Source organism: Streptomyces sp. CWNU-52B (assembly GCF_047444975.1).
Lineage (GTDB): Bacteria > Actinomycetota > Actinomycetes > Streptomycetales > Streptomycetaceae > Streptomyces.
The window spans coordinates 57,672-113,822 of record NZ_JBLFJV010000002.1 but is presented as its reverse complement, the minus strand read 5'-3'; the positions used below and the strand labels follow the sequence as shown (position 1 = coordinate 113,822).

53 protein-coding genes and 1 pseudogene (2 of these 54 running past the window's edge) are annotated in these 56,151 nt (G+C 71.9%); 31 read left to right on the top strand and 23 right to left on the bottom strand.

From position 1 onward, the window contains the following. The 7 genes from ACLVWQ_RS01745 to ACLVWQ_RS01715 all read right to left on the bottom strand — a co-directional run. Positions 1–39, bottom strand: the 5' portion of a protein-coding gene (locus tag ACLVWQ_RS01745) for an aminopeptidase P family protein (RefSeq protein WP_414106271.1). The gene continues 1,086 nt to the left of window position 1, outside the view; only the first 39 of its 1,125 coding nucleotides appear in the window; its start codon is at positions 37–39; its stop codon lies off the left edge, out of view. Between the two features lie 161 nt (positions 40–200). Further along, positions 201–833 (bottom strand): LysE family translocator, encoded by a 633-nt coding sequence (locus tag ACLVWQ_RS01740; RefSeq protein ID WP_414106270.1) that lies wholly within the window; start codon positions 831–833, stop codon positions 201–203. 129 nt (positions 834–962) lie between these two features. Further along, positions 963–3,152 carry a germacradienol/geosmin synthase Cyc2 gene (gene cyc2, locus ACLVWQ_RS01735; protein ID WP_414106269.1) on the bottom strand — a complete coding sequence of 730 codons (2,190 nt, stop codon included), beginning with the start codon at positions 3,150–3,152 and terminating at the stop codon, positions 963–965. Positions 3,153–3,389: 237 nt separating this feature from the next. After that, positions 3,390–4,136 carry an ABC transporter ATP-binding protein gene (locus ACLVWQ_RS01730; RefSeq protein ID WP_414106268.1) on the bottom strand — a complete coding sequence of 249 codons (747 nt, stop codon included), beginning with the start codon at positions 4,134–4,136 and terminating at the stop codon, positions 3,390–3,392. Between the two features lie 44 nt (positions 4,137–4,180). Continuing rightward, on the bottom strand, positions 4,181–4,972 hold the full coding sequence (locus ACLVWQ_RS01725; RefSeq protein WP_414106267.1) for an ABC transporter permease: 792 nt from the start codon (positions 4,970–4,972) through the stop codon (positions 4,181–4,183). Between the two features lie 91 nt (positions 4,973–5,063). Beyond that, the gene (locus tag ACLVWQ_RS01720; protein ID WP_414106266.1) at positions 5,064–5,840 is read right to left on the bottom strand and encodes an ABC transporter permease; all 777 of its coding nucleotides are present in this window, start codon (positions 5,838–5,840) and stop codon (positions 5,064–5,066) included. A gap of 79 nt (positions 5,841–5,919) precedes the next feature. Continuing rightward, positions 5,920–6,966, bottom strand: a complete 1,047-nt coding sequence (locus tag ACLVWQ_RS01715; RefSeq protein WP_414106265.1) for an ABC transporter substrate-binding protein — start codon at positions 6,964–6,966, stop codon at positions 5,920–5,922. Between the two features lie 157 nt (positions 6,967–7,123). Here ACLVWQ_RS01715 and ACLVWQ_RS01710 point away from each other — a divergent pair, with 157 nt between their 5' ends. Next, a complete protein-coding gene (locus ACLVWQ_RS01710; RefSeq protein WP_414106412.1) occupies positions 7,124–7,669 on the top strand; it encodes a hypothetical protein in 546 nt (181 codons plus the stop codon). 32 nt (positions 7,670–7,701) lie between these two features. Then, a complete protein-coding gene (locus ACLVWQ_RS01705) occupies positions 7,702–9,186 on the top strand; it encodes a hypothetical protein (protein ID WP_414106264.1) in 1,485 nt (494 codons plus the stop codon). Positions 9,187–9,245: 59 nt separating this feature from the next. On the opposite strand, the gene ACLVWQ_RS01700 is transcribed toward ACLVWQ_RS01705, so the two are convergent. From ACLVWQ_RS01700 to ACLVWQ_RS01685, 4 genes are all read right to left on the bottom strand, one after another. Next, a complete protein-coding gene (locus tag ACLVWQ_RS01700; protein ID WP_414106263.1) occupies positions 9,246–9,923 on the bottom strand; it encodes an AIM24 family protein in 678 nt (225 codons plus the stop codon). 284 nt (positions 9,924–10,207) lie between these two features. After that, a complete protein-coding gene (locus ACLVWQ_RS01695; protein WP_414106262.1) occupies positions 10,208–11,998 on the bottom strand; it encodes an ABC transporter ATP-binding protein in 1,791 nt (596 codons plus the stop codon). 202 nt (positions 11,999–12,200) lie between these two features. Continuing rightward, on the bottom strand, positions 12,201–12,641 hold the full coding sequence (locus ACLVWQ_RS01690; RefSeq protein WP_414106261.1) for a hypothetical protein: 441 nt from the start codon (positions 12,639–12,641) through the stop codon (positions 12,201–12,203). Between the two features lie 19 nt (positions 12,642–12,660). Beyond that, on the bottom strand, positions 12,661–13,248 hold the full coding sequence (locus ACLVWQ_RS01685; protein ID WP_414106260.1) for an ATP-binding protein: 588 nt from the start codon (positions 13,246–13,248) through the stop codon (positions 12,661–12,663). 310 nt (positions 13,249–13,558) lie between these two features. Here ACLVWQ_RS01685 and ACLVWQ_RS01680 point away from each other — a divergent pair, with 310 nt between their 5' ends. The 3 genes from ACLVWQ_RS01680 to ACLVWQ_RS01670 all read left to right on the top strand — a co-directional run bounded on the left by ACLVWQ_RS01680 (position 13,559) and on the right by ACLVWQ_RS01670 (position 15,590). Further along, on the top strand, positions 13,559–14,434 hold the full coding sequence (locus ACLVWQ_RS01680; protein ID WP_414106259.1) for a helix-turn-helix domain-containing protein: 876 nt from the start codon (positions 13,559–13,561) through the stop codon (positions 14,432–14,434). A 25-nt stretch (positions 14,435–14,459) separates the two neighbouring features. After that, a complete protein-coding gene (locus ACLVWQ_RS01675) occupies positions 14,460–14,672 on the top strand; it encodes a DUF397 domain-containing protein (protein WP_414106411.1) in 213 nt (70 codons plus the stop codon). A gap of 102 nt (positions 14,673–14,774) precedes the next feature. Next, entirely contained in the window at positions 14,775–15,590 is an 816-nt protein-coding gene (locus ACLVWQ_RS01670) for an SAM-dependent methyltransferase (protein ID WP_414106258.1), read from the top strand. 36 nt (positions 15,591–15,626) lie between these two features. Here ACLVWQ_RS01670 and ACLVWQ_RS01665 read toward each other — a convergent pair whose 3' ends face one another. Both ACLVWQ_RS01665 and ACLVWQ_RS01660 read right to left on the bottom strand, forming a co-directional pair. Next, complete coding sequence (locus ACLVWQ_RS01665) at positions 15,627–17,135, bottom strand: M81 family metallopeptidase (RefSeq protein WP_414106257.1); 1,509 nt, start codon at positions 17,133–17,135, stop codon at positions 15,627–15,629. A gap of 31 nt (positions 17,136–17,166) precedes the next feature. Next, complete coding sequence (locus ACLVWQ_RS01660) at positions 17,167–18,369, bottom strand: ROK family protein (RefSeq protein WP_414106256.1); 1,203 nt, start codon at positions 18,367–18,369, stop codon at positions 17,167–17,169. Between the two features lie 227 nt (positions 18,370–18,596). On the opposite strand from ACLVWQ_RS01660, the gene ACLVWQ_RS01655 reads away from it, so the two are divergent. The 11 genes from ACLVWQ_RS01655 (at position 18,597) to ACLVWQ_RS01605 (ending at position 32,005) form a co-directional block, all read left to right on the top strand. Continuing rightward, entirely contained in the window at positions 18,597–20,390 is a 1,794-nt protein-coding gene (locus tag ACLVWQ_RS01655; RefSeq protein ID WP_414106255.1) for a peptide ABC transporter substrate-binding protein, read from the top strand. A gap of 20 nt (positions 20,391–20,410) precedes the next feature. Then, positions 20,411–21,370 carry an ABC transporter permease gene (locus tag ACLVWQ_RS01650; protein WP_414106254.1) on the top strand — a complete coding sequence of 320 codons (960 nt, stop codon included), beginning with the start codon at positions 20,411–20,413 and terminating at the stop codon, positions 21,368–21,370. After that, on the top strand, positions 21,367–22,251 hold the full coding sequence (locus ACLVWQ_RS01645) for an ABC transporter permease (RefSeq protein ID WP_414106253.1): 885 nt from the start codon (positions 21,367–21,369) through the stop codon (positions 22,249–22,251). Before ACLVWQ_RS01650 ends, ACLVWQ_RS01645 begins: the two co-directional genes overlap by 4 nt. Positions 22,252–22,253: 2 nt before the next feature. Then, positions 22,254–24,230: a dipeptide ABC transporter ATP-binding protein gene (locus ACLVWQ_RS01640; protein WP_414106410.1), complete on the top strand. Its 1,977-nt coding sequence runs from the start codon at positions 22,254–22,256 to the stop codon at positions 24,228–24,230. Next, positions 24,227–25,228, top strand: a complete 1,002-nt coding sequence (locus ACLVWQ_RS01635; RefSeq protein ID WP_414106252.1) for an ROK family protein — start codon at positions 24,227–24,229, stop codon at positions 25,226–25,228. Before ACLVWQ_RS01640 ends, ACLVWQ_RS01635 begins: the two co-directional genes overlap by 4 nt. Before the next feature lie 203 nt (positions 25,229–25,431). Further along, positions 25,432–26,445: a substrate-binding domain-containing protein gene (locus tag ACLVWQ_RS01630; RefSeq protein WP_414106251.1), complete on the top strand. Its 1,014-nt coding sequence runs from the start codon at positions 25,432–25,434 to the stop codon at positions 26,443–26,445. Between the two features lie 277 nt (positions 26,446–26,722). Then, positions 26,723–29,242: a nitrate- and nitrite sensing domain-containing protein gene (locus tag ACLVWQ_RS01625; protein WP_414106250.1), complete on the top strand. Its 2,520-nt coding sequence runs from the start codon at positions 26,723–26,725 to the stop codon at positions 29,240–29,242. 11 nt (positions 29,243–29,253) lie between these two features. After that, positions 29,254–29,679 carry a roadblock/LC7 domain-containing protein gene (locus tag ACLVWQ_RS01620; protein WP_414106249.1) on the top strand — a complete coding sequence of 142 codons (426 nt, stop codon included), beginning with the start codon at positions 29,254–29,256 and terminating at the stop codon, positions 29,677–29,679. Position 29,680: 1 nt separating this feature from the next. Beyond that, complete coding sequence (locus tag ACLVWQ_RS01615; protein ID WP_414106248.1) at positions 29,681–30,037, top strand: DUF742 domain-containing protein; 357 nt, start codon at positions 29,681–29,683, stop codon at positions 30,035–30,037. Beyond that, positions 30,024–30,638 (top strand): GTP-binding protein, encoded by a 615-nt coding sequence (locus tag ACLVWQ_RS01610; protein WP_414106247.1) that lies wholly within the window; start codon positions 30,024–30,026, stop codon positions 30,636–30,638. Before ACLVWQ_RS01615 ends, ACLVWQ_RS01610 begins: the two co-directional genes overlap by 14 nt. 302 nt (positions 30,639–30,940) lie before the next feature. Then, positions 30,941–32,005, top strand: coding sequence for a lysylphosphatidylglycerol synthase transmembrane domain-containing protein (locus ACLVWQ_RS01605; protein WP_414106246.1), 1,065 nt, complete (start codon positions 30,941–30,943; stop codon positions 32,003–32,005). A 17-nt stretch (positions 32,006–32,022) separates the two neighbouring features. Here ACLVWQ_RS01605 and ACLVWQ_RS01600 read toward each other — a convergent pair whose 3' ends face one another. The 3 genes from ACLVWQ_RS01600 to ACLVWQ_RS01590 form a co-directional block, all read right to left on the bottom strand. Further along, positions 32,023–32,508: an RpiB/LacA/LacB family sugar-phosphate isomerase gene (locus tag ACLVWQ_RS01600; protein ID WP_414106245.1), complete on the bottom strand. Its 486-nt coding sequence runs from the start codon at positions 32,506–32,508 to the stop codon at positions 32,023–32,025. Between the two features lie 36 nt (positions 32,509–32,544). After that, positions 32,545–33,396 (bottom strand): LysR family transcriptional regulator, encoded by an 852-nt coding sequence (locus tag ACLVWQ_RS01595; RefSeq protein ID WP_414106409.1) that lies wholly within the window; start codon positions 33,394–33,396, stop codon positions 32,545–32,547. A 66-nt stretch (positions 33,397–33,462) separates the two neighbouring features. Next, positions 33,463–34,404: an RNA polymerase sigma factor SigF gene (locus ACLVWQ_RS01590; RefSeq protein ID WP_414106408.1), complete on the bottom strand. Its 942-nt coding sequence runs from the start codon at positions 34,402–34,404 to the stop codon at positions 33,463–33,465. Positions 34,405–34,533: 129 nt separating this feature from the next. On the opposite strand from ACLVWQ_RS01590, the pseudogene ACLVWQ_RS01585 reads away from it, so the two are divergent. After that, a pseudogene (locus tag ACLVWQ_RS01585) lies at positions 34,534–34,644 on the top strand (oxidoreductase); the annotation flags it as partial. 68 nt (positions 34,645–34,712) lie between these two features. Here the strand turns inward: ACLVWQ_RS01585 and msrB are convergent. From msrB to ACLVWQ_RS01565, 4 genes are all read right to left on the bottom strand, one after another. Then, complete coding sequence (gene msrB, locus ACLVWQ_RS01580) at positions 34,713–35,120, bottom strand: peptide-methionine (R)-S-oxide reductase MsrB (protein ID WP_414106244.1); 408 nt, start codon at positions 35,118–35,120, stop codon at positions 34,713–34,715. Positions 35,121–35,164: 44 nt separating this feature from the next. Further along, positions 35,165–36,553 (bottom strand): UDP-N-acetylmuramate--L-alanine ligase, encoded by a 1,389-nt coding sequence (murC, locus tag ACLVWQ_RS01575; RefSeq protein WP_414106243.1) that lies wholly within the window; start codon positions 36,551–36,553, stop codon positions 35,165–35,167. A 461-nt stretch (positions 36,554–37,014) separates the two neighbouring features. Then, positions 37,015–37,488: an indole-3-glycerol phosphate synthase gene (locus tag ACLVWQ_RS01570; RefSeq protein WP_414106242.1), complete on the bottom strand. Its 474-nt coding sequence runs from the start codon at positions 37,486–37,488 to the stop codon at positions 37,015–37,017. Positions 37,489–37,632: 144 nt separating this feature from the next. After that, entirely contained in the window at positions 37,633–38,493 is an 861-nt protein-coding gene (locus tag ACLVWQ_RS01565) for a pyrimidine reductase family protein (protein ID WP_414106241.1), read from the bottom strand. Between the two features lie 37 nt (positions 38,494–38,530). Between ACLVWQ_RS01565 and zapE the strand changes: the two genes are divergently transcribed. The 6 genes from zapE (at position 38,531) to ACLVWQ_RS01535 (ending at position 45,063) form a co-directional block, all read left to right on the top strand. After that, entirely contained in the window at positions 38,531–39,631 is a 1,101-nt protein-coding gene (gene zapE, locus ACLVWQ_RS01560; protein WP_414106240.1) for a cell division protein ZapE, read from the top strand. Between the two features lie 241 nt (positions 39,632–39,872). Next, complete coding sequence (locus ACLVWQ_RS01555; RefSeq protein ID WP_414106239.1) at positions 39,873–40,247, top strand: hypothetical protein; 375 nt, start codon at positions 39,873–39,875, stop codon at positions 40,245–40,247. A gap of 153 nt (positions 40,248–40,400) precedes the next feature. Continuing rightward, complete coding sequence (locus ACLVWQ_RS01550; RefSeq protein WP_414106238.1) at positions 40,401–41,018, top strand: carbonic anhydrase; 618 nt, start codon at positions 40,401–40,403, stop codon at positions 41,016–41,018. Positions 41,019–41,026: 8 nt separating this feature from the next. Continuing rightward, positions 41,027–42,499, top strand: coding sequence for a SulP family inorganic anion transporter (locus ACLVWQ_RS01545; protein WP_414106237.1), 1,473 nt, complete (start codon positions 41,027–41,029; stop codon positions 42,497–42,499). A gap of 174 nt (positions 42,500–42,673) precedes the next feature. Beyond that, on the top strand, positions 42,674–44,035 hold the full coding sequence (locus ACLVWQ_RS01540; protein ID WP_414106236.1) for a PhoX family protein: 1,362 nt from the start codon (positions 42,674–42,676) through the stop codon (positions 44,033–44,035). A 128-nt stretch (positions 44,036–44,163) separates the two neighbouring features. Continuing rightward, the gene (locus ACLVWQ_RS01535) at positions 44,164–45,063 is read left to right on the top strand and encodes a PPK2 family polyphosphate kinase (RefSeq protein ID WP_414106235.1); all 900 of its coding nucleotides are present in this window, start codon (positions 44,164–44,166) and stop codon (positions 45,061–45,063) included. 24 nt (positions 45,064–45,087) lie between these two features. Here the strand turns inward: ACLVWQ_RS01535 and ACLVWQ_RS01530 are convergent, their stop codons facing one another. Further along, positions 45,088–45,591: a hypothetical protein gene (locus ACLVWQ_RS01530; RefSeq protein WP_414106234.1), complete on the bottom strand. Its 504-nt coding sequence runs from the start codon at positions 45,589–45,591 to the stop codon at positions 45,088–45,090. 74 nt (positions 45,592–45,665) lie between these two features. Here ACLVWQ_RS01530 and ACLVWQ_RS01525 point away from each other — a divergent pair, with 74 nt between their 5' ends. The 8 genes from ACLVWQ_RS01525 (at position 45,666) to ACLVWQ_RS01490 (ending at position 54,519) form a co-directional block, all read left to right on the top strand. After that, positions 45,666–46,490 carry a polysaccharide deacetylase family protein gene (locus tag ACLVWQ_RS01525; RefSeq protein WP_414106233.1) on the top strand — a complete coding sequence of 275 codons (825 nt, stop codon included), beginning with the start codon at positions 45,666–45,668 and terminating at the stop codon, positions 46,488–46,490. Positions 46,491–46,609: 119 nt separating this feature from the next. Next, positions 46,610–47,470, top strand: a complete 861-nt coding sequence (locus ACLVWQ_RS01520) for an aldo/keto reductase (RefSeq protein WP_414106232.1) — start codon at positions 46,610–46,612, stop codon at positions 47,468–47,470. 94 nt (positions 47,471–47,564) lie between these two features. After that, positions 47,565–48,320, top strand: coding sequence for an aminoacyl-tRNA hydrolase (locus ACLVWQ_RS01515; RefSeq protein WP_414106230.1), 756 nt, complete (start codon positions 47,565–47,567; stop codon positions 48,318–48,320). A 93-nt stretch (positions 48,321–48,413) separates the two neighbouring features. After that, on the top strand, positions 48,414–49,205 hold the full coding sequence (locus ACLVWQ_RS01510) for a DUF4142 domain-containing protein (RefSeq protein ID WP_414106229.1): 792 nt from the start codon (positions 48,414–48,416) through the stop codon (positions 49,203–49,205). A gap of 191 nt (positions 49,206–49,396) precedes the next feature. After that, positions 49,397–50,770 (top strand): DUF692 domain-containing protein, encoded by a 1,374-nt coding sequence (locus tag ACLVWQ_RS01505; protein WP_414106228.1) that lies wholly within the window; start codon positions 49,397–49,399, stop codon positions 50,768–50,770. A gap of 376 nt (positions 50,771–51,146) precedes the next feature. Continuing rightward, a complete protein-coding gene (locus ACLVWQ_RS01500; protein WP_414106227.1) occupies positions 51,147–51,917 on the top strand; it encodes a DUF4142 domain-containing protein in 771 nt (256 codons plus the stop codon). Between the two features lie 109 nt (positions 51,918–52,026). Next, the gene (locus ACLVWQ_RS01495) at positions 52,027–52,800 is read left to right on the top strand and encodes a TIGR04222 domain-containing membrane protein (RefSeq protein WP_414106226.1); all 774 of its coding nucleotides are present in this window, start codon (positions 52,027–52,029) and stop codon (positions 52,798–52,800) included. Between the two features lie 132 nt (positions 52,801–52,932). Continuing rightward, on the top strand, positions 52,933–54,519 hold the full coding sequence (locus ACLVWQ_RS01490) for an alpha/beta hydrolase (RefSeq protein ID WP_414106225.1): 1,587 nt from the start codon (positions 52,933–52,935) through the stop codon (positions 54,517–54,519). A 74-nt stretch (positions 54,520–54,593) separates the two neighbouring features. On the opposite strand, the gene hemQ is transcribed toward ACLVWQ_RS01490, so the two are convergent. Then, positions 54,594–55,325 carry a hydrogen peroxide-dependent heme synthase gene (gene hemQ, locus ACLVWQ_RS01485; RefSeq protein ID WP_414106224.1) on the bottom strand — a complete coding sequence of 244 codons (732 nt, stop codon included), beginning with the start codon at positions 55,323–55,325 and terminating at the stop codon, positions 54,594–54,596. Between the two features lie 4 nt (positions 55,326–55,329). After that, positions 55,330–56,151: the 3' portion of a protoporphyrinogen oxidase gene (gene hemG, locus ACLVWQ_RS01480; protein ID WP_414106223.1), read on the bottom strand. The gene runs 735 nt beyond the window's last position; 822 of the gene's 1,557 nt are visible here — the last part of the coding sequence; the start codon falls outside the window, past its right edge — the gene reads right to left on this strand; the stop codon is at positions 55,330–55,332.

Here is a 56,151-nt window from a genome sequence, read left to right as displayed (position 1 = left end):
GTAGTCGGCGGCGGTGAAGGGCTCGGGCGTACCGGTCATCCGGTCCTCCGTGGGGCAGAAGGGGCTACGGGCAGCATCCTGCCCGGACAGTGGGGGTGGCGCGAGCCGGTCGACGCCACTTTCGCCGGGCGTCGGCTCGCTGTCTTCTCTTCCGGGCTCGCTCTTCCGGGCTTCTGTTCCTTCGGGGTTCCGCGGCGGCATCAGCTCTCCAGGGCCAGCCGGGCGCCGAGGAGCAGCAGCACTCCTCCGGAGACCTGCTCCAGCCTGCGCCGTACACCGGCCCGGGACAGCACGGTCCTCATGCGTCCCACGCACCACACGTACACGCCGTAGTAGCCGACCTCGTAGACCGCCCAGAGCGCGGCGAGCCCCAGCATGGCGGGCAGGTGCGGGGCGCCCTGGGGCACGAACTGCGGGAGGAAGGACATCGCGAAAATGGCCGCCTTGGGGTTGGCCAGGTTGATCAGCAGTCCGCCCCGGTAGGAGGCCCAGCCGCTCTTCCCGCTCTTCCCGCCCTCCCCGGTCATGCCGTCGTCCGCGCCGTCCGTGGGGCGGCGGGCCCGCCACAGGGTCTGCACGCCGAAGACGACGAGCACGACGGCGCCGACGACGCGCATCACGTCGTACGCCACTTCGGAGGCGGTGAGCAGCGCGGTCAGGCCGAACGCGGCGACGGCGCCCCACAGGAAGACCCCGGTCTCGTTGCCCAGCACCGTCAGGAAGCCGGAACGTCTGCTGTGCAGCGACTGTCTGATGATCAGCACGGTGCTCGGGCCAGGCGAGGCCGCTATCAGGGTGCAGGCGCCGAGGAAGGCGAGGAGAAGGCTCAGCATGGGCCCATCGTGGTCCCGCGCGAAGGGCACGGCAACGCATTTCCGTCCACGGGACGCCACCCCGTACGAGGCCCGCGGCGCGGCCGGCCTCGAACGGGTGACGGCAGGTGTCTCTCCCCCGGCCCGGGGTCAGTGGGCCATGGTCGAGGGCGTCCGCCAGACGGAGCCGAACGGCAGTTCCGGGAGCTGTCCCGGTACGAAGCCGTGGGCGCGGCGGGCCAGGTCGGCGGCTCCGTAACGACGGCAGTCGTAGTGCCACTTCAGGATGCCGGCCATCCAGTTCTGCAGCTCCACCACATAGCCCTCCATGATCGCGCGGGCCTCGTCGGAGAGGTCGAAGTCCTCGTACAGGACGGGGAACTCATGGGCGGCGACGTGCTGGAACTGCTGCATGCGCTGGGTCATGAGGTCGTGGACGACCCCGAGGGCCCGGGGGTAGTCGCAGCCGAAGAAGTTCTGCACGACGAGGATGGCGTTGTGCACCTCTCCCTCGTACTCGATCTCCTTCTGGTACGAGAAGACGTCGTTGATGAGCATCCCGTAGTCGATCGCCGCGTTCTCCAGTGACCGGACGGGGCCGCTGCGGTAGACCTCCGGTGGCACCTGCGGGCCGTGGCCCAGGCGGCACAGGCTCATGGTGAGGTCGGAGCCGAAGGTGGCGCGGCGCATCTCCAGGTAGTCGACGGGGTCGGGGATGCGGTTCTGCAGCTGGTTGGACAGCTCCCAGACCCAGCTCTCCGTCATGACCTCCACCGAGGCCCGCATGGTGCGGCGCGCGTCCGGCGTCATGGTGGCCGTGGTGCGCCGCCACAGATCGGCGAGACCGCGCTCCATCGCGTTGGCCGGGGGCGGGATCTCCTCGCCGTCGACGGGCATGCAGGCGGACAGCCGCGCGGTGCACAGCTTCGCGGCCACCAGGTCCCTGCGGTGCCCGAAGACCATCGGGTAGTAGTCGTCGCCGTACGTCCCCCAGGCGAGCCAGTGCGCGCTGAGGTCCAGCGCCTCCGGGGTGCCGTCCGGGTCCAGGCCGGCCGAGCACAGCGGCAGGTCGTAGGCGTCGAGCTTGTCCTCGTCCCAGACGCCCTCCTGGAGGATGCCCATGCGGTGCGCCCACGGGGTGATGCGCCGCCGGGCCCCGTCCAGGCCGGTGTTGAGGCGGACCTGGAACGGCATGTAGAAGTCGGGCAGCAGGGACGGGCCCACCTTCTGGTACGGCACATGCGTGTAGGCGCGCAGCCGCTCGGCGCCGGCCGAGGCGAGCAGCGCCCCGATGTCGGCGGCGGAGGTGCCTGGCCCGGTGAGCACGCCGGCCGACGGGGAGGTCTCCAGCGCCCCCTCGTTCATGTACCGGCTGGACCGCAGGTGCCACTCGTGGCCGCCCGACTGCCAGTCCTGGAGTCCCCGGGTGTACTGGGCGACGGCCCGGACCTCGGCCGGGTCGAGGCCCTTCTCCAGGGCCAGCGCGGGCACTTCGGTGAGCGCCGTGTGCTCGAACTGGTGCAGCCGTGAGGTGAGGATGTCGTTCACCGCTTCGGCGGCCTGCTGGGTCGTGCAGTCGAAGAACGTCTCCAGGACGAGCACCCCGTTGCTCAGCTCGCCCTCCTCCTCGACCTCCCGCTGGTACGAGAAGAGGTCGTTGCGCAGGTGGACCCCGTCGGAGAAGGTCTCCATCAGCACGCGCAACGGCCGGGAGCGGGCCACCTGCTGGGGGACCTCCGCGGTCGCGTACTCCACGAGCCCGGCCGACCAGGGGGCGCCGCCCACCTTGCGGCGCATCTCGATGTACTCGACGGGGTTGGCGACCCGTCCTTCGTTGATGTTGGACAGCTCCCACATCGACTCGTTGAGCAGATGCTCGGTCGACTCGGCGAACCGCCTGCGCCATCCCATGGACATCGAGGGGACCGTCCGCGCCCACAGGTCGGCGAGTCCGGCCTCGACGGGGTTCTGCGGCTCTGGCACGGGGGTCGTCAGGTCGAGCGGCATGAAGAGCGGGAGGCGGTCCAGGTAGGCCTTGCCGCCGGAGCGGTCCTGGCTGCGTTTGAAGGTCTCCAGGAAGTGGTCGTCGAAGAAGAAGACCCACACGTACCAGTCGGTGATGAGGGAGAGGGCGGGGCCGTCGCACTCGGGGTGCGTGTACGCGCACAGCAGCCCGTAGTCGTGTGCGTCGAGGTCGGCCTGCTCCCAGACACCGGAGCCTTCCAGCATGCCCATTCCGCGCGCCCACTCGGACGTGTGGGCGCGGGCCTCGTCGAGATGGGGGTTCAGCCGCGCGGGGTACGGCATGTAGAAATGAGGGAGTTCGAACGGCTGCGTCATGGCCCGGCCCTACCCGGGGGTGTGTACGGGCATCCGTGTGGGCCGCGATGATCGCACCATCGCGTGAACGGCGACGTAACACGCCTCGCACGGGGAAATGATGTGCTTCGCCCCCGCCGCCCCTTCCCGTTCCCGACCAGTCTCAGGGGCTCCGCCCCCGAACCCCCGTGCGCAGTTCCCCGCGCCCCTGGGCATACCTGCCTCAGGGGCGCGGGGAACGGGGCGGAAAACCTCGGCTCAGCCGCGGACCGCGCGGCCCACCTCCGCCCGCAGCGCGACGAACTCCGGCAACCCCCGCGTGGCGATCTGATCGCGCTCGCCGGGCAGCGTGACCGGCAGGTCGAGGACCACCCGCGAACCGGGCCCGCCCGAAAGCACCACCACCCGGTCCCCCACGTACACACTCTCGTCGATGTCGTGCGTGACGAACACGATCGTCGTCCCCTCGCTCCGATGCACCTCCAGCAGGAGGTCCTCCAGGTCCTCCCTGGTCTGCGCGTCCAGGGAGCCGAAGGGCTCGTCCATCAGCAGCAGGGACGGCCGGCACACCAGCGCGCGGGCGATGGCGACCCGTTGCTGCATCCCGCCGGAGAGCTGCCAGGGGTGCCGGCGTCCGACGCCGGGAAGGCCCACCCGCTCCAGCATCCGTTCGGCCGCGGCCCGTCGCTCCGCCCGCCCGAGCCCCCGCCGCCGCAGGGGGACCGCGACGTTCTCGCGGACCGAGAGCCATGGGAAGAGGGAGCGTCCGTAGTCCTGGAAGACGACGGCCAGCCGGTCCGGCACGCCGGTGACGGGCGTCCCGTCGACGGAGACGGTGCCCTCCCGCACCGGCAGCAGCCCCGCCACCGTCCGCAGCAGCGTCGACTTGCCGCACCCGGACGGGCCGACGACACACAGGAGTTGCCCGTCGGGGACGGTGAGCGTGATGTCGTGCAGGACGGAGTGGTCGCCGTACCGCTGACCGAGCGAGTCGAGGCGCAGCATCCGGGCCGCTCACCCGCGCCGCTCGTCGGGGTCCGTCTGCGGCCTCATGCCTGCCTCCCTCTGCCCAGCAGTCGCTTCTCGACCGCCAACAGGCCCGTGTTGAGTACGTATCCGAGTGCGCCGAGCAGCACCAGCGCGGCCCACACGGTGAGCAGGTCCGAGCGCGACTGGGCGTCGGTGAGTGTGAAGCCGATGCCGTTGGCCGTGCCGGGCAGCAGTTCCGAGAAGACCATGAGGATGAGGCAGAGCGAAAGACTCAGCCGCAGGCCCGCGAAGATGCGCGGCAGGGCCGAGGGCAGGAAGAGGAGCCACAGGCGTTCGACCGCGGTCAGGCGCAGCACCGCGGCCACGTCGAGGCGGAGCGGGTCGGTGTTGCGGACGCCGTCCGCCGTGTTGATGAGCACCGGCCACACGGCGCTGACGACGATCGAGGTGAGCTGCATCGGGGTGCCGAAGTCGAGGACCACCACGAAGACCGGGACCAGGGCGGGGGGTGGGACGGCGCGGGCGAACTGCAGGACCGGGTTGCACAGGGCGTGGGCGCGGCGGGAGCGGCCCAGCGCCGTGCCGAGGGCGATGCCGGCGGCCCCGGCGAGGGCGAAGCCGGTGGTCATACGGGCGAGGCTGGGCAGGATGTTCTCGGTCGCGGCGGAGGTGAGGAAGACGTGGCGGGGCGGGCCGGAGAACCAGAGGTCGTGGGTGCGGCGGGCGATGTCCGAGGGTGGCCGGAAATAGACGCTGCCGCGGGTGCGGGTGGCCAGTTGCCACGCGGCGACGGCCACGGCGAGCACGCCCCACCGCAACAGGGCGCCGCGCGCCGCCTCACCCCGCTTCATGCGCGTTCCTTCCGGGGGCGGCGCCCCTTCAAGGGGCGCGGGGAACTGCGCAACGGGGGTCCGGGGGCGGAGCCCCCGAGGGCGATAGGCCTCACCACTCCCCCCGGTGCTCCGGCGTCCAGGGGAACAGCCTCCGTTCGCCCCACACCAGCACGGTGTTGATGACCAGCCCCAGGCCCCCGGCCCAGACCACCCCGGCCAGCACGTCCCGCGTGCCGTCCGTCGCCAGTCCCGACTGGGCGATGAAGATGCCGAGCCCCTCCCCGAAGCCCGCCAGGATCTCCGTGGCGACGGCCAGGATGAGGGCGATCGCCGCCGAGATGCGCAGGCCGGCGGCGATGAAGGGCGCGGTGGCGGGGAGTTCGACCCGCAGCAGCACCGACAGCCGGCCGAAGCCGAAGGCCCGCAGGGTGTCCTTGGCCAGCGGGTCGGTCTCCCCCAGGCCGTAGACGGTGTTGAAGAGGATCGGCCAGACGGAGGCGTAGGTGATGAGCGCGACCTTCGTCTCCGTACCGGAACCCAGCAGCAGGGACACCAGCGGGATCAGCGCGACGGACGGCAGGGGGCGCAGGAACTCGACGATCGCGCGCGCCGCCTCACCGACGACGGGCACGCTGCCCAGCAGCAGGCCGAGCGGTACGGCGATCGCGCAGGCGAGGGCGAGTCCGAGGGCCCAGGCCCGCACGGTGGCGCCGACCCCCGTCAGGAAGACCTGGTCACCCGCCAGCTCCACCGCCCGCGCCAGGACGTCGGAGGCGGGCGGCAGATAGCTGCGCCGCACCAGACCCGCCCGGCTGACCGCCTCGCACCCGCCGAAGGCGAGCAGCACTCCGAGCGCTCCGAGCAGCAGTTCCTGTCCGCGCCTCACCCGTTCCGCCTCATGCCTTCCGCTCCGCGGCCGGTGCCGTCCGCCGCTCGACGAGTCGTCCCGTCACGTGCCGGCCCCCCTACTTGACCAGCAACGTTCCCGGGTCGATCTCCTTCTTCAACAGGCCCTGCTCCTTCATGAGTTCGGTGAGGCGGCGCAGTTGGGACACGTCCGAGGTCTGCGGATAGGCCGGCAGCCGGAGCGACTCGGCCTCGTCCGCGGTCACCTTGGTGTACTTGGGCAGTTCCGCGCGTACCGCGTCCTGGTCCTGTGTGGCGATCCGCGCCGCCCCGGCGATCGCCCGCTGGAAGGCCGCCGCGGTCTTGGGGTTCTCGGCGGCGTAGTCGCCGGTCGTGACGTATCCGCTGATCGGTATGGACTCCACCGGGGCGGCGCCGCCGTCGACGAGGACGCGGGCGTCGAGCTGCTTCTGGATGGCGCTGTCGAAGGGCTCGACGGCGTGGACCGCGTCGACCTGCCCCTTCTCCAGGGCGGCCCCCATCTGGGGGAAGGCGATCTGCCGGTACTCGGGGCGGCCCGCGCCCTGTCGGCCGAGGATGGCGTTCAGGGTCAGCGACTGGATGTTGTTGAGGATGTTGACGGCGACCTTCTTGCCCTTGAGGTCGGCGACGCTGCGGATGTCGGAGTCCTTCGCCACGAGTACGTCCATCATGTGCGGCGCGACGCGGGCCCCCTCGGAGAGGATGCGCAGGTCCAGGGTGCCCTTCTCGTGGGCCTGCAGGAAGGTGACGTAGTTCGCGCTCGCGATGACGTCGACCTGCCCCTTCGACAGGGCGGGCAGCGCCTGGATGCTCTGCTGGACGGGCTGGATCCTCACCTCCAGCCCCTCCTTCTTGAACAGCCCGCGGTCCCGCGCGAGGTAGAGGGTCGCGTTGTCCGCCAGGGGCAGCGCGGCCACGGTGACGCTCGACTTCTCCAGCCCCTTGCCGCCCCCGCCCGTACCGCTGCCTGAATCCGCGTCGTCGGAATCACCGCCGCAGGACACGACGGTCAGTACCAGGGCGATCGCGAAGGCGATCAGTTTTCCCGTGCTTCTCGTGCGTCGTGTGTTTCCCGTGCTTCTGGCGTCTCCCGGGCTGCGCGCACGGTCTCGGGGCGTCGGCATGCGCGCATGGTGACCCGCACCTTGGCATGATCACAACACATCTTCGCGTCGTTACCCGAATTGTGCCTGGGTTGACGATCCATTGACCCTCAACTTAGGTTCACCTTACCCAGGTGGTTCTCGTCACCGAAAGGGCCAACTACCCACGAGATCCGCCCTGTTCTCCCGTGCCGCCCGTATCCCCGCCGCCTCGGCCACCGCCGCCGCGCTGACGGTCGGGCTCGCCACCTCGGCCTCGGCCGCCACCGTCACGCGGTCCGCGACGGTCGGCGGCACGACGTACGACCTGTCGCTCACCGCGCCGGACAGCCTCTCGGCCGCCGGGCAGAACATCAGCGTCACCGGCAGCGGTTACAACACGCTCCAGGGCGTCTACGTCGGACTGTGCGTGATCCCCGAAGGCGTCGTGCCGGGAGACCCGTCGACGTACACCTCCCGGCCCACCCCCTGCCTGGGCGGCGCGGACCAGTCGGGCACGACGGGCGCCTCGCACTGGGTGTCGGACCAGGGCGGCGGCACGGTCGCGAACAGCTCCACGTACGGCACCGGCGGCTCCTTCACCGTGAGCGTGCACGTGCACCCGGAGATCGCCGCAGGGCAGGTCTGCGGCACGGACGTCGACTGCGCCGTCGTGACTCGCGCCGACCACACGGGCAGCGGCAACCGCTCGTACGACGTCTACCTCCCGGTCACCTTCTCGTGACCGCGCCCCTCAGAACCCGGGGGCGGGGCACGGTGCTCCGCCCCCGGGCGGCCGGCGCCCTGGCGGGCGTCACGGCAGTGGTCCTCGCCGCCGTCGCGGCCGGCACGCCCGCCGTCGGCGCCGACGACCCGCCCGGCACCGGCGGGTACGCGCGCACGGCCCGCCTCACGACCGTCGGCAAACCGCTCGACCTCCTGATGCACCCCGAGTCGGGGAAGCTGTACGTCGGGTCCGACACCGTCGCCGGTACGGCGGACACGAGCCTGGCCGGGGTCCACGTCGTCGACCCGGCGTCCGGGGACGTACGGAGCTGGGTGAAGACCGCGCCCGGCAGCACGGGCGCGCCCGCCCAGCTGCCTGGCAAACGGCTCGTCGGGCCGCTGCCGGGCGACGGAGTGCACTACCTGGTCGGGCTGCGCGGGATCGCGGCCGCCCGGGACGGCGACCCGACCGGGACCGGGGGCTGGCTCACCGGCACGACGATCACGCAGGCCAAGGCCGGTGCGAACCCCGGCACGGTCGTGGTCGTGCGCGGGACGCGGCTGGAGGAGGTCGCCGTCGGCGGGACCGCGGTGACCGTCGAGCGGTCCCTCACGCTCCCGGCCGCCGGGGGTCCGCTCGCCGTGGACACCGCGGCCGGGCAGATCTGGGTCACGGACAACACCGACGGCCTGCTGCGCAGGGTCGGTTCGGCCGACTTCGCGCCGGACGGCAAGGAGATCGCTCTCGGCGCCGGGGCCGCCATGTCCTTCCTGGAGTGGGACACCGGGCGCGGGGTGCTGTGGGCGGGGCGCGGCACCGTGCTGGAGGCGTACGACGTCGACTCCGGGGAACTGGCCGCGTCCTTCGACGCGGAACCGGGCGACACCGTCGCCGACGTCGCCGTGGACCCGGGCTCCGGCCGGGCGTTCGCGGTGTGGCAGGACTGGGGCAACCCGCCGGAGGAGGGGGACGGCGTGGGACGGCTCGCGGTGTACGACACGGGCACGCTCAAGGATCTCGGTCTGGGCGCCGAACTGCCCGGTGTCGACGGACAGTTGGGCAGCTCGTCGGTGGCCGTGACGCCGGGCGGCGACGCGGTGTTCGTCGCCGGCCCCTCCGACGCCTCGCTCAGCGTGTTCAGGGCGCCGGTGCCGCCGACGCCTCCCGCCTCGCCGTCACCACCGGACCCGACGGACCCGCCGGACCCGACGCCCTCGCCCGATCCCTCCGACGGGTCGCCCGAACCGTCGCCCGGCGACACGGACCCGGGCACCGACCCGACCGGCTCGGGCAGCACGGTTCCCGTCGACGGCCCCGCGGGCGACGGGAACGGCGTGGGCGGCCCGGGTGACATGAGCGGCACGGGCGGCACGACCGGTGGCGGCTCCTTCGACACCGCCGCCGGCGGCGGATCGCTCGCCTCGACCGGCGCCGGCGTGCTCCTGCCCGCCGCGGCGGGCACCGCGGCTCTGCTCGCCGCCGGCACCGCCGCCGTGCTGTGGCGCCGGCGGACGGACGACGGGCAGGAAGCCTGACGGACACGCGAGGACCCGGAGGGCCCAGCCGCCTCGAGAAGGCCCGACCCGGGCCCGTATCAGTGCTGCTGGGCCTTCTGCGGTGTGGCCTCGCTCGGCCGTACGACCACGAATCCCTCCCCCTGGAGCATCAACTGCACGGCCTCGCCGGAGCCTCCGCGGATCATCGAACCGATGGACTGCGAACGGTGCAGCGACGTCTGGAGGTCGGCCGTCCAGCCGACCACCGCGTCCGTGTCGACGTACACCGGCCACTGCGGTGAGACCGGGATGACCAGCGGGTTGCCCTCGCAGACGAGGCCGAGCCTGCCCTGTCCGGTGAAGACGCTGTTGAACAGGCCGCCGCCGGTGACACCCGCGCCCTTCACCGTCTTGATCTCGTACTGCAACGAGGCGTCGAAGCACAGCACGTTGCGCCCGTTGACGGTGAACACGTCACCGGGGTCGATGTCGATGATGAAACAGTTCTGCGCCTCGTGCGCGAACCACGCCTCCCCCTGCCCGCGCACCGCCATGAGCGGCAGTCCCTCGCCGGTGACCGCACGCTTGAGCATGCCGCCGACACCCTGGCCCTTGCGCTCGAACTGCAGATTGCCGCGGTAGGCGATCATCGCGCCCTGCCGGGCGAGCATCTCGCCGTTGACGGCGTACCTGATCGACTTCGCGTTCTGCGCGCTCATGCCCGCCGTGGCGGCGGGCTGCACCATGTACTCGCTGGAAAACAGATCACCCTTCATCCGGGCATCCTGTCCCGGCGGGCGTCGGTTCCACCATCCCGCGACAGGAGAAAAGACAGCGCCGAAAGTATCCGGTCGTGCGACGAAAGGCAGGGGTGGCCGACGCCCGCTCGCGTCGGCCACCCCTGCGGGGCCTTTCGGCCCCACCCTGTGGGGGGTGGTCGTGGGGGGTGATCGTGCGGGTGGTCAGGGTGTTACCCGCGGTTCGTGCGCACCTCGACGATAGGGGGCGCCGCCGTCCGCCGGATACGGGGAAAACCCTCGATCCGTGCGGGGCGGCGCCCTCAGGCGTTCTCCGGCTCCGGGCTGCGGGCGTCGTCGGTGGCCGCGAGGAACTGCGTGGCGGCCAGTTCGGCGTACAGCGGGTCGCCCGCGACGAGTTCACGGTGGGTGCCCACGGCCCGTACCCGCCCGGCGTCCATGACCACGATGCGGTCGGCCATGGTGACGGTGGACAGCCGGTGGGCGACGACCAGGACCGTGGTGGTGCGGGCGACATCGGCGACCGTGTCGCGCAGGGCGGCCTCGTTGACCGCGTCGAGCTGGCTGGTGGCCTCGTCGAGCAGCAGCAACCGGGGCCGCCGCAGGAGGGCGCGGGCGATGGCGACCCGCTGCCGCTCGCCGCCGGAGAGCTTGGTGCCGCGGTGGCCCACCAGGGTGTCCGCGCCCTTCGGCAGCCGGTCGACGAGTGTGTCGAGCCGGGTGGTCTTGAGCGCGCGGAGCAGTTCGTCCTCGTCGGCGTCGGGGTTGCCGAGCAGGAGGTTGTCGCGGAGGCTGCCGGAGAGCACGGGCGCGTCCTGCTCCACGTAGCCGATGACCGACCGGAGCCCGGACACCTCCCAGTCGGTGAGATCGCGGCCGTCCAGCGCGATGGCCCCCGCGTCGGGGTCGTAGAACCGCTCGATGAGCGAGAACACGGTGGTCTTGCCGGCGCCGGAGGGGCCCACGAAGGCGGTCATGCCGCGCGGGGGCACGGTGAAGGTCACGCCGTGATGGACGTAGGGGAGGTCCTCGGCGTACCGGAAGCGGACGTCCTGGAAGGTGATCGAGGCGGGTTCGGCGCCCGGTCCCGGCAGGGGCGCGGGCTCGGCGGCCGGTTCGGCGGGCAGGCGCCGTGCCTCCTCGATACGGGCCAGGGCGGCCGATCCCGTCTGGTACTGGGCGACCGCTCCGACGACCTGCTGGATCGGCGACATCAAGTAGAAGACGTACAGCAGGAAGGCGACGAGGGTGCCGATGTCGACGGCCTCGGTCGCGACCCGTGCGCCGCCCACGGCGAGGACGGTGATGAACGCGACCTGCATCGACAGTCCGGCCGTGTTCCCGGCCAGCGCCGACCACTTGGCGGCCCGCACGCTCTGCCGCCAGGACTCCTGGGCCGCCGCGTGCACGGCCTTCTCCTCGCGGTGCTCGGCGCCGGACGCCTTGATGGTCCGCAGCGCGCCCAGGGTCCGCTCCAGGGAGGCGCCCATCGCCCCGACCGCGTCCTGGGCCTGCCGGCTGGCCCGGTTGATGTGCGGCACGATCACCCCGATCACCGTGCCCGCGACCAGGACCACGCCCAGGGTGACGGCCGTCAGCACCGGGTCGACGAACCCCATCAGCACCAGCGTGGCCACCAGTGTCAGTCCGCCCGTGCCGAACCCCACCAGCGAGTCGGTGGTGACCTCCCGCAGCAAGGTGGTGTCCGAGGTGATCCGGGCCATCAGGTCCCCGGGCTCACTGCGGTCGACGGCGGCTATCCGCAGCCGCAGCAGATGCGAGACCAGTCCGCGGCGCGCCCCGAGGACGACGGACTCGGCGGTGTACCGCAGCACGTACGAGCTCAGCGCGCCGATCGCGGCGTTGGCGACGACCACCACCGACATGACCACCAGCGCCCCGGCGATCGCCCGGTCGTGCCCCAGGTCGTCGATCAGCGACCTGGCCACCAGCGGCAGCGCGAGCCCCGCGGCTCCGCTCAGCAGCGACAGCACGGCGCCGAGCAGCAGTGTCCAGCGGTGCGGGCGTACGTAGGCGAGGAGCAGCCGCCACGGCGGTGTGGGCGCTGGATCCGGCGGCTGGGACTGCGGCACGGTACTTCCCCTCGGACGGGGCCCGGACGGGCCCGGGACGAACCACTTCCTCCCGCTCCGAGGGGTGTCCCGTCGGAGCGGGAGGGGTGATGGAAGTATCGCCGATGCCGTCGGCAGGCCCGTGCGGGGTACCGCGCCGCGCGCACGGGAACCCGCGGCCGGGCTCTGCCGCCCCGGCCGCGCACCCGGTCCCTGAGCCTGTTCAGCCCCCCGCGAGGGACCACTTCGGGACGCTGCCGGCGAGGCGGCAGGCGAGGAAGTACAAGGGGATCGGCGGTGTGTAGGGGGAGTCACCCTCGGGGCTGTGGATCAGACGGGGCTTCACGGAGCGCAGGCCGCGGCGGATCCGGGTCCAGGACGGGTCGGCGCGGTGGGCGCCGGTGTACGTGACGGAGGACGGCCAGCTGACGCCGATGTGCGATCCGGCGGGGACGACCCACCACCAGCGCTCCTCGGCCGCGGAGTCGTCGGCGAAGACACAGCCGACACGGGGCAGACAGTCCAGGATGCGTTCGCCGTGCTCCCGGGACGTGCCCACGACGTCACACCCCAGGCCGGTGCGCAGTTGCGCGGGTATCACCAGGCGGATCGGACGCTCGGGCGGCGACACGGGCGACGACGGGGCGGGGGACGAGGATGTCACGGAGGTACGCGACCACGGGTCAGGGGCGTGCTGAAGTTCCATGAGACAGGAGTCCTTCGGCCGAGTGGGGGGCGGGCCGGGTGAGGTGCGGGGCGGGGACCGGCCCGGAGAGGGTGGATTCCCGTGCTTGCGGCGGCAGTGGTAGAGGCCGTGCCGGTATGGGCCGCATCGGCAGGACGGCCCATACGACACGTCCTGAGCCGTGCGCGATGTCTCGCACGCCCCAGTCGCTGGTGAGCATGCCGACCAACATGAGTCCGCGACCGCCCTGCTCATCGGGTCCGGCGGTGCGCTGTGCGGGAATGGTCAGACAGCGGCTCTGGTCCTCGACCTCAAGATGGAGCCGGTGTCCGTCGGTGCGCAGTCTGCACACGATCCTCTCACTCGCTGTGTGCGTCAGCGCGTTGGTGACGAGCTCGGAAATCACCAGGACAGCGTTGTCAGACGCCTCGGGCTCCGCGCCCCACGCGCTGAGCAGCTCGCGTACGTTCCTGCGGGCCAGGCCCACCGAGGGGGGCGTCGGGGGCAGGCCGAACACGGCCGTTCTGTGGGGTCGCGCGTCCGCGGGCAGTCGGCCCAATGGCTTGGGGAGAGAGGGCGTAGCCATCGCCGTTCGCCTTTCGTCTGCCTTCGCACCGGAGGTCAGACCGGTGCCGGTCCCGCTCGGGCCGGCTGCCGCGACGAAGGTGCGAGCACCTCGTCGCGACAGGTGACGACACGCGGGCCGTTCTCCCCCAAGTCGACCGCTTCGTCTCGTCGTTCACCGGGCCGGGACGGTACGCCCTACTGTGACACCTGCCAACATCAGCTCGCAACCGGCAAGTTGAAAATTGCAATTCGCGCGGTGCATGCTTCCTCTGTCGAACGAGTGATCGTGACAGACTGCAACCTCAAGACCTGCTGCGAGGGGGTGAAGCGTGACCGCGGAAACCGACTGGGGCGGTGTGCCCTCGGTCCTGCGCATGATCCTCGGCAAGCAGCTGGAGGAACTGCGCACACGTGCCGGACTGACGTTCGAGCAGGCGGGTGCGGCCATCGGGGTGAGCCACTCCACCATTCGCCGTATGGAGGCCGCCAAGGTGGCCCGGCTCCGGCTTCCCGACGCGGAGAAGCTGCTCCAGATCTACGGTGTGAGCGACCAGCAGGAGATCGACACCTTCCTGAAGTCGGTCCGCGAGGCGAACAAGCGCGGCTGGTGGCACACCTACCGCGACGTGCTGCCGGACTGGTTCGCCGCGTATCTGAGCCTGGAGCAGGCGGCTCTGCAGATCCGCGCGTACGAGGCACAGTTCGTGCACGGGCTGCTCCAGACCGAGGACTACGCGCGCGCCCTGCTGAGCGCCGGCAACCCGCACGCCCCGGCGGAGGCCACGGACCGCCGGGTGGCGCTGCGCATGCGGCGCCAGGAGCTGCTGTCGCGGCCCTCGCCGCCGCGCGTGTGGATCGTGATGGACGAGACGGTGCTGCGGTGGCCGGTCGGCGGTCCCGAGGTGATGCGTGCCCAGATCGACCATCTGATCCGGGTCAACTCGCTCCCCCAGGTGACCCTGCAGATCATGCCGTTCAGGAACGGCCCGCATCCGGCGATGCGGGCCGGCGCGTTCCACCTCTTCCGGTTCCGGGCGCGCGAGCTGCCCGACATCGTCTATCTCAGCGGCCTGGTGGGCGCTGTGTACCTGGACAAGGACGACGACGTCGTGGTCTATCGCGAGGCCCTGGACCGGCTGGGCGCCCAGTCGACGCCCGCCAGAAAGACCGAGGCCCTCCTCGGTGCGATCCGCAAGGAGCTCTGACGTGCACCACCACATACACAACGGCATGCCGTCCCGTGAACTCGGTACCCACGGCTGGTACAAGCCGTGGAGCGACGACGCGGGCGGCGCCTGCGTCGAGGCGAAGAAGCTCGGCGACGGCCGGGTGGCACTGCGCCAGTCCACCGACCCCGAGGGCCCTGCCCTGGTCTTCACCCCCCGTGAGATGACGAGCTTCCTGGCGGGCGTGAAGGCCGGCAGCGCCGACTTCCTGCTCTGACTCCGGTCCCGCCGCTCCGACTCCGATCCGATCCGCTGTTTCGAAACTCCTGCCGCGACTTGAGCGTTCACCGTGAACCGACGACATGATGGGAGAACGGCGTTGCCCGAAAACGGATGGCCTGCCGACCGGATCGACACCGAGAACGCACACTCGGCGCGTATCTACGACTACGTCCTCGGAGGCAAGGACTACTACCCCGCCGACAAGGAGGCGGGTGACGCCATGGTGCGGGAGTGGCCCGCGATGCCCGTGCACATGCGCGCCAACCGCGACTGGATGAACCGGGCCGTGCGCTGGCTCGCCGAGAGCGCGGGGATACGGCAGTTCCTGGACATCGGGACGGGCATCCCCACCTCCCCCAACCTCCACGAGATCGCCCAGTCGGTGGCCCCCGAGTCCCGGGTGGTCTACGTGGACAACGACCCCATCGTCCTCACCCTGTCCCAGGGGCTGCTCGCCAGCACCCCGGAGGGCCGGACGGCGTACATCGAGGCCGACTTCCAGCACCCGGAGGCCGTGCTCGGTTCCGCCGAGTTCCGGGAGACCCTGGACCTGGACAAGCCGGTGGCGCTGACCGTCATCGCGATCGTCCACTTCGTGCTCGACGCGGACGACGCGGTCGGCATCGTGCGCCGGCTCCTGGACCCGCTGCCCTCGGGCAGCTATCTCGCGATGACCATCGGCACCGCCGAGTTCGCGCCCGAGGAGGTGGGCCGGGTCGGCCGTGAGTACCAGTCGCGTGGCATGCCGATGCGACTGCGGACCATCGACGAGGCCGAGGAGTTCTTCGAAGGCCTGGAGCTCGTCGAGCCGGGGATCGTCCAGGTGCACAAGTGGCTCCCGGACGGCACGGGCGAAAAGGGTGTCCGCGACGAGGACATCGCGATGTACGGGGCCATCGCCCGCAAGCCGTAGCGGGCAGCGCCCCGCGGGCGGGGCCCCCGGGCGCCGTCACTCGTTCGACGGAGGGATGATCCTGGCCGTGAGATCCGGATCGGGCATCTCCCCGTCGAACGGGAACATCGGGCGGGCGATGCGGTGGTGGCCCAGGCGCGCGAGGTCCTGGTCCACGCCGCCCGGGGTGAGGGCCATCTTCCAGTCGGCCGCCATGGCGAACAGTTCGGGCTCCAGGTAGCCGATCTTGACGATCACGACGTCGGCCGTGCGGGGTGACAGCTCCAGATCGGTGAAGTCGTGCTCGTGGTGGTACGGCTTGCGCAGCGCGGTGAGGATCACGTACACGCCGCCGACCCTCAGCACCACCTCGGTGCGCGCGTGCGGATCGCCGTGGCGGATCGCGTGGACCACGCCCGTCAGGGTGAGCGGCCCGGCGTGCCGGTCGTCGACCTCCGCACCCGTCGTGACGGTGACGGTCTTCCCGACGCCCGCCCGCACCGCCGTGTCCACCGCTGCCGGGCCCGGCAGCGAGGCGTAGACGACCGTCGGCCCCGACTCGTCCTTGAACTCCGGCCGGGACAATACGTGCGCGAGGCTCCAGGTGACGTCGCCCGCGCCGCCCGCCGTCGGGTTGTCGCCCGTGTCACTGATGAAGTAGGGCCGCCGGTCCGGCGCGGCGGCCAGGGCCTCGGTGAGGCACTCGTCCAGTGAGCCCGTCGGCGCGACGAAGCCGAAGTCGTGCCGTGCCGCCCAGAAACCGCGCGCCAGGCGTTCCGCGCCCGCGGTGACCGCGTGCCGCGCGGGGCCCGTGACCACCACCGCGGCCCGGTTGCGCGGCTCGTCCGCCCACGCGTAGCCGACCCAGAGGGCCGCGTCCGTGACACCGTCGGCGGCCTCGACCTCGTCGACCGCCGCGTAGGCGCTCTTCGCGGGCTCGATCCGGGTCGAGGTCTGTTCGCCCGCCAGGAGTACGGGGACGGGGATCCAGGCCTTGACCGGGCGGTCGGCGCCGCTCGTCAGGAGGTCCACGAGGTTGCGGGCGGCCCGTTCCTTCGTCTCCGTGGCGTCCTCGTGCGGGGCCATGCGGTAGCAGGTGATCAGGTCGCTCAGCTGGACGAGTTCGCGCGACACGTTTCCGTGCAGGTCCATGGAGGTGGACACGATCACGTCCGGGCCGACCACCTCCCGGACCCGGGCCAGCAGATCCGCCTCGGCGTCGTCCAGGCCCTCCACCGTCATGGCTCCGTGGATGTCGAACCAGAGGCCGTCGAGATGCCCCAGGTCCCGCACCCGGCCGATGAGTTCGGCGGAGAGTTCGGCGTACGCGGCCGCCGTCACCGTACCGCCGGGCAGGGCCTTGCCGACCAGGGCGCCGCGCCACTCGGCGGCGGCCCTCAACGGGGTTCCCGGGTCCAGGAAGTGATAGTTCGTCAGGACGTCGTCGCCGCGCCGGGGACGGAACGCGGGTGCCTCGGTGCGCGCCGGTGAGAACGTCGACGACTCGATGCCGAGCCCGGCGACGGCGACGACCGGACGGGCGACGGGGGTACGGGATGGGGACATGGCTCCTCGCACGGTGCTGGGGGTCAGGGCGTCAAGGGTGGGCGGGGTTGGTTCCGGTGACCGCCTGGAGGGCGTTCGCCAGGGCCCGTTGCAGCGCGAACTGGCCCGCGCCGACGAGCCCGGCGTCGGCGCCCAGGCTCGCCCGCTCGATCACCAGGTGCGTGGTGACGAGCGGATGGCAGCCCTCGTACAGCTGACTGCGTACCGCGGCGACGAACGGTTCGAGGGTGGACAGCAGGCCGCCGAGGTAGACGGCGTCGGGGTTGAAGAAGTTGACGTTCGCGGACAGGACCATGCCCAGGTAGTGGCCCGCCTGCCGCACGGCGCGGGTGGCCTGCGGATCGGCGTCGGCGGCGAGACGTACGACGTCGTCCATGGACTCGACGTCCAGGCCGCGCTCCCGCAGGATCCGGACGAGCGCCGCGCCCGAGGCGACCGTCTCCAGGCAGCCGGTGTTGCCGCAGGAGCAGGGCGTGTCGTGGCCGGCCTCGACCCGGGCGTGGGTGATCTCGCCCGCGGCGCCGGTCGCGCCCCGGTACAGCCGCCCGTCGGCGATGACGCCCGCGCCGATCGCCGAGCCCATCTTCACCATGATCGACTGACGGCGCTCCGCGGGCTGGACGCTGTGCTCGCCCACCGCCATGCAGTTGGCGTCGTTCTCGATCGCGGCGGGCACCCCGAGCCGGTCCGCCAGCCAGTCCCGGACCGGGAACCCGTTCCAGCCGGGCATCCGCGAGGGCAGCGTCACGACGCCCGACCCGACGTCGACCGGGCCCGGCAGACAGAGGCCGACGCCACGCAGCAGCTCCCGGCCCCGGCTCTCGGCGAGCGCCTCCAGTGTCTCGGCGAGCGCCGGCAGCGCCACCTCGGGCCCCTCGGCCGCCGAGAACGGCACGGTGGAGACCTCGGTGCGGCCGCCCCCGGGCAGGACGACCCCGATCCGCGCGTGCCGTCCGCCGAGGTCGGCCGCGACCGCGAACCCCTCGTTCCCGCCGAGCCTGAGCACCTTGCGGGGCCGCCCGCCGGTCGAGGACCGCGTGCCCTGCTCGGCGACCAGGCCGTGCGCCAGCAACTGGCCGACGGTGAGGGAGATCGTGGACGGCGCGGCCCCGAGCAGCCCGGCGAGTTCCGTACGGGTCGTCGCCTGCCCGGAGGCCAGCAGTTCCAGGACGCGCTCGGCCAGTGAGGAGACGCCCGTGCCGCCCCTGCGATGCGCCGCACTTTTTTCAGTCATGGACGAAGTAACTCCCGGGGTCGGGAAAAGCCGGGGAATTCCGGAGGTCGCGGCGCCGAGCGTATGCCCGGATGTCCGTCTCGCGACTTTTTCCATAACAGCAGTAACAGACTTTTTACAGCGGGCCGCCTGTTTCTTCGAACACTCCGGTCGTTGACTGGCTCCGCCGAGCGCCGCTGTTCGTCTCCGGCCTTGCGCACCCAGACCTTGTCCATCTGAGGAGAGCCATGTCCCCTGCTCGTACGACGCTCGTCGCCGGTGCCGTCGTCTCGGCGGGCACACTGCTGCTCGCGGGCTGCTCCGGCACGAACGACACGTCCTCCGCGTCCCCCGACTCGATCAACTACGCGCTGCCCGCCAACTTCACGCCCAACTGGATCCTGCCCATCGGCACGGCGGCGCACCTCAACACCAACAACGGTTCCATCGCCCAGAGCCTGTGGGAGCCGCTGGTCGCGTACGACGGCTCGACCGGGAAGATCGCCTGGAACAAGGCGGGTTCGGTCGCCACCGACGCGGACTTCGCGGCCGACGGGAAGAGCGTCACGGTCACCCTGGGCAAGCGGAGTTGGAGCGACGGCAAGCCGGTCACCTCCCGCGACGTCGAGTTCTGGTTCAACCTCATCAAGGCGAACAAGGACCAGTGGGCGAGCTACAACCCCGGCAAGGCCCCGGACAACTGGACCTCGTTCAAGGCGGTCGACGACCGGCACTTCACGATCGCCTTCGACAGGACCTACAACTCCCAGTGGATGCTGGCCAATCAGCTGAGCCTCATCAAGCCGCTGCCGCAGCACGCGTGGGACAGGACCGGCGCGTCCGCAGAGGTGTCCGACGCCGACCGGACCGCCGCGGGAGCGAAAAAAGTCTGGACGTATCTCAACACCGCCGCGAAGAACATCTCCGGCTACGACTCGGACCCGCTGTGGAAGACCGTCAGCGGCCCCTACACGGTGAAGTCCTTCGCCACGTCGGGCAAGGTGGTGCTCGCCGCCAACACGAAGTACGACGGCGGTGAGAAGCCCGGCATCGCGACCGTGAACCTGCTGCCGTTCACGACGGCGGACGCCGAGAAGAACGCGCTGCGCTCCGGGAGCGTCGACTACGGCTACATCGAGGCGACCGACCTCGACCAGAAGGACCGGTTCACCGCGCAGGGCTACACGGTCAAGCCGTGGTCCGGCTGGGCGATCACCTACATGCCGTACAACTTCAACAACCCGGCCATGGGCGCGGTGTTCAAGCAGCTGTACGCGCGCCAGGCGGTCCAGCGGTCGATCGACCAGAGCGGCCTGTCCAAGGTCATCTTCAACGGCACAGCCGTGCCCGGCTACGGTCCGGTGCCGCAGGGGCAGGCCTCCGACTTCGTCTCCCCGGAGCAGAAGGACAACCCGTACCCGTTCTCCACGAAGGCGGCCCGGGAGCTGCTCACCGGTCACGGCTGGGCCGAGCAGGGCGGCGTCATGGTCTGTACGGAGCCGGGGACCGGCGACGCGCAGTGCGGTGCGGGCGTCGACAAGGGCACGAAGTTCGAGATGGGGGTGCTGTCGCAGTCCGGTTCGACGGTGACCGACAACATGATGAGCGCGATCCAGTCCTCGCTGGAGAAGACCGGCATCAAGTTCTCGATCAAGACCGCGCCGGTCAACTCGGTGCTCTCGCAGACCCCGCAGTGCACAGCGGGCCAGCCGGCCTGCACGTGGCAGCTGTCCTTCTTCGGCACGGCGGGCAGCTGGTACTTCAGCGCCTTCCCGACCGGGGACTCGCTGTTCCAGACCGGCGGCGGCTCCAACTTCGGCAACTACTCCAACCCCGAGGTCGACAAGCTCATCACCGCGTCCACGACCTCGACGGACTCGGGGGCGGTACGCGACTACAGCGCGGCCGTCGCCGAGGATCTGCCGGTCGTCTGGCTCCCGGCGCCCGACTACCAGATCTCGGTCGTCAAGAACGGGCTCGGCGGCTTCTCGCAGGACTCGCTCGCCGACTTCCACCCGGCGCAGTGGAAGTGGACCAAGTGAGGGCGGGCTGAGGGCGACTCATGGACATGACTCTCTATCTGATCAGGCGGGTCCTCCAGGCCCTCGTGGTGATCCTCGTCGTCACGGTCGTCGTCTTCTGCCTGCTGCACGCGCTGCCCGGGGGTCCCGCACGCGGGATCCTCGGCCCGCAGGCCACGGCCCAGCAGATCGCGGCCTTCAACCACGAGCAGGGCCTCGACCGCCCGCTCCCCGTCCAGTACGTCTACTACCTGCACACGCTGCTCCAGGGCGACCTCGGGACCTCGTACACGCTCAACGAGGCGGTCTCCCGGCTCATCGAGCAGCGGCTGCCGAAGACCCTCGTGCTGACCGTGCTGTCCGCGGTCCTCGGGCTGGTCCTCGCGATCCCACTCGGCATGTGGCAGGCCGTGCGCCGCAACAAGCCGGTGGACTACGTCATCACGACGCTCAGCTTCGTGGCGTACGCGACTCCCGTGTACTTCCTGGGACTCGTGCTCGTGCTCGTGTTCACCCAGGTCCTGGACTGGTTCCCGTCGCAGGCGCCCCAGGGCGAGACGCTCGCCGACGTGTTCGCGCAGCCCGCGGCCCTGGTACTGCCGGTGGTCGCGGGGGCGGCCTCGATGGTCGCCGTGTTCAGCCGGTACATGCGTGCCGCGACCCTGGAGAACCTCCAGGAGGACTACGTACGGACCGCGCGGGCCGGCGGCTCACGGCCGGGCGCGATCCTGCGGCGGCACGTCCTGCGCAACTCCCTGACGCCCGTCGTCGCGATGCTCGGCTACTACGTGCCCGTGCTCTTCGGCGGCGCGCTCGTCGTCGAGCAGCTCTTCAACTACCCGGGCATGGGGCTGCTGTTCTGGAGCGCCGCGCAGTCCTCGGACTATCCGGTGCTGCTCGGCTGCGTGCTCGTCATCTCCGTCGCGACCGTCGTCGGCACCCTGCTCGCCGATGTCGTACAGCGGCTCATCGACCCTCGGACGAAGGCGGGCAGAACATGAGTGCCGTACTCCGGGCCGAGGCCCCTACCCCGGTGTCGGCCACCGGATACCGCCTGTCCGTACGGCGGTTCGCGCGCAACCGGCTCGCGGTGGCGGGGCTCGCGGTGGTCGTCCTGTTCCTGCTGTTCTGCTTCGTGGGCCCGCTGCTGTACGCGACCGACCAGACCCACACGGACCTGAACCAGGTGAACCTCTCCCCCGGCGGCGCGCACTGGCTCGGCACGGACGCCGTCGGGCACGACGAGCTGGGGCGGCTGATGTCCGGCGGGCGGGTCTCGCTGCTCGTCGGGCTCGCGGCGGGGCTCCTCGCCACCGTCATCGGGACGCTGTGGGGCGCGGTCGCCGGGTACGCGGGCGGGTGGCTCGACGCGGTCATGATGCGGGTCGTGGACGCGGGGATCGCCATTCCGGCGCTCTTCGTGCTGCTCGTCGTCTCGGCGATCACGACCCCGGACGCCCTCGGACTGATCCTCATCCTGGGGCTGGTGTCCTGGCTCGTCCCGTCACGTCTCGTACGGGCCGAGACGCTCACCCTGAAGAGCAGGGACTACGTGCTGACGCTGCGCGCGATCGGCGGGACGCACAGCCGGGCGATCTTCCGGCACATCCTGCCGAACTCGGTGTCGACCGTCGTCGTCGCGGCGACGTTCCAGGTGGCCGACGCGATCCTGCTCGTCGCGTACGTGTCGTACCTCGGCCTCGGGGTCCAGCCGCCCTCCACCGACTGGGGCGGAATGCTGTCGGCCGGGCTCACGGCCGCGTACTCCGGGCGCTGGTGGCTGATCGTGCCGCCGGGTCTGGCGATCATCCTCGTCGTGTGCGCGTTCAACGCGGTCGGGGACGGGCTGCGGGACGCGTTCGACGTGAAGGGACGGGCATGAGGATGGCGGCGGACGGCACGGACGAGCCGCCAGGGCAGGGCGAGTTGCCGGAGGTGAGGGGCATCCTGGAGGTCTCGGACCTCGGGGTGACCTTCTCCACGGAGACGGGTGACGTGCCCGCCGTGCGCGGGGTGTCGCTGCGGGTGCGGCCCGGGGAGACACTGGCGCTGGTCGGCGAGTCCGGGTCCGGGAAGTCCACGGTGGCGCTCGCCGCGATGGGGCTCCTGCCGGGGAACGCGCGTGTGTCGGGCCGGGTCTCGGTCGACGGCACGGACGTGGCGGGGGCCACCGAGGCGAGGCTGGCGGGTTTGCGCGGGCACACGGTGTCGATGGTGTTCCAGGAGCCCGCGACCGCGCTCGATCCGCTGACCCGGGTCGGGGCACAGATCGCGGAGGTCGTACGGAACCACCGGCCGCTCTCCGCAAAGGAGGCCGCGAGGGAGGCAGTTGGGCTGCTGGAGCGGGTCGGCATCCCCGATCCGGCGCGGCGGGCCTGCGCGTACCCCTTCCAGCTGTCCGGCGGGCAGCGGCAGCGCGTCGTCATCGCCATGGCTATCGCGAACGCGCCGAGCCTGCTGATCGCCGACGAGCCGACCACCGCGCTCGACGTCACCGTGCAGGCCGAGATCCTGGACCTGCTGCGGGGACTGACGGCCGACTCGGGCACCGCGGTACTGCTCGTCACCCACAACATGGGCGTGGTGGCCGACTTCGCGGACCGGGTCGCGGTGATGCTGGACGGCGAGGTCGTGGAGACGGGCCCGGTGGAGGACGTACTGCTGCGCCCCGCACACGAGTACACGAACCGCCTCCTGGAGGCGGTCCCCCGCCTGACACTGCCCGAACCGGGCCCACCCACCGCCGACCCGGACCACCCGGACCACGCCGAGCACCTGGCCCCACCGGCACGAACGGCCTCCGGCCGAACCCCCGGCGAAGCCTGCGCCGACAGCGCCCCCGGGACCGACACCACAGCAGCACCGCCGACCGGAACCACGGACCGAGCCACCCCCGGCACGGACCGCCCCGGCGGCGGCGCGGGCCTGTTCGGGCGGGCCGGGCGTCCGGCTGGTCCGCGGCGGGTGGGTGACGGGGTCCCCGTCGTCGACCTGCGGAGCGTCTCCGTGCGGTTCGGGCGGGGGCGGGGGGCCGTGGAGGCGCTGCGGGAGGTCTCGTTCAGCGTGCGGCCCGGGGAGACCCTCGGGCTCGTCGGGGAGTCCGGGTCCGGGAAGTCCACCGCGGCCCGGGTCGCCCTCGGACTCGTCCGGCCCTCCGCCGGCACCGTCTCGCTGTTCGGCACGGACCTCGCACGGGCCCGGGGCCGCGAACGCCGCGCCCTGCTGTCCGGTGTCGGCGTGGTGCTCCAGGACCCGGTGGCCTCCCTGGACGCGCGGATGAGCGTGGCCGAGTGCGTGGCCGAGCCCCTGCGCGTCCACCGCCGGGGCATGCCGGCGGCCGAACGCCGGGCCACGGTCGCGGACGTGCTGGAACGGGTCCGGCTGTCGAAGGATCTGGCGGACCGCGGGCCCCGCGAACTGTCCGGCGGGCAGCGTCAGCGGGTGAGTCTGGCGCGGGCCCTGGTCCTCGCACCCCGGCTGCTGGTCGCCGACGAACCGACGAGCGCGCTGGACGTCAGCGTGCAGCGCACCGTCCTCGACGTGATCGCCGAACTGCAGGCCGAACTGGGCTTCGCCTGCCTGTTCGTCTCCCACGACCTCGCGGTCGTCCAGCGGTTCGCCCAGCACGTCGTCGTCCTGCGGGCCGGCCGCGTCGAGGAGCGGGGCACCACCGCGGCCACGCTCACCCACCCGGCGACGCGGTACACGCGCGGGCTCGTCGCGGCCGTGCCCGTACCCGACCCGGTGCTCCAGCGCGCCCGCCGCACCCGACGCCGGGCCGCACTCGCGGCTGCCGCCGACGCCACCGCCACCGCCTCGAGCACCGCCGTCAGCCCCTCCGGAACGGAGAGCCGCGCGTGACCGTACCCCGGCCGCCGGCCACCGCCGCAGAGGTGTTCGCCGGTGTCGACATCGGCGGCACCACCACCCAGGTCGTGCTCTGCTCGGCCGAACTCACCGTCCTGGACGCCGTGGAGGTACCCACCCCCGCGGCCCGGGGCGGCACCGCGATGGTCCGCACGGCCCTCGACGCGCTGGCCCTCCTCCTGGCGCGCTCACCCGCCCCGCCGCACGCGGTCGGCGTCGGCGCGGCCGGCGTGGTCGACGCGCGCACCGGACGCGTCCTGGTGGCCAGCGACTCCTTCCACGCCTGGGCGGGCTTCGAGGTGACGGCGACGATGGAGGCCGCGCTCGGCGTGCCGGTCTTCCTCGACAACGACGTCAACGCGTTCCTGCGCGGCGAGGCGGCCACCGGCGCCGTCGCGGGCGAACGGCACGCCCTCGGCCTGACCCTGGGCACCGGGGTCGGCGGCGCCCTGTGGCTCGACGGCGCACTGTACGAGGGTCCGCGCGGCGCCGCGGGCGAGGCGGGCCACATCCCGGGCTTCGGCGACCTGCCGTGCACCTGCGGCGGCCGGGGTCATCTGGAGACCCTGGCGTCGGGCCGCTCCATCGGCGCCCGGTACGGCGAACGCACCGGGCACACCCGCACCGCGCGCGCCGTCGCCGAGGCGGCCGGCCGCGGCGACCCGGACGCCGTCGCCGTGTACGAGGCCGCGGGTACGGCGGTCGCCCGCGCGATCCTGATCACGGCGGGGCTCCTCGACGTCACGACCTTCGTGATCGGCGGCGGGGTCAGCCGCGCCTGGGCCCTCCTGGAACCGCCGATGCTGGCCGCCCTGGCCGCCGAACCCCCCGTCAGCGGCCACCCCGTGCGGGTCGTACGGAGCCGGCTCGGCGGCACGGCCGTCGCGATCGGCGCCGCGTCCCGGGCCCGTACGGAAGTCCACGCCCGTACCGGGTCCCAGGGCGGCGCGGAATCCCGGTCCCGGCCAACTGCCCCCGCCCGCAACCCCTGACCGCCCTCCGGCCACCCTCAGCACTACCTCAAATCAAAAGCAGACAACTCCGGCCATGCGGTCACTCACTTGACGACCAGGCGTCACACACGGTTGGCTCCGGCCAGTAAAAGTCGGACAGTCGGCACATCGTCCCGTCGGCCGTCGCACCGACTTCGTGCCCCCCATCCGGTTGTCGGCCGCACAGCGAGGTGCCGTACCCCATGAACTCCACCCCCTCCCGTCTCCTCCCCACCAGATCCACCAGGGCCGCGGCCCTGGCCGCCTGCGCAGCCGTCTCCCTGCTCGCGTCCGGCTGCACCGGCTCGGACGGGGCCGACGACGACGCCACCACCGCGGGCAAGGCGGGCGGCTCCGGGATCAAGGTCGCCCTGATCACCCACAGCGCCGAGGGCGACAAGTTCTGGGAGCGGGTGCGCAAGGGCGCCGAGGCCGCGGCCGCCAAGGACGGCATCGACCTGACGTACAAGAGCGACCCCGAGGCCGCGGGCCAGGTCAAGCTGGTGCGGGAGGCGATAGCCGACAAGGTCGACGGCATCGCGCTGACCCTGGCCAAGCCGGAGGCGATGAAGAGCGCGGTCGCCGCGGCCAAGGCGGCGGGCATACCGGTCGTCGGCCTCAACTCCGGCATCGACGCCTGGAAGCCGGGCGGGCTCATGCAGTACTTCGGCCAGGACGAGAGCGTCGCGGGCCGGGCCGTCGGCGACAAACTGGACTCCCTCGGCGTGAAGCACGCCCTGTGCGTCATCCACGAGCAAGGCAACGTCGCCATGGAGGCACGCTGTGCCGGCGTGAAGAAGACCTTCGGCGGCCGGACCGACATCGTCTACGTGGACGGCACCGACGACGAGGCCGTGACCGACTCCGTCGCCGCCGCGCTGAAGCAGGACCCGAGCATCGACGAAGCCGTCATGAACGGCGCCCAGTTCGCCCTCGCGGCCGTGAAGTCGGTGAAGGACGCGAACAGCAAGGCGAAGATCTCCACCTTCGACCTCAACGACGACATCGTGAAGTCCGTGCAGAGCGGGGACGTTCAGTTCGCCGTGGACCAACAGCCCTACCTGCAGGGATACCTCGCGGTGGACGCGTTCTGGCTGTACGAGACCAACGGCAACGTCAGTGGCGGCGGCGAGGCTCCGGTGCTCACCGGACCGGCGTTCGTCACCAAGGAGAACGTCGCCTCCGTCGCCAAGTACGCGGCCAACGGCACCCGCTGACCGACCGGTCGGACCGTCAGCCGGAACCATCGATTCCGGGGTCGGCTTATAACAGCGATGACAAGGTTTGGGGTACTCACGGTGCGTACGGTCACTTGTACGGATAGCATCCTGCGCATCCCCTGTGTGTACAGGACACGCGGTCACCGGCCGCGGTCGAATCCTGCCCCGCCCCTGCCCCGACTCCTCCCGGTCCCTCCTCCTCATCCTGCCGCTGCCGACCGCCCGATTCCCTCGGGGCTTCCCCCTGCTCACCGCTGATCGCTCTAGGACGACGATGTCTCCACGGACAGGCCCCCGCCGCCGTCTCGGCTCCATACGTCTCTCGCTGATCCTCCTGGCACTGGTTCCCAGCGTCACCCTCGCCGCCATGTGGGGTGTGACGACGATCCAGATGTTCTCCGAGGGGCTACGGCTGCGGGACCAGACCGGGTTGAGCAGGTCGACCGGTGCCATGGGCACCGAGGCGACGCTCGCGCTGCAGGAGGAGCGCAGCCTGTCGGCCGTGCTGATGGCCTCGCCCCGCAGCTCCCGGACCGCGCTCGACCAGCAGCGGGAGCGCACCGACAAGGCGATCGCGACCCTGGTCGGCCAGTCCGACCGGATCCGGGAGGCCCCCGAGCGCATCCGCGACCGGATGTCCTCGGTCGTCGGCTCGCTGGCGAGCCTGGAGTACTACCGCGGCCAGGTGGACGACTCCAGCGAGATCGACCCTCAGCAGGTGCTCGACCAGTACACGGCGATCGTCGACGGCCAGATCCACGCCTTCGAGGAGATCTCCCAGGTCGACGACGGGAACCTCACCTCGCAGGCGGGGCCGCTCGTCGCCCTCGAACAGTCGGCGGAACTGGTCTCCCAGGAGGACGCCCAGCTCCGTCTGGTCTGGCCGGCGGGCAAGCTCGACGAGCAGTCGCTGGGCGCCTTCACCCAACTGGTCAACGCGCGGCGCTGGCTCGTCGAGGACCAGCTCGTCCCCTCGCTGCGCGGCTCGGTGAAGACCCGGACCGAGCAGATCCTGCAGAGCCCTGAGTGGCGGTCCTTGCAGGTCGTCGAGGACCAGGTGCTCGGGGCGCGGGAGAAGAACGGCACCGAGGGCGGCAAGATCGCCCTGCCGAACGACCAGAAGCGCTGGGACGAGGCGTTCGCCAAGCTCTCGGGGCAGTACAAGACCCTGATCCGCGACGAGACGTCGGCGCTGCTGGAACGCAGTGACGACCAGGCGAAGTCGCTGCTGATCAAGGCGGCCGCGCTGAGCGCCGCCGGACTCGTCGCCCTGCTGGTCTGCGTCCTGATGTCGTGGCGCATCACCCGCTCCCTCTCCCGGCGGCTGCGCGGACTGCGCATCGCCACCCTCAGCCTGGCCGAGGAGCGGCTGCCCGACGTGGTCGCGCGCCTCGACCGCGGCGAGACGGTCGACGTGGAGTCCGCCACGCCCGAGCTGGACTACGGCAGGGACGAACTCGGGCAGGTGGCGCAGGCGTTCAACGCCGCCCAGCGGACGGCGGTCAACACCGCGGTGGAACTCGCCGACACCCGGCGCGGCTTCCAGAAGGTCATCCTGGGCATCGCCCGGCAGAGCCAGAACCTGGTCAATCTCCAGCTCACCAAGCTCGACAAGCTGGAACGCGAGCACCAGGACCCGAACATCCTCAAGGGCCTGTACGAACTCGACTCCACGGCCAGCCAGTTGCGCCGCTACGAGGAGAACCTGGTCATCATCAGCGGTGAGCGGCCCGGACGCAGCTGGACCGAGCCGGTCGCCCTGATCGACATCCTGCGCAGCGCGGTCGGCGAAGTGGCCGAGTACCAGCGGGTGGAGGTGCAGACCGAGGAGGAGGTCTTCCTCGCGCCGCCCGCGGTGGCCGATGTCATCCACCTGCTGGCCGAGCTGATCGACAACGCGACCACGTACTCCCCCGCGCCCAGCCCGGTCGGGGTACGGGCGGGCCTGGTGGCCAAGGGCCTGGCGGTGGAGATCGAGGACCGCGGTCTGGGCATGTCCGACGACGACTACGTGTCGCTCAACACCCAGTTGGCACAGCCCCCGCAGTTCGACGTGGTGGCGCTCGCCGACGACCTGCGCCTCGGTATGTTCGTGATCGCCCGGCTGGCCAACCGGCACGGCATCGGCGTCACCCTGCGCTCCTCGCCGTACGGGGGCACGACCGCGATCGTGCTGATCCCGTACGAGATCGTGGTGCGCGAGTCCCTGGAGGCCGTCACCGGGGACGCCCAGCGCGTCGAGAAGCCGTGGCCACCGGCCGACGAGTCCTGGTCACCGGCCGAGGAGCTCGCCCAGGCCGCCGCGCGGAGCACGACCAGCGTCGGGGACGCCGAGCGGGACGGACCCACGCACGAGCGCTCCCGGGAGGCACAGCCCGTCACCCGGGCGCGGACCGCGGAGGTCCCCCCGGCGCGGACGGCCGAGATTCCGGCGGCCCGGACGCCCGAGGCCCCCGCGGCCCGGCCGGCCGAGGCTCCCCCGGCACGCCCCGCCACCGGCACCTCCCGCCTCGGCGCGGGGTCCGGCCGCAGGCCCGGCGGCATCACCCCGCTGCCGCGCCGGGTGCCCCAGACCAGCCTGGCCGCCGAGTTGCGTGAGGACTCCGCGGACGACCAGGCCGACAACCCCCTGGAAGACTTCACCGCGGAGCGCGCGGCCTCCTCCCTGGCGGGATTCCAGCGCGGAACGCTGCAGGCACGTGACAACGACGCGGATCCGACGTACGACCAACAGGAAGAAGCCGCGCCCGAAGGCGCATCCGTCACCTCGACTCCGCCCGCTGACCGCTCATGAAGGACAGAGAAATGACACGCCCCATCCCAGCCACGCACAGCCAGCTCGACCAGCTGCTCACCGGACTGGTGGACCGGGTCGCCGAGGTGAACCAAGCCGTCGTGCTCTCCGAGGACGGGCTGGTCGTCAGCAGGTCCACGGGGTTCCTGCGTGACGACGCCGAGCGCCTCGCGGCGACCGCGTCCGGCCTGATGAGCCTCAGCAAGGGCGTCAGCATGGACTTCCGCGGCGGCCCCGTACGGCAGGCGCTCATCGAGATGGCCAACAGCTACCTCATACTCAGCACGGCCGGGCCCGGAGCCCACCTGGCCGTGCTCACCAGCCGGGGTGCGGACGTGGGAGTGGTCGCGTACCAGATGAACATGCTGGTGAAGAAGATCGGCGAGCACCTCAGCGCGGCCCCGCGCGCCGGTGTCGCCAGCGACAACGGCGAGTGAGGTGAACGGAGGCGACTCGGCGGGCCGGCTCGTCCGGCCGTTCGCGCTGACCGGCGGCCGCACCCGGCCCAGCCGTACCGACTTCACCCTCATCACGTCGGTCGCCACGGTGGAGCCGCAGCCGGACGGGGCCGCCAGACCGCAGCCCGAGCACGCGCGGATCCTGCGGCTGTGTGTGAAGCCGGTCGTGGTGGCGGAGCTGGCGGCCCAGCTCGATCTGCCCGTGAGCGTGGTCTGCATCATGCTCTGCGACCTGCTGGAGGCCGGCCGGATCACCGCGCGGGCACCACGTGAGATCTCTCGCGTCACGGACTTGGACCTGCTCCAGAAAGTGAGGGACGGCCTTGATCGGCTCTGACCCCGTCATCCAGGGGACCTCGGCACCCGACACGGTGAAGATCCTGATCGCCGGAGGGTTCGGCGTCGGCAAGACCACCATGGTCGGCGCGGTCAGTGAGATCGTGCCGCTGCGCACCGAGGAGCCGCTCACGGCGGCCGGCCTGGGCGTCGACGACCTGGGCGGCATCCCGGAGAAGCACGCCACCACGGTGGCCCTGGACTTCGGCCGGATCACGCTCAGCCAGGAACTCGTGCTGTATCTCTTCGGCACACCCGGGCAGCAGCGGTTCTGGTTCATGTGGAACGACCTGGCCATCGGCGCGCTGGGCGCGGTGGTCCTGGTCGACGTCCGCCGGCCCGAGTCCAGCTTCGCCGCCATCGACTTCTTCGAGCGGCGCGACATCCCGTTCGTCGTCGGCGTCAACGGCTTCCACGGCGAGCACCCGTACTCGCCCGAGGAGATCCGGGAGGCGCTGGCCCTGCCGGAGAACGCGCACGTGCTGCTGTGCGACGCCCGGGACCGGGACTCGTGCCGGGACGTACTGATCGCGCTGATCGACCAGTTGATAGCGACCTCGGCCCGGAGCAACGGCGGCGGCCCCTCGGAGAGCCTGGCCTGAGCACGACTGCGGGCACGGACGCGGGTACGGCCGCGGGTACGAGTACGGGTACGGCCGCGGGTACGAGTACGGCGGCAGCCGGGTACGGCCGCGAACACGCGGGTGTGAGCGTGAACGCGTCCGCGTGAGGGCATGACTCAGTCGGGCGACCGTGTACACGACGGCGGGTCGTCCACGCCCCGTCGGCTTCCGGACACCACGGCGTCACACCGAGTGGGCATGTACGGACCGTCCCCTCCTGTCTCGCCCTGCCACCGTCCGCCCCGCGCCGCGCGGGTGTGACGCGGAAGGACGCGTGCCCCGTGTCCCTGCTCCCGCTCGACACCGTCCCCCGGGCGCTCCCCACGCCCGCCCCGTCTCCCGACGTTCCCGAACCCTCGGCGCCCACTTCTCCGCCGGTCCCTCCTCCCTCCACGCCCGCCAGGTTCGCTTCGCTCGCGCGGCCGGCCCGCTGGGCGCTCAGTCTGCTTCCGCTGCTGCTGATCGCGGCGTGGGCGGCGGTCGACCGGCGGGCCGTCCTCGACGGCAGCGCCAAACTGGCCGCCGCCGACCCCTGGTGGCTGCTGGCCGCGCTCCTGTTCACCTGCCTGGGCTGGGTGGCCGCCGCGTGTGCGCGGCAGGGCGCCCTCCCTGACCGGCTGCCGCCCGGACTGCTGCTGGCCTCACAGTTCGCCGCCGGCGCCGCGAACCACGTACTGCCGGCGAGCATCGGCGCCCACGCCGTCACCCTGCGCTTCCTCCAGGGCCGCGGCATCCCGCTGGCGCGCGCCACCGCCTCGCTCGCCCTGTACTCCCTGGTCAGACCGATCGCCAAGACGATGGTGCTGCTGGGCTTCCTGGCGGCCTCCCCCGACCTGCTGCACCTCGGTGAACTCGTCCCGGACGAACGGACCGTGCTGCTGGTCGCCGGTTCGGTCACCGCCGGGTTCGGCTCGGCCGCGCTGCTCGTGGCGACGGTACGTCCACTGCGCCGCCCGGCCCTCGACTGCGCGCGCACCGCCCTGACCGACGTACGGCTGCTGCACCGGCGGCCCGCCCGGATCCTGGCCCTCTGGGGCGGCGCGGCGGCGACTCCGCTGTTGCAGGGCAGTGTGATCGCCACGGTCGGCTTCTCGCTCGGACTCCCGCTCTCCTGGGCGCAGGTGGTCCTCGCGCTGCTGCTGGCCAGTACGGCGGTCGGGGCGGTTCCCGCACCCGGTGGGATCGGCCCCGTGGACGCCGCGCTGGTGTTCACCATGGTCGCGTTCGGCGCCCCGATGGCACTCGCCACGGCGACCGTCGTCGGCTACCGCGTCCTGACGGTCTGGGTGCCTCTGCTGCCGGGCGCGCTGGTCCTGTCGGCCCTGGTGCACCGCAAGGTGCTGTGAGCCGCGGCGGAACCGGCCTACGAAGCCGGAGCCGCGGCTGAAGCCGGAGCCGTACCGCCGGCGCCCGGTTCGAGGCGGTTCACATGGGACACGTTCGCGCGGTCGTCGGCGTCCGTGCTGGGCTCGGCGTCGAACCAGGCGTCGAGGATCTCCTTGAGCAGCGGCTCGGACGTCAGACGCAGGCCCAGGGCCAGCACGTTGGCGTCGTTCCAGCGGCGGGCGCCCTCGGCCGTGTAGGCGTCGGTGCACAGCGCGGCCCGTACGCCCGTCACCTTGTTCGCGGCGATCGACGCGCCCGTGCCGGTCCAGCAGCACACCACCGCCTGGTCCGCCCGTCCGGCGGCGACGTCACGGGCCGCCGCCCCCGAGCACACCGCCCACCGCGCGTCGTCCCCGGGCCGCAAGGCCCCGTACGCCAGCACCTCGTGGCCGCGCTCGCGCAGCTGCGCGAGCAGTGCGCGGGCCACGGGTTCGTCCATGTCGGAGGAGACGGAGATCCGCATGTGCCGCAGACTACCCGCGGCCACCCGCCGGCGGGCTCAGTCGCGGAAGGCGGCCGTCGCGATCCGGACGAAGGAGCGGATCAGGGGGTTCGTGTCGCCCTGCTGCCACGCCACCACCACGGGGCTCGGCGCCATGTCGAGCAGCGGTACCACGGTGAGCCCGTCGCCCGGATCGTGGCCCGCGAGAGTCATACCGACCGTGCCGTTCCAGAGGACGGCCTGCCGGCACTCCTGGACGGCGCGCACCACCGGGCCCTCGCGGGGCTCCCCGCCGTTCCAGTACGCCTGCCAGAGCGGGTCGGTGCCCGCCGGGAACCGGAACCAGCGGCGGCCGGCGAGGTCGGCCGTCCTGAGGCTGTCGTGGTGGGCCAGCGGATCGTCGGCGCGCAGCAGCGTGCCCACCGGGTCGGTGCGCAGTTCACGCACGGTCAGACCGGTCTCGTCGAACGGCCCGCGGGTCAGGGCGACGTCGACCGGTCCGGTGCGCAGTCCGCAGGTCGGATCGGTCAGGTCGGTCTCGCGGACGTGGACCTCGACGTGCGGGTGCTGTCGGCGGTAGGCGGCGGCCAGCCGGGTCGCGCCCTGGTCGGTGCTGTCGCCGAGGATGCCGACGGTGATGCTCGCGGCGCCGGCCGCCGCGGTGACGCGTGCGCGTAGCCGGTCGGCCCCGTCGAGCAGCGGACGCGCCTCGTCGAGGAGCAGCGCCCCCGCCGGGGTGAGCGCGACACCGGCGGAGGAGCGCGCGAACAGCGCGGCGCCCAACTCCGTCTCCAGCTGTCTGATCGCCCGGCTCAGCGGCGGCTGGGTCATGTGCAGCCGGGTGGCGGCCCGGCCGAAGTGGAGTTCCTCGGCGACCGCCACGAAGTACCGCAGCGTACGTAGCTCCATGGGCTCCATGGCCGCAACGATACCCAGCCGGTACGAGGGCCCCGGGGCCCTCCCTGACCCGTGGTGTCAGGTGGTGAGGAGTCCGGTGCGCAGGTGGGTGAGGGTGCGGGTGAGGAGGCGGGAGATGTGCATCTGGGAGAGGTCCAGCGCACGGCCGATCTCGGCCTGGGTCATCTCCTGGCCGAAGCGCATCTCGATGATGGTGCGTTCGCGTTCGCCCAGTTCCTGGAGGAGGGGGGCGAGGGTGTGGAGGTCCTCGAAGAGGTCGATGGCGGGGTCTTCGGTGCCCAGCGTGTCGGCGTAGCGCGGTCCGCCGTCGGAGGAGTCGTCGTCGGTGTGCGGGGTGTCGATGGAGCCGGCGACGTAGCCGTTGGCGGCGACGAGTCCTTCGACGATCTCGTCCTCGGTGAGGTCGAGGTGGGCGGCGAGTTCCCGGACCGTGGGCGGGCGGTTGAGGCGGACGGCGAGGGTTTCCTTGCTCTTGGCGAGGGAGACCCGCAGTTCCTGCAGGCGGCGCGGGACGTGCACGGCCCAGGTGGTGTCGCGGAAGAACCGCTTGATCTCGCCGACGATGTAGGGGATCGCGAAGGAGGTGAACTCGACCTCGCGTGACAGGTCGAAGCGGTCGATGGCCTTGATCAGGCCGATGGTGCCGACCTGGATGACGTCCTCCATGTCGCCGCTGCCGCGGTTGCGGAACCGGCGGGCGGCGAAGTTCACCAGGGACAGGTTCATCTCGATCAGCGTGTTGCGCGCGTACTGGTACTCGCGGGTGCCCTCTTCCAGCTCCTGCAGCCGGTCCAGGAACAGCCGGGACAGCGCCCGCGCGTCCTTCGGGGCGACCTTGCCCCCGTCCTCGATCCACGGCAGGTCGCCCAGCTCACCGACGGCCTCCGGCACTCCCACACTGGAAGCACATGCTTCAGGGGTGTTGACGATGGAAACCACGGATGCCGCCTTAGGTGGAAAGCAAGGTGCCCGTCTCCTGCCCGCCCCGGCCGGATACATGTCCACGCTCGCCACCCGATTTCACCCGCCCGCCCGGCCGCCTGCTCCTGGGATGTGAGTCGTCAGGAGGTGCGTGCCTCGTGGTTCTCACGGTGTGCGAGGACCTCGGCCATATGCGTCTGCGCCCAGCGGTCGGGGGCGACGCGGATGTCCGTCGCGCCGGCCTGGCTGCTGCGGCGCTCACCGAACATCCTGTTCATCCCCGGCACGTCGTCGACGGCACACCTGCGCGAGAACATCCCGCCGGTGGCCCGTGAGCCGCACGGCTCACGGGCCACCGGCGGGAGTCCACCGTCCCGCGCCTCGGGTCAGTCCTCGACCGGCGTCAGCTGCAGCGAGATCGAGTTGATGCAGTACCGCTGGTCGGTCGGGGTCGCGTACCCCTCGCCCTCGAAGACGTGCCCCAGGTGCGAGCCGCAGCGGGAGCAGCGCACCTCGGTCCGCGCCATCCCGTGCGAGCGGTCCTCGATCAGCTCGACCGCGTCGGACTCCTTCGGGTCGTAGAAGGACGGCCAGCCGCAGTGCGACTCGAACTTCTCCGTGGAGGTGAAGAGCTCGGCGCCACAGGCCCGGCAGGAGTACACGCCCTTCGTCGTGGTGTCGGTGTACTCACCGCGGAACGCCGGCTCCGTGCCGGCCTGGCGCAGGACGGCGTACTCGGCCGGGCTCAGCTCCGCACGCCACTGCTCGTCCGGCTTCTCGATGTCGTACGACATGTTGCTCAGCCCCTCAACTCAGGTACGGCTATTTCGGCGGACGGTCACTTCGACAGACGGGCCAGGATCTCGGGTCCCAGGTCCGTCACGTCACCCGCGCCCATGGTGAGAACGAGATCACCGGGCTTCGCCATTCCCGCCACAAGCGCGGGCACCTGTGCCTTGTCCCGCACCGGTGTCACGTCCGCGCCCGCCGCCCGCGCCGCCTCGATGATCAGCTCGCTCGTCACACCCGGGACCGGGTCCTCGCGGGCCGGGTAGATGTCCAGGACCAGCGAGGCGTCCGCCAGGGACAGGGCCTGGCCCATCTCCTTGCCCAGTTCCTGGGTGCGGGAGAAGAGGTGGGGCTGGAAGACGACCAGGATGCGGGAGTCCCCCGCGGCCGCCCTCATCGCCTCCAGGTCCGCCGTCATCTCGGTCGGGTGGTGCGCGTAGGAGTCGATGACCTGCACCCCCGCCTCCTCGCCCTTGAGCTGGAGGCGGCGCTTCACCCCCGTGTACGAGGCGAGCGCGGCGGCCAGCTCGTCCGCCGGGAGGCCCAGGGCCACGCCCGCCACCAGCGCCGCCACCGCGTTGTGCGCGTAGTGGCGGCCGGGCACGGAGACGGTGAAGGTGAGCCGGGAGCCGTCCAGCTCGACGGTCACCTCGCTCTTGAGTCCCTGCGGGACGACGGACAGGACGCGTACGTCCGCGTCCTCGGACTCTCCGTACGTCACCACCCGGACACTGTCCGGCAGCCGCCGGGTCAGCTCGCGCGCGCCGTGCTGGTCCGCGGCGATCACCAGGGTGCCGCCCGGCACGATCCGGCCGGCGAACGTCTCGAAGGACTCGTAGATCTCGTCCATGGACGCGTAGTTCGCGTGGTGGTCCAGCTCCACGTTGAGCACGATCGCCACCTCGGGCGCGTACTTGTGGAAGCTGCGGTCCGATTCGTCGGCCTCGGCGACGAAGATCTCGCCCTCGCCGTGCAGGGCGTTGGACCCGGGTGCGTCGAGGTCGCCGCCGATCGCGTACGAGGGGTTCAGGCCCAGGGTCGACAGGGAGACCGCCAGCATCGACGTGGTGGTCGTCTTGCCGTGGGTGCCGGCGACCGCGATCGGCCGCAGGCCGTCCATCAGGCGGGCCAGCGCGTCCGAGCGGTGGACGACCGGGATGCCCAGCTCGGCGGCGCGGGCCAGCTCCGGGTTGTCGGCGCGGATCGCCGAGGAGACGACCACGCAGGTGGCGTCCGAGGCCAGGTGGCCCGCGGCGTGCCCGATGTGGACCGTGGCGCCCAGCGCGCGCAGGGCCTCGGCGGTGGCGGACTCCTTCGCGTCACTCCCCGCCACCGCGGCTCCGCGCTGCGCGAGGATCTTCGCGATGCCCGACATCCCGGCGCCGCCGATGCCGATGAAGTGCGGTCGATCCATGGCGGTAGGAAGGCCGGGTGCCATAGGTGTTTCTCCCAGGATGCGCGAACGAGCATGAGCCCACCCACCCTATTCCGTCCCCACGAACACACCCCCGCACCCGCCGAACCCTCACGTCCGCAGGCGCAGGCGCAGGCGCGGCTGCGGGCGCGGGCGCAGCCCCGCCCGTCAGGGGCGCGGGGAACTGCGCGCCCAGCCCCCACCGACCCGCACCCGCCAACCCCGAGCACCACCCACGTCCGCAGGCGCAGCCACGTCCGCAGGCGCAGCCCCGCCGTCAGGGGCGCGGGGAACTGCGCGCCCAGCCCCCACCGACCCGCACCCGCCAACCCCGAGCACCACCCACGTCCGCAGGCGCAGCCACGGCCGCAGCCCCGCCCGTCAGGGGCGCGAGGAACTGCGCACCCAGCCCCCACCGACCCGCACCCGCCAACCCCGAGCACCACCCACGGCACCCCCCGCCAAGCCCCAGCGGCAGCGCCACGTCACGCCTTGCTGTGCGAGAACAGCTTCAGCACCGGCACGCCCACCTTGTGCCGCGCCCGCGACGCCCAGTCCCGGTGGAAGAACTCCTCCACGTAGTGGGGATCGGTCAGCACGATGACCTCGTCCGCCCCGGTCTCCTCGACCAGGGCCTTCAGCGCGTCCAGCGGATGGGCCTCGATCAGCCGCCCCTCCGCCCCGCCACCGTGCGCCCGCAGCGCCGCCAGGGACACCTCCAGAGCCCGCCGCCCCTGCCCGACGGCGTCCTCGCCCTCGGGCGTCTCGTGCTCGCGGGCCGCCTCGTCCAGCTCGCCGAGGGCCACGTCGTCGATCGCCCGCAGCAGCCGGTCCGCCTGGTCGCCACGGGGCTGGAGCAGTACGTGGAAGGCGACCTCCTCGTCGCCGTGCAAAGTGGTGACGAACTCCACGTCCTCGGAGGTAAGGGCCTTCTCGATCATCAAAACGCTCGTGAACACGACAAACGCCCTTCTCTTCCGTGGGCCGTTCGAAGACCCCTGCGGAAACCATCCTGCCCCGTGACCCCACGGGGACTGCGAGTTTTATTGTGCCCAGCGAAAGTCAAACGGAACAGGTGATTCCACCTCTTTGATCATGTTTGATCAGATCCGACGGTAACGGCCGAAGAGGAACCCGCCCTCCTCCAACAGGGACGCCAGTTCGAATCGGCTCGGCACCACGACCGCGGGACCGCCCGCGATGCGCTGCGCGTCCCCCGCGGTGAGCATCGGGGACACCGTCAGACACAGCTCGTCGAGGACACCCGCCGCGACCAGCTGTCCGAGCAGCCGCGGCCCGCCCTCGGTCAGGAGCCGGCGCATGCCCAGCTCCGCGAGCGCGCGGACGGCCCGCGCCGGGTCCACCCCCGTGCCCTCACCCGCGACCACCACCCGCGCACCCGCCTTCTCGGCTGCGGCCGTCCGGTCGGGCGCGGCCGCGGCTCCGGTGAGCACGAGCGTGGGCAGCAGCGGCGAGGTGAAGAGCGGAAGCGAGAAGTCCAGGTCGAGACTGGCGCTCACCACGGCGATCGCGGGCGCCGGACCCTGCCCCGCGGCCTCCCGGAGCGCGGCGAAGTCCCGGCGGGCCCGCGCGGGGCGGTACCCCTCCTGGCGTACCGTTTCCGCACCGACCACCACGACGTCCGCGAGTCCGCGCAGCGTGCCGAAGACACGCATGTCGGCGGCGCCGGAGATGCTCTGCGAACGCCCGTCGTGCTGGGCGGCGCCGTCGAGCGTGGAGACCATGTTGGCGCGCAGCCACGACCCGGACCCCGAGGGATAGGCGTACGCCTCGGCCAGTTCATCGAGCCCCCATTCCCTGTCCCGGTACGGATCCCGGACCGAGCCCCGTACCGAACCCCGGTCCGCGTCCCGGTCCGTCTGCCGGACATCCGTCCCGGTACTCGGTACCCCGTCCGGGGCCGGGGCTGCTGTCTCGTCGGTCACAGGGAACAGGCGTCGCATGTCGTGCAGTCTGGCACGGGACGTAGAGTAGGGAACCGTGTCAACCTTCACCACCGCCTCCCGGTTCGGCCCCCTGCCCGACGCGGCCCCGTCGTCCCTGTGCGCCCGCGAGCCACGCGTCCCCGCGGACCGGCTGGTCGCCGAGATGGTGCCGCCGCCGCGCTTCGACTCGGTCCGCTTCGCCACGTACATCCCGGATCCGAACCAGCCGAGCCAGACCGAGGCCGTCCGGGTCCTGGACGCGTTCGCGGCGGGGCTCGACGGGACGCACCCCGCCGGCTCCGGCAAGCGCGGCTTCCTCGGCTTCGGCAGGAAGTCCGCGAAGGCCCCGGCCGGCCCCCGCGGTGTCTACCTCGACGGCGGGTACGGCGTCGGCAAGACCCACCTGCTCGCCTCCCTCTGGCACGCGACCCCGGCGGAGCCCTCGCTCAAGGCCTTCGGCACGTTCGTGGAGCTGACGAACCTGGTCGGCGCGCTCGGTTTCCAGCAGACCGTCCGGACGCTGAGCGGCCACCGGCTGCTCTGCATCGACGAGTTCGAGCTCGACGACCCGGGCGATACCGTCCTGGTGTCCAGCCTGCTCGCCCGGCTGGTCGAAGCGGGGGTGGCGCTCGCCGCGACCTCCAACACGCTGCCGGGCAAGCTCGGCGAGGGCCGATTCGCCTCGGTCGACTTCCTGCGCGAGATCCAGGGCCTCTCGGCGCACTTCAGGTCACTGCGCATCGACGGCGAGGACTACCGCCACCGCGGACTGCCCGAGGCCCCGGCCCCGTACTCGGACGAGCAGGTCACGAAGGCGGCGTACGCCACGCCGGGCGCCTCGCTCGACGACTTCCCGCATCTGCTCGACCATCTGGCCCAGGTGCACCCCAGCCGCTACGGCGCGCTGACGGACGGAGTCGAGGCGGTCTGCCTCACGGACGTGCGGCCCGTCCCCGACCAGTCGACCGCGCTGCGGCTCGTGGTGCTCGCCGACCGGCTGTACGACCGCGAAGTGCCGGTACTCGCCTCGGGGATGCCTTTCGACCGGCTGTTCAGCGAGGAGATGCTGAACGGCGGCTACCGCAAGAAGTACTTCCGCGCGATATCCCGCCTCACGGCGCTGGCCCGCGACGCCAAGGGGCTCGTGGCGGCCTGACGGCTCCCGCCGGAATTCCCCTTTCCTCTTGCCACTCCTCGGGCTTCCTCGCGCTTCCCCGCCCTTCCGTGTCCCTACCTGTCCTTTCCTGCTCCCTCTTGCCCTTCTCTGTCCTTACCTGTCCTCGCTCTTCAGGCTCTCTTCAGGGTGAAACGTTAAGTTAACCCTGCAATCAGCTTCCCGCGTTAACGTACTTATCAGCGTGGGAATGCTTGATGTGAATCCGGCCGAGAGAGGGCACATGGGACAAGGCAGGACGGCACGCACCCTGTTCGCCGTTCTCGCCGCGGTCCTGATGGCCCTGCAGCTCTCCGCCCCCACCACGGCGTTCGCATCCGCACACCCGGCCCAGCTCACCGGACCCGGGACCAGGGCCGAGATCGTCACCTGCGGCGAGATCTCGCACTCCCACGGCCCGACCGGCCCCCTGCGCACCCGCGACCGGATCCGTGTCGCGGACCACGTCCCTCCGTCCGCCGCGCGTCCCCTGCTCTGCAAGGACGTCACCGTCGGTCGCGAGGACCCGTCGCACAGCGCGGCCCCCGCGGCGCACCACCGCACGACGAGATCATCGACGACCCATCGCACAGCGGCACTTCAGGTCTTCCGCTGCTGAGCTGACCCCGGGCACGAAGCGACTCCGACCTGACCCACCCTCACCACGCCACGTCCGCCGAGCGCGTCGACGTGGGGTCATGTCGCCGTACCCGCATGCGCTTCCGTCGTTGCAAGCCGACGCGTCCTCACGCGCGCCAGGAGGAACTCACACATGCAGCCCCTCATCGATCACGCCCGCTCCTTCCGCAAGCAGTCCGCGGACCGCCCGGAGGAGTTCGCCCGCCTCGCCCGAGGCCAGTCACCGCAGGTCCTGTTCATCACCTGCTCCGACTCCCGGGTCGTCCCGGCCCTGATCACCGGAGCCCGGCCCGGTGAGCTCTTCGAGCTGCGCACCGCGGGCAACATCGTCCCCCCGCACACCTCCGCACAGCCCACCAGCGAGGCCGCCACCGTGGAGTACGCGGTGGAGGTGCTCGGAGTCACGGACATCGTCGTCTGCGGCCACTCCCACTGCGGCGCCGTCGGCGCGCTGGTCCGCGGCGACGACCTGACCGCCGTACCCGCCGTGCGCGACTGGCTCGCGCACTCGACCTCACGGCCCGAAGGGGCCGTCGAGGACCTGACCGTCACCGAGGCCGTACAGAACCACGTCCTGACGCAGTTGCTGCGGCTGCGCTCCTACCCGTCCGTGGAACGCCGGCTGGCGGGCGGGCCGACGGGTGCCGGTCCATCGGTTGCCGGACTGCGGCTGCACGGCTGGTTCTACGAGGTCCACACCGGCTCCGTGCTCGCGCACGACGTCCGCTCCGACTCCTTCGAGGCGCTGTGAGCGCGCGCGTGAGGTTCCCCCATCTGCGGCAGGACTTCGCCGCCTCGCTCGTCGTCTTCCTGGTGGCCCTGCCGCTGTGCGTGGGCGTGGCCGTGGCGTCGGGCGTGCCCGCCGAACTCGGCCTGATCACCGGCATCGTGGGCGGTCTGGTCGCCGGGCTGCTGCCCGGCAGCAGCCTCCAGGTCTCGGGCCCGGCCGCGGGCATGACCGTGCTGGTCCTGGAGGCGGTGCGCGCGTACGGCCTCGGCGTGCTCGGTGTCATCGTCCTGGCCACGGGACTCATCCAGCTCGCCATGGGCGGCCTGAGGCTGGGGCGCTACTTCCGGGCCATCTCGGTGGCCGTCGTCGAGGGCATGCTGGCCGGAATCGGGCTGGTCCTGATCGCGGGCCAGCTCTACGCGATGGCCGGGGCCGAGGCCCCCGCCTCGGGTCTGGGCAAGCTCGCCGGGCTGCCGGGTCTGGTCGCCGACTGGGCCGGGTCCACCACGGCGTCGGTCTCCGTCGGGCTCGGGGCCGCCACCGTCGCCGTACTCGTGCTGTGGAAGTACCTGCCGCGGAAGGTCCGTACGGTGCCGGGGGCGCTCGCCGCGGTGGCGCTCGCCACGCTCGTGACGTTCGTGTTCGACCTGCCCGTGGCGACCGTGGAGGTACGCGGGCTGCTCGACTCGATCCGGCTGCCGGGGCTCGAAGCCGTCGGCGGACTGGCGAGCGTGGGGGTGCTCGGTACGGTCCTGGCGTTCGTGCTGATCGCGTCGGCGGAGTCGCTGTTCAGCGCCGCCGCGGTGGACCGGCTGCACGACGGGCCGCGCACCGAGTACGACAAGGAGCTGATGGCGCAGGGCGCGGGCAACACGGTCTGCGGGCTGCTCGGCGCGCTCCCGATGACCGCCGTGATCGTGCGCAGCGCGGCGAACGTGCAGGCGGGCGCCCGGACGAAGGCGTCCCGGGTGCTGCACGGCGTGTGGCTGCTGCTGTTCGCGGCGCTGCTGCCCGCCGTGCTCGCCTACATCCCGCTGCCGGCGCTCGCGGGCGTCCTGGTGCACGCGGGCTGGAAGCTGATCCCGCTGCGTTCCGTCGCGGGGCTGTGGCGTGAGCACCGCGGGGAGGCGCTGATCCTGGTGGTCACCGCCGTGGCGATCGTCGCGGTGAGCATGTTCGAGGGTGTGCTGATCGGGCTCGCGCTGGCCGTCGCCAAGACCGCCTGGGAGACCTCGCACCTCAAGATGGAGGTCATAGACAAGGGATCCGGCCCGGTGCAGGTGTACCTGTCGGGCAACGCCACCTTCCTGCGGCTGCCGAAAATACTCGACAGCCTGGAGGCGCTGCCGCAGGACCGTCCGCTGGAGCTGAACCTGTCCGGGCTCCACCATCTGGACCACGCGTGCCGCACGGCCCTGGAGAACTGGGCGCAGCGGCACAGTACGGCGGGGACCGATCCGGTGAGGTTCACTCCACAGCGGTCTGACGACCCGGTGGCCTGACGCCCCGGTGGACCGACAACCCGGTGGCCCGGTGCGGGACTCCTGTCGAGTCCCGCACCGGGCCGTCCGTACGAGAACGCCACGCGTGACGCGTGTGGTTCACGTGATGGTGATCGCGTGATACACACAGGCGGGTCACATACTCCTGTCCGCCAACAGGAAGGTTGTCCCCCCATGTCCGCAACACGACGCGAAGTGCTCGCCCGCTCCGGTGCCCTGGGAGTGGGTATCGCCTTCACCGGAGCCGTGTCGGAGCTCTTCACCGGTACGGCCGCCGCGCTGGGCCACTCGGGATACGGCCCGCTGATCCCCGATCCGGAAGGCCTGTTGGACCTGCCGAAAGGTTTCCGCCACCGGGTGCTGTCCCGCGAGGGCGACCAGCTCCGCTCGGGCGAGGGCCAGGTGCCGAGCAACCACGACGGCATGGCCGCCTTCGGCGGCAGACACGGCCGCGTCCATCTGGTCCGCAACCACGAGAACCGGGTCACCGGCAAGATCCCGGTCCCGACGGTCGACGGCCTCACGTACGACCCGACCGGCAAGGGCGGCTGTACGGCGCTGACCCTCGACGCCCGGGGCAAGGTGATCGGTGAGCGGGTCGCCATCGCCGGTACGGCCGTCAACTGCGCGGGCGGGCACACCCCTTGGGGTACCTGGCTGACCTGCGAGGAGACCGAGGACAAGGCCGGCACGAACGGGTACACCAAGGATCACGGCTTCATCTTCGAGGTCGACCCGGTGGACCCGCACCTCACCGGAGCGGTCCCCCTCACCGCGATGGGCCGCTTCCAGCACGAGGCGATCGCCGTCGACCCGAAGCGCGGCGTCGTCTACGAGACGGAGGACGCGTTCGAGAAACCCTTCGGGCTCTTCTACCGGTTCCTGCCCCACAAGCCGGAGGGCGGCCGCGGTTCGCTCCGCGCGGGCGGCCGGCTCCAGGCGATGCGCGTACCCGGCGTCCCGGACCTCTCCTCGATCCAGGAGACGGGGGCGACCTTCGACCGCGTCGAGTGGGTCGACGTACCGGACCCGCTCGCGGCCGAGACGCCGATCCGGTTCCAGGACTTCGGCCCCCAGGGCATCACGCACGCGCAGAAGCTGGAGGGCTGCTACTGGGGCGGCTCGTCCGTCTACTTCGTGTCCTCCTTCGCGCACAGCGAGGAGGGTTCGGCCGCCGACCACTTCGGCCAGATCTGGCGGTACGACCCCGGTGCGCGCCGGCTCACCCTGGTGATCGTGTTCGGGCCCGACACGGACGTACAACTGCCCGGCGAGTCCCCCGACAACATCTGCCTCGCCCCCAGCGGCGGCCTGATGGTCTGCGAGGACGGCGGGGGCGCGCAGCACATGTTCGGCGTGACCCGGCGGGGCGAGGTGTACGCGATGGCCCGCAACCGGCAGAACATCGGCACCCCGGACGCGCCGGAGTGGGGTGAGTTCGCGGGCGTCACCTTCTCCCCGGACGGCCGGACGATGTACGTGAACTGCTACACGCCGGGGACGACGTTCGCGGTGACGGGCCCCTGGCACAAGTAGCGCCCCCTCCGGGAACGCGCCCGGAGAGTCCCTGGAGGTCCGGGGCGTCGGCGGGGGCGGGTGTGCCGCGGTAGCGGCCCCCGCCCCCGCGGCGCAGGATCGAGAGAACCGGCCCGAAGGGATACGCGATGGCCAAGAAGGACGGCAAGGGCAAGAAGCACCGGGCTGAGGCCGGGGACACCGCCGTGGGCGACCTGCTGCGCCTTCCTGTCGGAGAGCGGATCGACCTGTCCTCGTACGACACCTCGGCGACCCCCGGCGGGGCCAAAGCGCCCAGATCCAAGAGCGACGGGCTCGCGGCCGTCACCCGGATGGCGGCACCTCTGGCCGGCCTCCAGGAACGGCTCTGGGCGGCGAGCACCGCCGGTGACCACCGACGGATCCTGCTGATCCTCCAGGGCATGGACACCAGCGGCAAGGGCGGCACGGTCAAGCATGTCGTCGGGCTGTTCAACCCCGTCGGCTGCCGGGTCGAGGGCTTCAAGGCGCCGACCCCCGAGGAGCTGGAGCACGACTTCCTCTGGCGTGTCAGGCGGCGGCTCCCCCACCGCGGCGAGCTCGGCGTCTTCGACCGCTCCCACTACGAGGACGTCCTGGTCGGCCGGGTCCGCGAGCTGGCCCCGCGCGCCGAGATCGAGTCCCGCTACGGCCGGATCAACGAGTTCGAGCACGCTCTCGGCGACGACGGCCTGACCGTCGTCAAGTGCTTCCTGCACATCTCGTACGAGGAACAGCGCCTGCGTCTTCTGCGGCGCCTCGCCGACCCGCACAAGCACTGGAAGTTCAGCCCGTCGGACATCGACGAACGGGCCCTGTGGCCCGCCTACCAGGAGGCGTACGAGACCGCGCTCGAACGCTGCGCGACGGACACCGCCCCCTGGTACCTGATCCCTGCCGACCGCAAGTGGTACCGCAACTGGGCGATCAGCCGGCTCCTGCTGGAACACCTGTCGGCCATGGACCCGCAGTACCCGGTGCCGGGCTTCGACGTACGCGCCTGCCGGGAACGGCTGCAGGCGGAGAGCTGAGGGCCGAGGCGCCCAGCCGAGGGGTCAGCGGTCGGAGCCGGGCCGCTCGGCGTCCCGCTGCTCGTACCCGAGGACCGGTGTCCCGGGCGCGAACGCGTCGACCGCTGCCTGAAGCCCCCGCGGGTCGAGGCGCCAGAGGTTGACCGGGCGGCTGGCGAGGAAGAGGTCGTGCTCCACGTGGGGAGCGAGCCGGGCCGTCCGGTCGGGCCCGAGACCGGCGTTCATGCCCGGCAGGGGCGGCGCTCCCGCCGGCCGCCGGACACCGACGTAGTCCATCGGCGAGCCGGCCGTACGCTGCTGCCACACCACTACCGCGGTGATGTCCGCCCACGGCACGAACGCCGTCTGCGCGCGGTACCGGGCCGGGGCACCGCCGAGCAGCACGCCCTCGCCGTCCACGCGGAACGCGACCAGCCGCTTCCACCCCGCCCCCGACAGCAGTTGGAAGGGGGAACGGGCGAAGTGGGCCTCGTACACGGCGGACGTGGCCGACGCGGCGGAAGCGGCGGGATGCGAATCGTCAGACATGGCCACAGGTTATCGGGGTGACACTCGAAGCAATATGACCCGTTTTTCGTATTGATACGGTTAATGTCACCCGCGTGAAATCCTTCCTGCGGAAAGCCGTCGCGGCCTGCGTAGTGGGTGCCGCCGTCCTCACGGCGTGCGGCGCTCCCGAGTCCCGCCAGGTCGTCACGGTCCCCGAGTCCGCCACCGCCACGCCCTCCCGGGTCCCCACCCTCGCCCCAGGACCGGGCGGGCTGACCCCCGTCTTCGCACGGGCGACCCGGGCGGCGCGCGACAGGACAGTCGCGCTGACCTTCGACGCCGACATGACGTCCGATCAGGGGGCGCGGGCGGACGCCGGGGAGCGTTTCGACAACCCGAGGCTGATCGAGACGCTGCGACGGCTGAAGGTACCGGCGACCGTGTTCATGACGGGGCGCTGGGCCGAGGAGTACCCCGGGCAGGCGCGGGCCATCGGGCGTGACCCGCTCTTCGAGGTCGCGAACCACTCGTACAGTCACCACGCCTTCACCGCGGACTGCTACGGGCTGCCGACCGTCCCCGCCGCCCGGATGCGGGCGGACGTGGAGCGGGCGTTCACCGCGTTCCGCACGGTGGGGATCGAGCATCCGATGCCGTACTTCCGCTTCCCCGGCGGGTGTTACGACGACCGGGCCCGCAAGGCGCTGAGTGCCACCGGGGTGACGGCCGTGCAGTGGGACGTGGTGAGCGGGGACGCGTTCGCGACGGACGCGGCGGCCGTCGCGCGGGACGTGCTGGACGGGGTGCGGCCCGGTTCCGTGGTCGTCATGCACTGCACGCGCAGCGCGGCGCCGGCCACCGAGGAGGCCCTGCGCCGCATCGTCCCCGAGCTGCGCGAGCGCGGCTACCGGTTCGTGAAGGTGTCCGAGCTGATGTGAGCCGGGCCGGTTCCGATTCATCGCCACGACTGCTCAGAGCGATCGGTTTCTGTTGTTGGACTGCAAAAACGTGGCGGTGGAGTCTGGGAGTACCGAACGAGTCCTCAGGAGGAATCTCCATGCAGACACGCACCATCGGTGATGTCCAGGTCGCGGCGATCGGTCTCGGCGGGATGCCGATGTCCATCGAGGGACGCCCGGACGAAGCGCGTTCGGTCGCGACGGTGCACGCGGCGCTGGACGCGGGGGTCACCCTCTTCGACACCGCCGACGCCTACCACCGGGACGCGGGCGAGGTCGGGCACAACGAGTCCCTGATCGCCCGCGCGGTGGCCACGTACGGCGGCGACACCTCGGACGTGCTGATCGCGACGAAGGGCGGCCATCTGCGTCCGGGCGACGGGTCATGGACGCTGAACGGCTCTCCGGAGCACCTCGAAGCGGCCTGCGACGCCTCGCTGAGGCGGCTCGGCGTCGAGGCCATCGGGCTCTACCAGTTCCACCGGCCGGACCCGAAGGTCCCCTACGCGGAGTCGGTCGGCGCGATCCGCGATCTGCTGGACGCGGGCAAGATCCGGTTCGCGGGCATCTCGAACGCCGACCCCGAGCAGATCCGGCTGTCCGACGAGATCCTCGGCGGCCGTCTGGTGAGCGTGCAGAACCAGTTCTCGCCCGCCTTCCGTTCCAGCGAGCGCGAGCTGGACCTGTGCGCGGAACTCGGCATCGCGTTCCTGCCGTGGAGCCCGCTGGGCGGCATCTCCAGGGCCGGCGAGCTGGGTTCGCGGTTCGCCGTGTTCGCGGAGGTGGCGGACGAGCACGGGGTGAGTCCGCAGCAGGTGAGCCTGGCGTGGATCCTCGCGAAGGCCCCGGTGACGATCCCGATCCCCGGCTCCTCGCGCCCCGAGACCATCCGCGACTCGGTCGCCGCGACGGAACTGAAGCTGTCCGCCGAGGAACTGACCCGCCTCGACGCGGCATGACGAACCCGCGCCCCTCTCCGGAGGGGCGCGGGCAGCTCCCCGGGGGCACGGCGCCCCTCGGCCCGAGCGGTCCTCCGCCTGGCAGACTGAGTGCGTGAGCAGCGACGAGACGACGACCGGGCCGGACTCCGCGGTACCTGACAGCCCCTTCCGGCACGAAAGGACCGCCCGCGACGAGGCACCGCAGTTCGTACTGCCGCTGGTCGCCCGCATCGAACGCGGCGACCCTCCGGCCCGCACGGACGCGCTGGAGACCGCGGCCCGCGCCGTCCTGGTGCTCCTCGCCGACGAGCGCTCGCTCGGTGCGGGCGAATGGGCGCGCGCCGTCCACGACTGGCAGGACGCCCGGATCCGCAAGGTCGTCCGGCGGGCCCGCGGCGCCGAGTGGCGCCGTGCCGAGGCACTGCCCGGTGTCACCGTCACCGGCAAGTCCGCCGAGGTCCGCGTCTTCCCGCCGGTCCCCCTGGACGGCTGGCCCAAGGACCTGGCCCGCCTCCAGGTCTCCGGCACGGACCTCGACGACCCCGAGCCGCCGGCCGACGCCGACACGAACACGCCGGTGCTGTGGCTGAGCCCCGGCCTGGAGATGTCGGCGGGCAAGGCGATGGCCCAGGCGGGCCACGGCGCCCAGCTGGCCTGGTGGGAGCTGTCCGACGAGGACCGTACGGCCTGGCGCGAGGCGGGCTTCCCGCTCGCCGTCCGCACGGCCGGTCCGCAGCAGTGGGCGCGGCTCTCCACCAGCGGGCTGCCGCTGGTGCGCGACGCGGGCTTCACGGAGATCGCCCCTGGCTCGTGCACCGTGGTCGCCGACCATCCGGCGCTGCGCCGGGGTGTGACGCAGCAGACATGAATCGTTGAACAGCACCGCTGTCCCGTACGTATCTTCTGGCGCTGGCCAAGTACTCGTTCCCAACGACCAGTTGGTGCAACCCGGGAGGCTCCTTTGCGGCGAATCAACGGCACGGCCCTCGTCATCGTGGCACTCGTCGGCACACTCGGCGCGCTCGCGTTTCCCGTGTGGTCGTACACCGACCGCGCCGGTACGGGGCCGGCGAACCTCGCCGCCGGCACCGTGTCCACGAAGTGGGGTCCGCTGACCGCCACCGACCGTGACCTGATCGTCCGGGTGCGACTGGCGGGGCTGTGGGAACTGCCCGCCGCGCAGCAGGCCCTCGAACGCAATCCCAGCCCCGAGATGAAGGAGGCCGCCGACCACCTGGTCGTCGGCCACACCGACCTCGACAAGCGGGTGCGGGTGGTGGCGCGGGAGCTCGGCGTCGAGCTGCCGAACCAGCCGAACGCGCAGCAGCAGGGCTGGCTGCGGGAGATGACCGACGCGAGCACCGCGGACTACCCGAAGGTGTGGGCGAACCTCCTGAGGTCCGCCCACGGCAAGATCTTCCCGGCGATCGGCGCGGTACGGAACCAGACGCGCAACTCCCTGGTGCGCCAGCTCGCCTCGGACGCCAACCAGACCGTGCTCGACCACATCACGGTGCTGGAGAAGACCGGCGTCGTCGACTTCGAGGCGATCGCCAACGACTCGGTGGCCGGAACCACGGCCAGCCCGACCGGACCGCCGCCGCCCGTCCCCGGGGCGACCGTGGGATCGGCACCGCCCGCCGAGGCGACCGGCGACATCGGCACCACGTCACGGCCCTCCCCGGGAAAGCCCGGCACGGTCAACACGGACCGTCCCGCCCCGGAGGACCCGGACGCCTCCGCCTCGCAGTAGCGCCTCCCGGCAGCCGCGCTTCCGGGTCGGTGGTCACGCTCTCGGAACCTCAAATGTTGCTCTGAACGTCCCCGCCGATGGGTTCGGCCCGGGTTTCCCGGGCCATCACCCGGTCACGCCGGAACACAGGTCCGTCGAAGGAGACGCCGCACAGGTCCTGGTGAAACCGTGGTGAAGGTAGGGGGAGAGCAATGAAGCATCTGGGTACGGGAATCGGGTGGCGGCCGGAGATCGCCGACGCCGTGGAGCGCATGCCCGGCATCGACTGGGTCGAGGCCGTCGCCGAGAACATCTGTCCGGGGCACCTCCCCGAATCGCTGGTGCGGCTGCGGGAGCGCGGCATCACGGTGGTTCCGCACGGGGTGTCGCTCGGGCTCGGCGGCGCGGACCGCCCCGACGAGGGGAAGCTCGCCGACCTGGCGGCCCGTGCCGAGGCCCTCGGCTCCCCGCTGGTCACCGAGCACATCGCGTTCGTCCGGGCGGGCGGGGCGCTCACCGCCTCGCCGTCGCTGGAGGCCGGGCACCTGCTGCCGGTCCCCCGCACCCGGGACGCCCTCGACGTGCTGTGCGAGAACATCCGTATCGCCCAGGACGCGCTGCCCGTGCCGCTCGCGGTGGAGAACATCGCGGCGCTCCTCTCCTGGCCCGGCGAGGAGATGACCGAGGGCCAGTTCCTGTACGACCTGGTCGACCGCACCGGGGTGCGCCTCCTCATCGACGTGGCCAACCTCCACACCAACCACGTCAACCGCGGTGAGGACCCCGCCGAGGCGCTGGACGAACTGCCCGTCGAGGCCATCGCGTACGTCCATGTCGCCGGCGGCTTCGAGCGCGACGGCGTGTGGCACGACAGCCACGCGCACCCCGTGCCCGAGGTGGTCCTCGACGTCCTCGCCGAGCTCGCCTCCCGGGTCCGTCCGCCCGGCGTGCTCCTGGAGCGCGACGAGAACTTCCCCGAGCCGGCCGAGCTGGAGCGCGAACTGACGGCGATCCGGGAGACGGTGGAACGGAAGGCGGCGGAGCGGACGGACAGGGACGCCGCCCCGTCCGAAGGCCCCCGGCCCGAAGGAGCACGGCCTGAAGGAGCCCCGTTCGAAGGAGCCCGGTCCGGCGAGACCGACGGCGGCCGCGCGGCACAGCCGTCCACCGACCCGGCCCGGCAGCGCCTCGCCCTCGCGCAGGCCGCCCTGCTGTCCGCGCTCGTCGCCGGGACGCCCGCACCCGAGGGGTTCGACCGGACCCGGCTGGCCGTGCAGGCCCGAGCGCTGAGCGGCAAGCGGGCCGACGTCGTGGGGAAGGTCGCCCCGGAACTGCCGGAGATCCTCGCGGGTGCCTACCGGAAGAACTTCCAGGCGTACGCGCACAGCCACCCCATGTCGGGGGGCTACCGGCGGGACGCGCTGGACTTCGCGGAGTACCTGCTGTTCGAGGGACACCTCGACGACGCGAACGTACGGCGGCGGGTGAGCGACTGGTGGCTGGAGCGCTCCGGCCCCGCACCGCTGTCGCGGCACCCCGCGGCGCGGCTGGCGCGCGCCACGCGGCGGGTCCTGCTCAGGCGTTGAGATCCGGTCGACGCAGGGCGTAGCCGGCCCTGGCCGCCCGTGACTTCGCTCACCCGGGCGACAGAGGAGCCGAGTCCGTACAGCGCCGCGTGTCCCGTGCCTGCTCAGCGCCGCCCCGCGACGACCGGACCGCGCGGGTGCGCACTCAGCCGGGACACAGCGGTGCCCGTACGCGTCTGCCGCGGGCGCGACCCACCGGCCACGAGGCGACCACCCCCGTCCCGGCCCCACCTGCGGAGACACCGCTGTCACGGGCCCGTCCGGTCGGCGTACTCCATTCGTCCAAACCCGTACCGCGGCTGGCGTATCCCCACGAAGTACTATGCCGACCCACACCACAAGCGCACTAACGTGCGGTGCCGCAACAGGAGGCACCATGCGATCCATCAACAGCCGCGGGCTGTTCACCGGCACCGGGCTCATCATCGCGGGCCTTGCCCTGACCCTCGTGGCACTGGTCTTCCCGATCTGGTCGTACGCGGACCGGTCGGGCACGGGCGTGGACACGCTCAACGCCTCGACCGTGTCGACGAGGTTCGGCCCGCTGTCCGCGCAGGACCGCGACTTCGTCGTGAAGGTCCGGCTCGCGGGCCTGTGGGAGCTGCCCGCCGGCCAGCAGGCCGAGGAGCGCGGCACCACCGAAGCCGTACGGACGGCGGGCGAGCACCTCGTCGAAGGCCATACGTTCCTGGACGAGCGCGTACGCGACGTGGCCGCGCGGCTGGGCCTGGAACTGCCCGACCAGCCGAACGAACAGCAGCGCGCGTGGCTGGCCACGCTGAGCGCGGCGCGGGGCCAGGAGTACGACACACGGTTCGCGAACATCCTCCGCGGCGCACACGGCAAGGTGTTCGGGCTGGTCGCCCAGGTCCGTGCGAGCACCCGCAACTCGCTCGTCCGCGCGCTCGCCGACGACGCGAACACCACCGTCCTGGACCACATCACCGTCCTGGAGGCCACCGGGCTCGTCGACTTCGACGCCCTGGCCCGGGACGCCGCCGCCGCGAGCGCGCCCCCGCTCACCCACTCGCCCGCGCCACCGGGCCCGAAGACCTCGCCCAGCCCGCCGGTCCCGGTCACCCCCTCCCCCTCGACGACCTACTCCCTGCCACCGGCCGCGACCAGCCCACCACCGAAGGACAAGTAGTCCCGGCAACCGGAGCGGCACCGACGCGAAACGTCATACAGTGGCGATGCTTTGTCCAAATTGTGAACAAGTCGTGGCGCGGACGGCCTCGTTCGCATAGAACTCCGGCATGCTCTGGGTTCTCCTCCTTCTCCTGGCCTGGGCCGCGGCGGGCACGGCCTGCACCCGCCTGTGCCTGGCCTCCGTCCGGGCCGCCGCCGTCGACGACGCGCCCGCGCCCGACGGACGCGGTCTGACGCTGTACGAGGCCGCGTTCCTGTCGGGCGGTCCCGCCCGGGTCGCCGATCTCACGCTCGTGTCGATGGCCCGCCAGCGCCGGCTGCTGCTCGCCCACACCGGCTGGGCGACCGTCGTGGACCCGCGCGGCCGGGACGAGATGGAGCGCTCGGTCCTGGGCGCGATAGGCCCGGACGGGCAGTCCCGGATAGCGCCGGTCCGTACGAGCACGGCCGCCGCGGAGTCCGTACGCGCCCTCGCCGACCGCCTCGTGGCCGCGGGCCTCGCCGTGCCGGACGGCGCGCGCACCACGGTCGCCGGCGCCGTGCGCCAGGTGCGGTCGGCCGCGGTGATCGTGTCGGCGCTGGCCGCGGTCGCGCTGCTGATGCCTTCTCAGGCCCAGCACGAGCGGGCGCTGGTGGCCGTCTGGTTCACGCTGCCGCTCATCCTCACCATGAGCTGTCTGGCCATCGCCCGGATCGAGGTCCACCCCTACACCCACTGGGCGTCACCGGCGGGACAGCGCCTGCTCAGCGCCCTGACCCGTCGCGCGGACATCGACAGCGACGACCGTACGTACCTCACCACCGTGGCCGTACGCGGTATCCGCGCGGTCGGCGAACCGAATCTGCGGGCGGCCTTCGGGCACCGCGAGCCGTACGTCTGAGCCGCGCATCGGGGTCATCGGGCCGACATCGGCGGGCCGGTGCTTTACTTCGCCAAGTCCCCCGCGAAACATCCCTTTTGTTGCCGTCACGCACTCCGCTGCCGTGCACCCGACCCGACCGAAGGAAGAGCGATGAGAGCCGCCGCCCTCTGCGCGACCGCCGGATCCCTCGTCCTGGCCGCCGCCGTCGCCGCGCCCGCGGGCAGCGCCCAGACCTCGTCCGGCTGGGCCGAACGGCGCGGCACGGCGATCGCCGCCGACCGTGCCGCCGCCGACGGCATCCGCTTCGGGAAGTGCTCCGCGGACCAGGACGGCCCCGCGAGCCTGCAGTGCGGCACGGTCACGGTCCCGCTCGACTACGCGCACCCCGACGGCAGGAAGATCGAGCTGACCGTCAGCCGGGTGCGGGCGACCGGCAAGGACGGTGCGAGGGGCGGCGGGAAGCGGGCGTCCGTGCCGCGGCAGGGCTCGCTCGTCTTCAACCCGGGCGGCCCCGGCGCGTCCGGCATGTACTTCCCGTTGATCGGCATGATCCCGGAGTGGCAGCGCATCGCGTCGGCGTACGACCTCGTCGGTTACGCCCCGCGCGGGGTGGGCCGCTCCGCGCCGCTGTCCTGCCAGGACCCGCAGCAGCTCCTGAAGGGGCCGACCCAGTCGCCGACGCACCCCTCGGAGGCGTACAAGGAGGAGCGCGTCGCACGGGCGAAGGCGTACGCGCGAGGCTGTGTGGCGCGGTCGGGCCGCACGATCAGGCACTTCTCGTCCGTCAACAACGCCCGGGACCTGGACGTCCTGCGCGCCGCCCTGGGCGAGCGGAGGCTGACCTTCATGGGGGCGTCCTACGGCACGTACTTCGGCGCGCTGTACGCGGAGCTGTTCCCCTCGCACGTACGCCGGATGGTCCTCGACTCGGCCGTGAACCCGGACCCGGCGAAGGTCTGGTACCGCAACAACCTCGACCAGTCCGTCGCCTTCGAGGGCCGCTGGGCCGACTTCCGCGCCTGGACGGCCAAGCACCACACGGTGTACGGGCTGGGCCGCACCGCGCGGGAGGTGCAGCGCAGTTACGAGCGGGCGCGGGCCCGGCTCGCGGTGGAGCCCGCCGGCGGCGAGGTCGGACCCGGGCAGTTGCAGGGCGCGTTCCTGCAGGCCGGGTACTACGACGACTACTGGCCGCAGCGCGCGCTGGCGCTCTCCGCGTATCTGAAGGGCGACCCGGAGCCGCTGATCCGGCAGGCGGGTCCGCACCGGGACGCGCTGACGGAACAGGAGAACAGCAAGGCCGTCTACACCGCCGTCGAGTGCAACGACGCGCCCTGGCCGCGGGCCTGGCACACCTGGGACCGCGACAACACGCGCCTCGCGCGGGTGGCGCCCTTCGAGACCTGGGGCAACGTCTGGGCGAACCTGCCGTGCGCCTTCTGGCCGCTGCCGCGGCACCGGCCGCTCGATGTGCGCACGTCCCCGGGCGAGCTGGCGCCGACGCTGATCCTGGCGTCCGAACGGGACGCGGCGGCGCCGTACACCGGCGCGCTGGAGATGCACCGGCGTCTGTCGGGCTCCGCTCTGGTCACCGAGTCGGCATCAGGTTCGCACGGCATCGGCGGCGGCCCGAACGCCTGCGTGAACGCCCACTTGGACGCGTACCTGCTACAAGGCCGCCTCCCTGCCCGCGAGACATCCTGCGCCCCACACAAGGAACCGACCCCGACCCCCTAGGGCGCGGGGAACTGCGCACCAACCCCCCACCGGCAGACAGCCGACGCACGACCGCACCCCCCACCCCCTAGGGGCTACGCCAGGCCCGCGACCAGTTCGGCCACGGACTTGCGGCGGCCCGTGTAGAACGGGACCTCCTCGCGGACGTGCATCCGGGCCTCGGAGGCCCGCAGGTGCCGCATGAGGTCCACGATGCGATACAGCTCGTCCGCCTCGAACGCGAGGATCCACTCGTAGTCACCCAGCGAGAACGAGGCAACCGTGTTGGCCCGCACGTCCGGGAACCCGCGGGCCATCTTGCCGTGGTCGGCGAGCATCCGGCGCCGGTCCTCGTCCGGCAGCAGGTACCAGTCGTACGAGCGCACGAACGGGTACACGCTGATGTAGTCGCGCGGCGTCTCGTCCGCGAGGAACGCCGGCACGTGCGAGCGGTTGAACTCCGCCGGCCGGTGCAGCGCCATGTTCGACCAGACGGGATCCAGCGCTCGCCCCAGCCGCGTACGGCGGAAGAGGTTGTACGCCTCCTGGAGCTGGTCGGCGGTCTCGGCGTGCCACCAGACCATGAGGTCGGCGTCGGCGCGCAGTCCCGAGACGTCGTACGTTCCCCGGATCGTGACGTCCTTGGCGGCGAGCTGGTCGAACAGCTCCTGGACCTCGTCCGCGTAGCCGGCGCGGTCCTCGGGGAGCACGTCGCGCAGCTTGAACACGGACCAGAGGGTGTAGCGGATGACCTCGTTGAGGTCCTTGGCCTTCTTGCCGGCGTTCGGAGTCCTGGCCTGGCCGGTGATGGGGGCGTCGTCACTCATGGGGCTATTCTCCCGCTCCGCCGCGCGGACTCCGCACCGGGTGGGCGATGAGCGCCTCCACCGGCCGGCTGTCGCCCCTCAGCTTGTCCACGGCGGCGTTCGCACTCGCGACACAGGCCGGGATCCCCACCCCGTCGTACGCCGCTCCGCACACGGCGAGGCCCGGCACCTTGCCGACGTGTTCGCGGATGCGGGCCACGCGCGCGTGGTGCCCGACCGGGTACTGGGGCAGCCCGTCGTCCCAGCGGGTCACACGGGTCTCCAGGGGTTCGGCGGTGAGGCCGGTGGCCGCGCGCAGGTCGTGCCGTGACACGTCGACGAGGTCGGCGTCCGGGCGGCCGAGGATCTCCGTCTCCCCGTACCGCCCGACGGACGTCCGCAGGACCACCACGTCCGGGTTCTCCTCGGCGATCCAGCCCCACTTCTGGGACGCGAACGTCGACGCCTTGATGGTGTGCCCGTCGACGGGCGGCACCAGGAAGCCGCTGCCGGCGGGGAGGGCGGTCTCGGCACGGCGGTAGGCGAGCGTGATCAACGCCATGGAGGCGTACTCGATCGCCGCCAGCTCGGCCGCGGCGGCGGGGGCCTCGGCGCCGAGCAGCACCGCGGCGGCCGCGGCGGGCACGGCGACGACGACCGCGTCGGCCGACAGCACCCGGCCGCCCGCGACGACCCGCCAGCCCTCGCGCCGCCCGTCGGCAGCGTCACCGCCGGCACCGTCACCGCCGGCCGCGTCGCCCGCGACCCGGCGCAGCTCCGTGACCGGGGCTCCCGTGACGATCTCGCCGCCCCGGGCGCGTACCGACTCGGCGACGGCGAGCGGCAG

Excerpts from the sequence above, each read along its gene's own strand:
- ACLVWQ_RS01685 (WP_414106260.1), bottom strand. The coding sequence starts at position 13,248 with ATGGCTACGCCCTCTCTCCCCAAGCCATTGGGCCGACTGCCCGCGGAC.
- ACLVWQ_RS01715 (WP_414106265.1), bottom strand. The coding sequence starts at position 6,966 with ATGCCGACGCCCCGAGACCGTGCGCGCAGCCCGGGAGACGCCAGAAGC.
- ACLVWQ_RS01550 (WP_414106238.1), top strand. The coding sequence starts at position 40,401 with ATGCAGCCCCTCATCGATCACGCCCGCTCCTTCCGCAAGCAGTCCGCG.
- ACLVWQ_RS01555 (WP_414106239.1), top strand. The coding sequence starts at position 39,873 with ATGGGACAAGGCAGGACGGCACGCACCCTGTTCGCCGTTCTCGCCGCG.
- ACLVWQ_RS01725 (WP_414106267.1), bottom strand. The coding sequence starts at position 4,972 with ATGAAGCGGGGTGAGGCGGCGCGCGGCGCCCTGTTGCGGTGGGGCGTG.
- ACLVWQ_RS01740 (WP_414106270.1), bottom strand. The coding sequence starts at position 833 with ATGCTGAGCCTTCTCCTCGCCTTCCTCGGCGCCTGCACCCTGATAGCG.
- ACLVWQ_RS01730 (WP_414106268.1), bottom strand. The coding sequence starts at position 4,136 with ATGCTGCGCCTCGACTCGCTCGGTCAGCGGTACGGCGACCACTCCGTC.
- ACLVWQ_RS01495 (WP_414106226.1), top strand. The coding sequence starts at position 52,027 with ATGCTCTGGGTTCTCCTCCTTCTCCTGGCCTGGGCCGCGGCGGGCACG.
- ACLVWQ_RS01640 (WP_414106410.1), top strand. The coding sequence starts at position 22,254 with ATGGCGGCGGACGGCACGGACGAGCCGCCAGGGCAGGGCGAGTTGCCG.
- ACLVWQ_RS01665 (WP_414106257.1), bottom strand. The coding sequence starts at position 17,135 with ATGTCCCCATCCCGTACCCCCGTCGCCCGTCCGGTCGTCGCCGTCGCC.
- ACLVWQ_RS01520 (WP_414106232.1), top strand. The coding sequence starts at position 46,610 with ATGCAGACACGCACCATCGGTGATGTCCAGGTCGCGGCGATCGGTCTC.
- ACLVWQ_RS01650 (WP_414106254.1), top strand. The coding sequence starts at position 20,411 with ATGGACATGACTCTCTATCTGATCAGGCGGGTCCTCCAGGCCCTCGTG.
- ACLVWQ_RS01505 (WP_414106228.1), top strand. The coding sequence starts at position 49,397 with ATGAAGCATCTGGGTACGGGAATCGGGTGGCGGCCGGAGATCGCCGAC.
- ACLVWQ_RS01675 (WP_414106411.1), top strand. The coding sequence starts at position 14,460 with ATGCCGTCCCGTGAACTCGGTACCCACGGCTGGTACAAGCCGTGGAGC.
- ACLVWQ_RS01655 (WP_414106255.1), top strand. The coding sequence starts at position 18,597 with ATGTCCCCTGCTCGTACGACGCTCGTCGCCGGTGCCGTCGTCTCGGCG.
- cyc2 (WP_414106269.1), bottom strand. The coding sequence starts at position 3,152 with ATGACGCAGCCGTTCGAACTCCCTCATTTCTACATGCCGTACCCCGCG.
- ACLVWQ_RS01595 (WP_414106409.1), bottom strand. The coding sequence starts at position 33,396 with ATGGAGCTACGTACGCTGCGGTACTTCGTGGCGGTCGCCGAGGAACTC.
- ACLVWQ_RS01530 (WP_414106234.1), bottom strand. The coding sequence starts at position 45,591 with ATGTCTGACGATTCGCATCCCGCCGCTTCCGCCGCGTCGGCCACGTCC.
- murC (WP_414106243.1), bottom strand. The coding sequence starts at position 36,553 with ATGGCACCCGGCCTTCCTACCGCCATGGATCGACCGCACTTCATCGGC.
- ACLVWQ_RS01600 (WP_414106245.1), bottom strand. The coding sequence starts at position 32,508 with ATGCGGATCTCCGTCTCCTCCGACATGGACGAACCCGTGGCCCGCGCA.
- ACLVWQ_RS01630 (WP_414106251.1), top strand. The coding sequence starts at position 25,432 with ATGAACTCCACCCCCTCCCGTCTCCTCCCCACCAGATCCACCAGGGCC.
- ACLVWQ_RS01645 (WP_414106253.1), top strand. The coding sequence starts at position 21,367 with ATGAGTGCCGTACTCCGGGCCGAGGCCCCTACCCCGGTGTCGGCCACC.
- hemQ (WP_414106224.1), bottom strand. The coding sequence starts at position 55,325 with ATGAGTGACGACGCCCCCATCACCGGCCAGGCCAGGACTCCGAACGCC.
- ACLVWQ_RS01565 (WP_414106241.1), bottom strand. The coding sequence starts at position 38,493 with ATGCGACGCCTGTTCCCTGTGACCGACGAGACAGCAGCCCCGGCCCCG.
- msrB (WP_414106244.1), bottom strand. The coding sequence starts at position 35,120 with ATGTCGTACGACATCGAGAAGCCGGACGAGCAGTGGCGTGCGGAGCTG.
- ACLVWQ_RS01700 (WP_414106263.1), bottom strand. The coding sequence starts at position 9,923 with ATGAAGGGTGATCTGTTTTCCAGCGAGTACATGGTGCAGCCCGCCGCC.
- ACLVWQ_RS01490 (WP_414106225.1), top strand. The coding sequence starts at position 52,933 with ATGAGAGCCGCCGCCCTCTGCGCGACCGCCGGATCCCTCGTCCTGGCC.
- ACLVWQ_RS01660 (WP_414106256.1), bottom strand. The coding sequence starts at position 18,369 with ATGACTGAAAAAAGTGCGGCGCATCGCAGGGGCGGCACGGGCGTCTCC.
- ACLVWQ_RS01540 (WP_414106236.1), top strand. The coding sequence starts at position 42,674 with ATGTCCGCAACACGACGCGAAGTGCTCGCCCGCTCCGGTGCCCTGGGA.
- ACLVWQ_RS01535 (WP_414106235.1), top strand. The coding sequence starts at position 44,164 with ATGGCCAAGAAGGACGGCAAGGGCAAGAAGCACCGGGCTGAGGCCGGG.
- ACLVWQ_RS01590 (WP_414106408.1), bottom strand. The coding sequence starts at position 34,404 with ATGTATCCGGCCGGGGCGGGCAGGAGACGGGCACCTTGCTTTCCACCT.
- ACLVWQ_RS01625 (WP_414106250.1), top strand. The coding sequence starts at position 26,723 with ATGTCTCCACGGACAGGCCCCCGCCGCCGTCTCGGCTCCATACGTCTC.
- ACLVWQ_RS01620 (WP_414106249.1), top strand. The coding sequence starts at position 29,254 with ATGACACGCCCCATCCCAGCCACGCACAGCCAGCTCGACCAGCTGCTC.
- ACLVWQ_RS01500 (WP_414106227.1), top strand. The coding sequence starts at position 51,147 with ATGCGATCCATCAACAGCCGCGGGCTGTTCACCGGCACCGGGCTCATC.